Raw genomic sequence first — 54,310 nt, 5'->3', positions numbered from 1 at the left:
GTCGCAGGCGCGATCAAGCGTATCCTCGTCGTCCGGCGCCACGCCCATGACCACCGCCATCATCACGCCAACCGCGCCGGCGACATGCCAGCAATAGCGCATCAGGTCGGCTTCGCTGCGGGGGTGCCAGTCGGCGGCATCGAGCGCGAAGCCGGCGATCACGTCTTCGGCCATGGCTGGCGTTAGGCCGGTCTCGCGCGCGACCACGCCCAGCGCATCGAAGGCTGGATCGCCGGTTGCCTCTCCTGCGAAAGCCCGTGCCGTCAGCGTGCGGATCGTGGCGAAGCGTTCCGCGCCATCGCCCGGCGTACCTTGCGTACCCAATGTGCCGCCATGGTCCTGCGCGTCGGCTATGTCATCGCACCGTCGGCACCAGGCATAGAGCAGCCAGACCCGTTCGCGCGTGGCCGCATCGAACAGGTGGCTGGCGGCGGCGAAGCTTTTCGATCCGTGCAGGATCGATTGCCGGGCGTGGGCGACGAGGGCGTCTCTCACGCCGCGGTCGTGAAAAGTTCCGGCCTCGCGACCTTCCGTCACAAATCGGCGGCTTTCATCGCGAAGATCGGGGTGTGCGGCACGTGCGCCGCCATCCGCGCCAGCAGCAGATCAAGATCGGGCTCCGCGATGATGATGTCGCGATGCGCTTCGCGGATGAAGCCCACCTCGATCATGTGGCGGTTGAAGGCGATCAGGTGGTCGTAGAAGCCGAAGGCGTTGAGCAGTCCCACGGGCTTGGTGTGATAGCCAAGCTGTGCCCAGCTTACCGCTTCCCACAATTCGTCCATCGTGCCGACACCGCCGGGGATGGTCAGGAAGCCGTCCGAAAGGTCGGTGAAGGCCTGCTTGCGCTGGTGCATGTTGGCGACGACGTGCAACTCGGTGCAGTCGGTATTGGAAACCTCGGCGCTGACCAGCGCTTCGGGGATCACGCCGATCACTTCGCCACCGGCTTCCAGCGCGCCGCTTGCCACCGCCCCCATCAGGCCCAGCCTGCCGCCGCCATAGACCAGCCCGATACCGCGCCGGGCCAGCGTGGTGCCGACGTGGCGGGCGAGTTCGACGTAGCGGGAATCGGCGGGCGAGGCGGAGCCGCAATAGACGGCAAGGCGTTTCACTTCATGTCCTCCAGCATCAGGCGTGCGGTGGCCTTCGCGCTGCCGACAACGCCGGGAATGCCGGCGCCCGGATGCGTGCCGGCGCCCACCAGGTAGAAATTGGGAATCGCATCGTCGCGGTTGTGCGCGCGGAACCACGCGCTTTGCGTCAGCAGCGGCTCCAGGCTGAACGCGCTGCCCTGATAGGCGGAAAGGTCGGTGGCGAAGTCGGCCGGGGCGTAGTGGAACTTCGTCCGGATGCGATCGTGGATATCCGGGATCAGGCGCCGGCCCACTTCGTCGAGAATCCGCTTTTCCAGCACCGGGCCGATCTCGTTCCAGTCGACCGGCAACTTGCCCATGTTGGCGACGGGCACCAGCGCATAGAACGTGCTCATGCCTTCGGGGGCCATCGACGGATCGGTCACGGTCGGATGGTGCAGATAGATCGAGAAGTCCTGCGGCAGTACGCCGTGCTGGTAGATGTCGTCGAGCAGCCCTTTGTAGCGCGGACCGAACAGGATCATGTGGTGCGGAATGCCGGGCCAGGTGCCCTCCACGCCGAAATGCACCACGAACAGGCTGGGCGAGAACCGCTTGCGCGCCAGCGACCGGGCCTGCTGCTTTCCGCGCGGATTGTCGGACAGAAGATCGCGGTAGGTGTGCATCAGATCGGCGTTGGAAGCGACCGCGTCGAAGGGGGCGTGCCAGCCGCTGCGGGTCAGGACACCCGTGACTCTGCTGCCCAGCGTTTCGACGCGCGCCACTGGATCGCCCAGTCGCACTTCGCCGCCCAAGCGCTCGAAGTGGCGGACCATGCCGGCGATCAGGCGGTTGGTGCCGCCCCTGGCCCACCACACGCCACCATCCTTCTCCAGCTTGTGGATCAGGGCATAGATCGCGCTGGTGTTCATCGGGTTGCCGCCGACCAGCAGGGTGTGGAAGCTGAAGGCCTCGCGCAGCTTTTCGCTTTCGACGAAGCTCGACACCATCGAATAGACCGAGCGCCATGCCTGATACCGCGCCAGCGCGGGGGCGGCCTTGATCATGCTGGAGAAATCGAGGAACGGCACCGCGCCCAGCTTGACGTAGCCTTCCTCGAAAACGCCGGCCGAATAGCGCAGGAAATCTTCGTACCCCACAACGTCGCCGGGCGAGATGCGGGCGATTTCGGCGCGCAGGTGCGCTTCGTCGTTGGAATAATCGAACACGGTGCCGTCGGGCCAGTTGAGCCGGTAGAACGGCGATACCGGCATCAGGTCCACGTCGTCGGCCAGGCGATGTCCGCTGAGGTTCCACAGCTCCTCAAGGCACGGCGGATCGGTGATGACCGTCGGTCCGGCATCGAACGTGAAGCCATCGCGTTCCCAGTACCAGGCGCGCCCGCCCGGCTTGTCGCGTGCTTCGATGACGGTGGTCTGGATGCCGGCCGACTGGAGGCGGATGGCGAGCGCCAGTCCGCCGAACCCGGCGCCGATCACACAGGCTCGTTTCACTTGCGCACTCCCGATGGCGATTGGCTGGAATGATGCAGCGGCTGGGGCCTGGCGCCCAGTCCGGTCAGCACGCCGATGGCCTTGCCGACCGCGACCGGGGGGCGCCCCGCCAGAATGCGCATCTTGTCGAGCGGGGTCGACCGTCCGGCGTAGAACCGTTCGATCAGGCGCTGGTCCAGACCGTAGAAGCGTTGCAGCACGCGATAGCGGTCCCGTGGCTCCGCAGCGGCGAACAGCATCGCGGAAAGTGCCCGGTCGAACCGCCCACGCTGCCAGTGGCGTCTTGCCCATTCCTCGCTGAACACCGCGAGCGCCTGGCCCGAGAGATCGTCCTGCCGCGCCAGCGCCAGCGCGAAGCGCACCGCATCGGGGACCGAGTAGCTGGTGACCGCGTGGAACAGGCCGGCGCGGCCGCCGGCGCGGGCGATCTGACCGCCGGTTGCGCGCCAGAACCCGTCGAAATCGCCGCCAGCCACAACCGGCAGCACGCCGGCCTCCTCGTCCAGCACCGCTTCAACGCGCCAGCCGCGCGCCAGCGCATAGGCTTCGATCCGGGTATGGATGGCGGACGTGTCCAGGTGAGTGCCGTCGGCGTAGTAGGTGTCCTCGATGAACACCTCGTCGGGCGCGAAGGGCAGGCAATAGAGGAAACGGTAGCCATCGATCTGCTCGACCGTGGCATCCATGATGACGGGCCGCTCCAAGCCGTGCGGGGCTTTCAGTTTGAGCCGCTGGCCCACGAACTTCTGCCAGCCGCCGGTGAGGTGCCCGGCCAGCCGCGCCCCGCGCGCGTCTATCACCGCGCCGGCCTCCAGCCGCGTGCCGTCGGATAGCGTGACCGCCGTTTCGCTACAGGCCAGCGCGCGCCGGTTGCACAGGATCGCCTCCGCCGGCAGTGCGGCGCGCAACGCCGCGTCCAGGCGGGCGGATGTCATCGCGTAATAGCTCGTATCGAGCTGGCGATCGTATTGCGGAAAGCGGACCGTGTATCCCGGCCAGGCCGCCTCGACGAGCGGCGCGAGCAGCTCGCGCCCGGCTTTGCCCACGTCGCTGCCGAAGAACGACCACACGTGGTGGCCGCCCAGCGTTTCGCCCTGTTCGACCAGGCGCAGCGACAGGTCGGGCCGCGCGCGTGCGAAAGCAAGCGCCGCCAGACCGCCCGCAAGGCCGCCGCCAAGAATAACGATGTCGCAGGTTTGCGAACTCATCCCGTCTCACCTAGGCGTTCGACCGGAACGGCGCAACTGCACCATGGGGCCTATCAATGGTTTGGCAACGCCGTAAGGCTAAGGGGAAGCGATGAAGGCCGGCCTTGCATCCCCTCTGCCGTTGACGCCCGACCGGGCAAGAACGGTCGTGGCGCTGCTGATCGCGGCGCTGATCGTCGGCATCCTGCTGGGGGAAGGGCGGCCGCCCATCTGCCCGTGCGGCGTGGTGCGCCTGTGGCAGGGCGTGGTGGAATCGCCTGAAAACAGTCAGCAGGTTTCAGACTGGTACAGCTTCAGCCATCTTATCCACGGGATGCTGTTCTATGGTGCGGCGCGGCTGTTGTGGCGCGTGCCCGCGCTGGCCCGGCGGGTTTCGTCGCGCTGGGCCTTGCCATTCGCCGTGCTGATCGAGGGATCGTGGGAACTGCTCGAAAACTCGCCGATCATCATCGATCGCTACCGGTCGGTCACGGTATCGTGGGGCTATTCCGGCGACAGCGTGCTCAATTCGGCAAGCGACATCGGTTTCATGGCCCTTGGCTTTATTGTCGCCTCGCGCCTGCCGGCATGGGCCACCATCGGGCTGGCGATCGCGTTCGAACTGTTCACGCTGGCAATGATCCGCGACAATCTGACGCTCAACGTCCTCATGCTGGCATGGCCGATCGAGGCGATTCGCCACTGGCAGGCCGCTGCCTGACCGCATTGCGGCTGGTTTCGGAACCTTTCCGGGCGCCTGGAAAGATTTCCGGGGGCGGGATGAAGGGTGGTCTGCCCGCCCCCGGAGCGGGAGCGGGTCCGGGGGGGCCGCTCCCAAGGCTGGAAATTCGAAAGATCAAATTCCGCTACGGCATCGGACCGTCCTTGCGTCGGTTCGGTCTGCCGTTGCGAGCGGTTCTTGCACGGCTGCACATGACGCAGGATGATCCGGCGCATGAACGTTCGTTAATTCTTGGACCGATCGCGCGCCGCGCGTGACGCGATGTTCTTGATCCCAGTCAATGCGCAAGGCACTCTTCTGCCGAAGCAAGGCAGGTGAACCGGCAAAAGCCGGCATCCATAAGCCGGCTCATGGAGAGGTATGATGGCTCAGGAAGCGAAGACGGATCACGTTGACGTGCTGATTGTCGGCGCCGGCATTTCCGGCATCGGATCGGCCTATCACTTGCAGGACCAGTGCCCCGGCAAGAGCTATGTCGTGATCGAGGCGAAGGACACGTTCGGCGGGACGTGGGAAACCCACAAGTACCCCGGCGTCCGTTCGGACTCCGATCTCTACACCTTTGGCTACCGCTTCAAGCCCTGGATCGGCGCGCCGATCGCCAGCGCCGATGAAATCCTCAAGTACATGGGCGAGGTGATCGACGAGAACGGCATCGGCGAACACATCCGCTATGGCCACCGCATCACCGGCTGCCACTGGTCCAGCGCGGACAACCTGTGGACCGTGGAAACAACGCGCAAGGCGGACGGGGCCAAGGTGACCTTTACCGCCAATTTCCTGTGGATGTGCCAGGGCTATTACGATCACGAGAAGCCCTATGTGCCCGACTGGGCTGGCCTCTCGGACTACAAGGGCACGTTCATCCACGCCCAGCTGTGGGACCCGGCGATCGACGTCAAGGGCAAGCGGGTGCTGGTGATCGGATCGGGCGCGACCGCCGCCACGGTCGTTCCCGCGTTCTGCGATGCCGGGGCGCAGGTGACGATGCTCCAGCGTTCGCCGACCTATTTCTTCTGCCATCCCAACCAGAACGAGCTGGCCGACCGTCTGCGCCAGATCGGCATCGACGAACCGACCGTTCACCGCGTCGTGCGTGCCCAGGTCATGCACGATCAGGACGTGCTGACGAAGCGCTGCCAGACCGAACCGGACGTGGTGTTCGAGGAACTGAAGGCGCTGGTGCGTGCCTATGCGGGCGAGGACTTCGCGTTCGAGCCGAACTTTACCCCCAAGTATCGCGTGTGGCAGCAGCGCCTGGCGTTCTGCCCCGATGGCGACCTGTTCCAGCACGCCGCGGCTGGCCATGTGCGGGTGGTGACCGACACGATCGATCGCTTTACCGAAAAGGGCGTGCGGACGGCCTCGGGCGAGGAACTGGAGGCCGATATCGTGGTCGCCTGCACCGGCTTCCGCCTGTCCGTGATGGGCGACATTCCCTTCGCCGTCGATGGCAAGGGGGTCAACTGGCACGATACGGTCAACTATCGCGGCATGATGTTCACCGGTGTTCCCAACCTCGTCTGGGTCATGGGCTATTTCCGGGCGAGCTGGACGCTGCGGGTCGACATGCTGGGCGATTTCGTGTGCAAGCTGCTCAACCACATGGATGCGCGCGGTGCGAAGCGGATCGACGTGGCGCTAAGGCCCGAGGACGAGGGGATGGAGCTTGGGCCGTGGATCGAGCGCGACAACTTCAATCCCGGCTATCTCATGCGCGGACTGGATGATTTGCCGCGCGGGGGCGACAAGCCGGAATGGCGGCACAATCAGGACTATTGGGCCGAACGCGTGGAAATCCCGGCGATCGATCTGGAAGGCACGGAATTCGTCTATGATGGCGTGAAACGGACGGCCTCGGCGAAAGCGGAGGAACCGGTCGCGGCCTGATCGCGCGGCTTCCCGTCGTATTTGACCGTCCGCTTGCCGTTGCGGCGGCGCATCCGGCGTTCATTGGCTGGACGCGCCGCCGCAATGCGCCTAATGCTGGCTCACACCCCGGGGAGCCTGCGTTTCCAAAAGGCTGAGAGGTGGGTTTCGCAGCCCACGACCCGTCGAACCTGAACCCGTTAGCACGGGCGGAGGGAAGGGCGGCCGTCTTGGCGCTCTTCGTCCGTCCCAGGAAGGAAGCGTGCCATGGCCGACATCAACTCTCCCCTGGAAATCGGCGTGACGACCGGCCCCATTCGCGGCAGCCGCAAGATTTACGTCGAATCGCCGAACTTCCCGGGGGTGAAGGTCGCCATGCGCGAAATCGCGCTGGAGCCGTCCTCGGGCGAAGCGCCGCTGCGGGTCTACGATACCTCGGGCGCCTATACTGATCCCGCCGCCACGATCGACATCGCCGCGGGTCTCGCTCCGCTGCGCCGCGACTGGATCGTGGCGCGCGGCGATGTGGAGACTTATTCCGCCCGTGAGGTGAAGCCCGAGGACAATGGCCAGCTCGGCCCAGACCGGTCTGGCGGCGTCCCGCCGTTCCCCAACGTGAACACGGCGCCGCTGCGGGCCAAGGCGGGGCAGAACGTCACGCAGATGCACTATGCCCGCCGGGGTATCATCACGCCCGAGATGGAATATGTCGCCATCCGCGAGAACCTGGGTCGCAAGCAGCTCAAGGAAGCGCTGGCGCGCGACGGGCATGATTGGGGCGCGAGCATTCCGGATTACGTGACGCCCGAATTCGTGCGCGAGGAAGTGGCGCGTGGCCGGGCGATCATTCCCAGCAACATCAACCACCCGGAAAGCGAGCCGATGGCGATCGGCCGCAACTTCCTGGTGAAGATCAACGCCAACATCGGCAATTCGGCGGTGGCGTCGAACGTCGCCAACGAAGTCGACAAGATGGTCTGGTCGATCCGCTGGGGCGCGGACACGGTGATGGACCTTTCCACCGGCCGCAACATCCACGACACGCGCGAATGGATCCTGCGCAACAGCCCGGTGCCGATCGGCACCGTGCCGATCTACCAGGCGCTGGAAAAGGTCGGCGGCATTGCCGAGGACCTCACCTGGGAAGTGTTCCGCGATACGCTGATCGAGCAGGCGGAGCAGGGCGTCGATTACTTCACGATCCACGCCGGCGTGCGCCTGCCCTACATCCCGATGACCGCCAAGCGCGTGACCGGCATCGTCAGTCGGGGCGGCTCGATCATGGCCAAGTGGTGCCTGGCGCACCACCGCGAGAGCTTCCTCTACGAGAAGTTCGACGAAATCACCGAGATCATGAAGGCTTATGACATCGCCTATTCGCTGGGCGATGGCCTGCGCCCCGGTTCCGTGGCCGACGCCAACGACGAGGCGCAGTTCGCCGAGCTCTATACGCTGGGCGAACTGACCAAGCGCGCTTGGGAACAGGACGTGCAGGTGATGATCGAGGGACCGGGCCATGTGCCGATGCACAAGGTCAAGGAGAACATGGACAAGCAGCTTGCCGCCTGCGGTGAAGCGCCGTTCTACACGCTCGGGCCGCTCGTAACCGACATCGCGCCGGGGTACGACCACATCACCAGCGGCATCGGCGCGGCGATGATCGGCTGGTTCGGCACGGCGATGCTCTGCTATGTCACGCCCAAGGAGCACCTTGGCCTGCCCGATCGCGACGATGTAAAGGTAGGTGTGGTGACCTACAAGCTCGCCGCCCATGCCGCCGATCTCGCCAAGGGGCATCCGGCCGCCAAGCTGCGCGACGATGCGCTGAGCCGCGCGCGCTTCGAGTTCCGCTGGCGCGACCAGTTCAACCTCAGCCTCGATCCCGATACGGCCGAGCAGTACCACGACCAGACGCTCCCGGCCGAAGGCGCCAAGACCGCGCACTTCTGCTCGATGTGTGGTCCGAAGTTCTGTTCGATGAAGATCACGCAGGAAGTGCGCGATTTCGCGGCTAAGCAGAACCAGCCCAGCACCGGCTTCATCGCGGCGGACGAGGCGGAAAAGGGCATGGCCGAAATGAGCGAGAAGTACCGCGAGGCGGGCGATCTCTATATCCCGGCGGCGGAGTGAACCAGCCGGGCGCGGCCGAACTCGCCATCCGCCTGCGCCGCGCCGCGTTCAACCGCGCGCTGGCGGAGGGCGATCTCGCTGCGATCGGACCGATCCTGGCGCCTGGCGTGGTGCTGGTCACCGGCTCCGACAGCGCGGTGATCGCCGGGCGCAAGGCGCAGCTGGCCGCATGGAAACGCGAGTTTTCGGCGCGCCCGCGCATGGTGTACGAGCGCGTGCCTGAAAGTGTCGTCGCATCGGCGGTCGAGCCCGTGGCCATGGAGCATGGCACTTGGCGCGGCGTGGTGGCGGGATCGGAGCAGGTCGCCGCTTCCGGCATCTACAGCGCGAAATGGCGCGAGGTGGGCGGCGCGTGGCTGCTGGAAGCCGAACTTTTCGTGACGTTGGCGTGAGGCCCTCAGGCGGCGCGGGTCACCCGGTTGCGCCCATCCGCCTTGGCGCGATAGAGCGCGCTGTCCGCGCGCCTTAGCAGGCTGTCCAGCGCTTCGCCGGGCAGGGGCACGGCCATGCCGAAGCTGGCGGTCATGCGGACGACGCCGCCAGGCACGATGAGGGGAAGGTCGGCCAGGCGCTGTCGCATGACGTCCAGCCGGGCTTCCGGCTCCGTCCCGCATGCGCTGTCCGGCGCCTGGGCGAGAAGCACCGCGAATTCCTCGCCGCCCAGCCGTGCGACGACGGAGCCGGCGGGGGCGCTGTCGCGCAGCACTTCGGCGGCATGGCGCAGCGCAAGGTCGCCCGTGGCATGGCCCATCGAATCGTTGATCCGTTTGAAGTGATCGAGGTCCACCATCGCGAAGACCAGCACGTTATCCTCGGCCCGTCTGAGCCGGCCTTCCATGTCTTCGACGAAGGCGCGCCGGTTGGGCAGGCCGGTGAGGGCGTCGGTGTGCGCCATCACTTCCAGTTCGGCATAAGTGTGATGCAGTCGCCAGGTCAGCCAGGCAATGTAGCCATAGGCGACCGGTGCGATGAGCAGCGGAATCAGAACGGCAAAGAACATCGCATCGCGATAGAATATGGGGTTGGCGCTGCCGTCCATGAAGGAAATGTGCGTGCAAACCACGGACGCGATAACCGAGCCGCCCACGACAAGCAGCCCGGTAAGGACCAGGCGCCGGATCGTCTTGGCTTCGGACAGGCCGTTCATGACCGGACAGCATGGCGGCTTCTGGTTTCCAAATCGCTAAGACCGCCGGATGTGGACGAAGGATTGAAAAGAACATATAGTGAACAAATGCGAGTCTTGGCGTCCATCTCATGAAACCCGCGCGCGTTCAGGATCGCTTCTTCTTCGCGGTGGTGCCACCAGTCGAAACCGCGGAGCGGATCGCCGCGCACGCGCGCGCTATGGGGTTGAAGCGCGCGCGCGTCACGGCGGACCGCTTGCACATGACCTTGGCGATTACAAAGGACTTCGATCAGGGAGAGTGCCCGCCGGCTTATGTCGAGACGCTGTTGCGCGCGGGCCGAAGGATTGCCGCGGCGCCGTTCGAGATGATGCTGGGCAAAATTGTCGTCGGCAAAGAATCGATATTGGCTCAACCGGGGGAAGGCCACGCGGGAGGGAAGGCCGTCTATGATTGCATCGCGCAGGCCATGGCGGGGATGCGGGCGCCGTTGCGCCCCAAGGTGCGCTATAGTCCGCACATGACGCTGTCTTACGATACGGCCCTGACATCGCGAGGACTGCGGAAGCTGGGTTTCGGATGGCAGGTGACGGAGGTGCTGCTCATCCACAGCCTGGTCGGCCTGCATCGCCACGAAGTGCTGGACCGCTGGCCGTTGGTGCCGCCACCGGTACGCCAAGCTAGCTTTGCATTCTGAGCGGCGAAGGTTGCAACGCAAACGGCCCCTTCCGGCCTAGGGGCGGGAAGGGGCCGTTTTCAGCTTGTTTCCAGGCGTCTTGGCGCCCGGAGAACGCTCAGAGGCCGAGCTTCTGCACGTCGCGCAGTTCGAAGTGAACCGGGCGGTTGTTGAACGTGCCGTCGACGCTCTTGTTCTTCACGCGCAGTTCGAACGGAACCTTGCCGGCATAGGCGGTGCCGCGAACGATCTTCGTGTCGCCCTTCACTTCGGTCGTGTAGCTGTAGTCCACGCCCTTGTGGGTGAAGGCTTCAGTGTTGGCGATTTCGTCTGCCTGCGCCACGGCGGGAACGAACGCGAGCGCGGCGGCGAAAGCGAAAGTGGTCTTGATCATGGCAATATCCCCTGTCTCAGGAAGGAAAGATTGCCTTGGGCACCCGTTATCTTGTTGTTAGGCGAGATAATGATTGTGCGTGTGCGAGCAAGTGTATTTGCGGACGGTCCGATTGCAAAAGATGCAATTCGCTCGGGATTTTTAACGAAAACATAAGCGTATTGGCGAAAGGGCGTTGCCAAAACCGCGTCCTGAAAACGGGATGTGGCGGCCGGAGTGCCGTGGGGTACGGGACGTCGCGCCGCCATATGCTGCGGTGCGGTGTCGCGTCAGCGCTTGCGGACGAACTCGGCGCGCAGCACGAGTCCCTTGATGCCGTCGAACTTGCAGTCGATTTCCTGAGGATCGCCGGTCAGCCGGATCGACTTGATCAGCGTCCCGCGCTTGAGCGTCTGCCCCGCGCCCTTGACGTCCAGATCCTTGATCAGCGTTACCTGATCGCCGTCCGCCAGCAGGTTCCCCACCGCATCGCGTACTTCGATGGAGCTTTCCGCCGCGCGCTTCGCCGCAAGATCGGCCGCAGTCATCCATTCGCCGCTGTCTTCATCGTAGACGTATTCGTCGTCGCTCATGTCCGGCATCCTGTAATGAGGGGATCGCCTGTGCCCATGGCAGCCCGTTGACCCTATGGCCAGTGTTTCCGGTCTGCCGCCGACATCATGGCGCATGTATTTCTTTTGTTCCAAGATGTAATCAGGCAAGCAAGGCCGATGACTTCCCCGAACCGCCATACCGTCACCTTCATCGCTATTACCATCTTCATCGACGCGATGGGGTTCGGCCTTGTCATGCCGGTATTGCCGCGCCTGCTGATGGATGTGGGCGGCCTGGATCTGGCGCAGGCCATCGGCGTCGGGACATGGATGGGGCTGGCCATGGCGGTGGCAAGCTTCATTGCGGCCCCGGTGCTGGGCAATCTCAGCGATGCGGTGGGGCGGCGGCCGGTTCTGCTGGCGGCGCTGGGCGGGCTGGCGGTCGACTATGCCCTGCTCGCGCTGGCGCACACGCTGCCGCTGATCTTCCTGGGGCGCGTGCTGTCGGGCCTTTTCGGCGGGAGCTACGCGCCGGCGCAGGCGGCCATTGCCGACGTCACCGCGCCACAGGATCGCGCGCGCAACTTCGCCATGGTCAGCGCCGGCTTCGGCGTGGGCTTCGTGGTCGGACCGGCCCTGGGCGGGCTGCTGACGGGATGGGGCGATCGCGCGCCTTTCGTGGCGGCGGGTGTGCTTGCCGGCCTGAACTTCCTGTACGGGCTGACGGTGTTTCCCGAAACGCTGGCGCATGAAAACCGCCGGCCGTTTACGCTGTCGCGCGCCAATCCGCTCGGGTCCTGGCGGGTGCTGCGCGCGCAGCCGGGGATGCTGAACGTCGCGCTGGTGCTGCTGTTCTGGCAACTGGCTGGCCTTGTCTATCCGCTGACCTGGAGCTTCTATGGCATTGCCCAGTTCGGCTGGTCGGACCGGATGATCGGCCTCAGCCTGGCGGCCGTGGGCGTGACCATCGCCTTCGCTCAGGTGTTCCTGACCGGCCGCGCGGTGCGCCGCCTGGGCGAACGCGATGCGGCGACGGTGGGAATCATCGGCGCGGCGATCGGCTTCGTGACGTATGCCTTCACCACCTCCACGATCGTCGCTTTCGCCATCCTGGCCGCCGTGGCGGTGCAATCGCTGGTGCAGCCGAGCGTGATGGCCATGCTCTCATCCCGCGCCACCCCGGAAACGCAGGGGGAAGTGCAAGGCATCGCCTCCATGACGACGGGGATCGCCGGCGTGATCGCGCCGATGGTGCTGACCTGGCCAATGGCCTGGTTCACCGGCCCCGCCGCGCCGGTCTATTTCCCCGGCGTGCCGTTCCTGATCTCCGCCGGGTTCGCGCTGATCGCGCTCGTGCTGCTGCGTCGCCTGCCCGCCAGCTTGCGTGCCTGAGGTTCAGAACAGGCCCGACCACACGAGCTTCGCGCCCAGGAACACCATCAGCCAGTAAGTGATGTGATAGAACCGGTCTGGCTTGAGCCGGCGCAACAGGCGGATCGACACCAGCGTGCTGGCCGCCGCCAGCGGCAGCAGCATCAGCGCGGCCACCAGCACTTGGTGCGTCATCACGCCCAGCGCGATGTAGCTTGGAAGTTTCAGCCAGTTGATCGCCGCGAACAGGATCGAGTTGGTGCCGACGTACGTCACGTGCGGCAGCTTGCGCGGCGCCACCCATATCTGGAACGGCGGGCCACCAGCGTGCGCGATCTGGCTGGTGAGGCCGGTGGCCGCGCCGAACAGCAGGCCGACCCAGCCCGGTGAGGTCGATGCGGCGACCACGCGATGCCCGCGCTCCAGCCACAGCCGGTAAAGCCCGAAGCCCAGCGTGATGGCGCCCAGCGCAGCCATCAGCACGTTTTCGTTGACCCAGGCGGCGAAGGCCCAGCCGATGCCGATGCCCACCACCGCGCCCGGCAGCATCCATGCGACGATCCAGCGGTCCCAGCTATGCCGGAACGACCAAACGCTGATCACGTCCTGCGCGATCAGGATCGGCAGGATGATCGCGGCGGCTTGGGACGGGGGCAGCGCCAGCGCGACCAGCGGCGTCGCCAGCACGCCAAGCCCGGCGAAACCGCCCTTGGCCATGCCCACGAGAACCACGGCCAGCGCGCAAACGAACAGGGTGAAGGGATCGGCCAGCAGCATCGTGGAATTCAACCCTTGCGCCGCGCGAACGGCCAGTCGATCACGGTGGCGACCCACAGCGCCAGCCAGACCAGCACCGGCTGCGCGAACATGCGGGGAATATGATAGGCAAGGCCGAAACCGTGATCCGCTTTCGCCATGTCCAGCGCGAAATGGTGGATGTTCGCGGGGAACACGCAGACCGCGTAGAGCGCCAGACCGATCCCGGCGGCGCGGCGCAGGGCGCGAGAGACCGGCTGGACCAGGCCGATGGCGCCCAGCAGTTCGGCCCATCCGGTCAGCAGCACGACCAGTTCGGGCGCGGGAACCCACGCCGGCATGATCGAAAGGAACGGCGCTGGACGGACGATATGAAGCACGCCGGCCAGCGCGTAGAACGCCGCCAGCACGAAGCGCCAGCCGATGCGCGCGATGCTGTCCTTCATGCGCCCGGTTCCCAGCCCGGCGCGGCGAGCGTGAAGCCGGAGAACTCAAAGGCCGGGGCGACCACGCAGGACACCAGCGTATAGCCGTGCGGCCCTCCGGCCACGGGCGAGGCCGCCTGCCAGTGCTGTTCGGGCACCACCGCCTGCACGCTATGCCCGGTCGTGACATCGGGGCCGAGCCGGTGTGTTGCCGGAGCGGCGTGGTCGTGCGCGGCGATCCGCAGGTCCAGCGCGTCGCCGCCGTGCCACAGCCAGATTTCGGCGGCGTCCACCCGGTGCCAGTGCGACGCTTGCCCCGCTTCCAGCAGGAACAGGATAGCCGTGGCGGCCGCGCGCGTGCCCGGCTGTGCCGGTGCGCGCCAGGTTTCGCGATACCAGCCGCCTTCGGGGTGTGGGGACAGCCCCAGCGTGGCGATGAGAGAGGGGGCGGCAGCCATGGTGCTGCCTTGCCGGCGCGCCCGCCTGCCGTCAACGCCTACCAGAGCGCGGGGACCAGCCCGAGCGGAAAGGGTTCGACGGGTATCCAGCCGAGCGTGGCGATGGCCCTGTTGCTTTCCCGGGGCGCACGCCCATCGGCAAGCGACCAGGTCACGTGCCAGACCAGCCCGTCCGGCCGCGCGGTCGAACCGTCTATCCGCACGACCAGCGCTTCCACGCCGGCATCGTCGTCGCACCGGCCGATAACCTGCGCTTCGCCCACCGGGGATGGCGGCGCGCGATCATGCAGGCCGAGCGTGACATGGTCGGCGATCACGCGCGGGTATCGCGGCGGGAAGCGGAGAAGCAGTGCCGCACGACAGTGTTCCTCCAGCTTCCAGCCGACGGGCATCAGCGGTGCGAACTCAATCGCGCAGCAGTTCGTTGATCCCGGTCTTGCTGCGCGTCTGCGCGTCCACCGTCTTGACGATCACGGCGCAGTACAGCGAAGGGCCGGGCGTGCCATCGGGCAGGGGCTTGCCGGGCAGCGAGCCGGGCACGACCACCGCATAGGGCGGCACGCGGCCGATGTGGACCTCGCCCGTCGCGCGGTCGACGATCTTGGTCGACGCGCCCAGGAACACGCCCATGGACAGCACCGCGCCCTGGCCCACGATCACGCCTTCGGCCACTTCCGAACGCGCGCCGATGAACGCGCCGTCCTCGATGATGACCGGGCCGGCCTGCAGCGGTTCCAGCACGCCGCCGATGCCCGCGCCGCCCGAAATGTGCACGTTCTTGCCGATCTGCGCGCAGGACCCGACGGTGGCCCAGGTATCGACCATCGTGCCTTCATCGACATAGGCGCCGATGTTGACGAAGCTGGGCATCAGCACCACGCCCTTGGCGATATGCGCGCCCCGGCGGGCGACGGCGCCCGGCACCACGCGGAAGCCGGCGTCGCGGAAGCGGTTCTCGCCCCAGCCTTCGAACTTCGACGGCACCTTGTCGAACGCGGGCGCGCCGGCCGCGCCGCCATCGATCACCGCGTTGTCGTTGAGGCGGAAGGAAAGAAGCACCGCCTTCTTGAGCCACTGGTTGACGCGCCATTCGCCGTCGATCTTTTCCGCCACGCGGGCCTTGCCGGAATCGAGCAGTTCCAGCGCCTGTTCGACTACCGCGCGCACGTCGCTGCTGGCGGGCGTCACGCCGTCACGCGCTTCCCATGCGCTTTCGATGGCAGCTTCGAGCTGGGCGGTCATCTTGGTCTCCCCACTGTTGGATTGCCCGCAAGTGCGGGCGGCGCCTGCGGAACAGGCCTGAAATTCAGGAGCGCCGCCTAGCCCAGCACACCGTCGCGGGCAAGCGCGTCGAGCCATTCGGAAAAGTTATCGATGACCAGGTCGATCGCGGCGGGGTCCATCGCGCGGTCGCCCCATTCGGTCGCGAGATCGAGCCAGATCGTCTGCATCCCCAGCGCCTTGGCTGGGGCGAGGTTGCGGGCCGAATCCTCGACGAAGACCGCGCGCTCGGGAACGATGCCGAACGCCTCGATCACGCCATGGTAGGCCGATGGCTCGGGCTTGGGCCGGTAGTTCATGGCGTGGATGTCCCACATCCCGTCGAAGCAACCCGACAGGTCGAGCGCGGCCAGCACCTTCTCGGCATAGGGCGCATCACCGTTGGTGAACACGATCTTGCGGCCGGGCAGGCGCGTGATCCGGTCCGCCAGCCGGGGCGCGGTGGCCAGAGGAGTCATGTCGATGTCGTGGACGAACTCGAGGAATTCGTAAGGCGAAACCTCGTGATAGTGCATCAGGCCCGAAAGCGTGGTGCCGTGATCGTGGAAGTAGAGCTTCTGCACGCGCCGCGCCTCGTCGTCGTCGCAGCCCAGCAGGTTGGCGATGTACGCGCCCATGCGATGATCGATCTGGTCGAACATGCGAGTGGTGGCAGGGTAGAGCGTGTTGTCGAGATCGAACAACCAGCAATCGACGATGGAAGGATCGAAAACCATGGCGTCGCTCTAACAGCGAAGCAGGGCCGGCCCTAGGGTTTTGGTGAGAGCTTGCGCAGTTTGGCGTCCTTGCCGTCTTCCAGCAGCCAGATCGTGCCGTCCGGAGCTTCCTTGATCTCGCGCAGACGGTTGCCAAGGGGGTAGCGTTCCACTTCGCGCGCGCTTTCGCCGTCGATGGCGACGCGGACCAGCGCTTCCGATCCCAGCCCCGCGATCAGCGCCTGATCCTTCCACGCAGGGAAAGCCTTGCCCGAATAGAAGAGGAAATCGCCCGGCGCGATCACCGGGTTCCAGCTGACCGCCGGGGCGGCGAATTCGGGGCGCGTGGCATGGCGCGGGATCGGGCGACCGTCATAGTGATCGCCGTTGGACACGATCGGCCAGCCGTAGTTCTGCCCAGGCTTGACGATGTTCAATTCGTCGCCACCCGCCGGTCCGTGTTCGAGATCCCACAACCGGCCCTGCGCATCGAACTTCAGGCCCAGCACGTTGCGGTGGCCATAGGACCAGATCTGCGCGGAAACGCCGCCGCGATCGGCGAACGGATTGCCCGGAGCGGGCGTGCCATCGGGCAGCAGGCGGATGATCTTGCCGAGATTGACGCCCAGGTCCTGCGCCGGATCGAACTTCTGCCGTTCGCCCGAGGAGAGGAACAGGTACTGGCCATCGGGCGAAAAGGCGATGCGGTGCGAATAGTGCCCGCGGCCGGTCACCTTGGGCACCTGCCGCCAGATCACCTGCAGTCCTTCCAGCCGGGGCTTGCCGCCATCGGTGACGAGCTTCGCCCGCGCCACGGCCGCGCCGCGCGTGTCGTTGGTGCCGGCTTCCGCCCAGCTCAGGTAGATCGTGCCGGTGGTGGCGAAATCGGGCGCCAGAGCCACGTCGCCGAGCCCGCCTTGTCCGCCGTAATCGACCGGGGGAACGCCGGCGACGTCCAGCACCGGCCCGCTGGCCTGCCACAGCTTCAGCTTGCCCGCACGCTCGGTAACGAGCGCCGAGGCCGCGCCGGGCAGGAAGGCCATGGCCCAGGGTTCGTCGAACGTGGCAACGTCTGTCACCGTGAACGGCTCCGACCCGGCGGGAACCTCGTGCGACGCGGAATCGTGCGTCGCATCTTTCTGGGCCGAAATCGGCGAACCGCAGCTTGCGAGGACGAGGGCGAGGGGCGATAGGGCGGAGAGGAACGTTCTGCTCATGCCGCCATCAATGCACATCTCTTCCGTCAGTGCCACATCCTTGCACGGTTTTGTCATCGGCGTGGACGAAGCCGGGCGCGGACCGCTGGCGGGGCCGGTGGTGGCCGCCGCGGTCGTGCTCGGCGACGCGCCGCCGCAAGGGCTTGCCGATTCCAAGAAGCTCAGCGCCGCCCGGCGCGGGGTGCTGGAGGAACAGATCAAGCTCCATTGCCGCTGGGCGGTGGGCGTGGTCGAGGTCGAGGACATCGACCGCCTCAATATCTTCGGCGCCACCATGCTGGCGATGACGCTGGCGGTCGGTACGCTGCACGCGCAGCTGGAAGGTCCGGTCGGCGAGGTGAGAGTCGATGGCAACCTGACGCCGCACGGGCGTCGGCCGGAATGGTGCTGGCCGGCGCGCGCGATCGTGGGTGGGGATGCGATCGAGCCGTGCATCTCGGCCGCTTCGATCATCGCCAAGGAACATCGCGACCGGATCATGCGCGAAGCGGCGGGCGTTCATCCGGAGTATGGCTGGGAGCGCAATGCCGGATACGGCACGCCCGAACATCTCGCCGCGTTGCGCCGCCATGGGCCTACGCCGCTGCATCGCCGCAGCTTCGCGCCCGTGGCGCAGCTTTGCCTGCTATAGCATCGGGCCTGCTGTAGCATCGGCAAATTTTTTCGGCCGTCTTTCCCCCACAAGATGTTGAGTCGTTCCTTGTGGCGCGGACTCAACATATCGATCCGGACTCGTTCCGTTCTCCTTCTGGATCGCCTGCGACTCGCCTGATTCCGGCGAGTCGTGGCTTGACGCGGGAGTCCCGATGCAACACCCTATAGGCTGTCAGCAGGGGGATTTTCGATCGTGACGACGGCAACATTGGCGAAAGAGCGGGCGCGGGCTTTGCGCGCGGCTCCGGCGCAGGCGCTTCGGAGCGAAGCGCTACCCGTCAACCGCATCCTGCGCGGCGATTGCATCGCGGAAATGCGCAAGCTGCCCGATGCCTGCATCGACATGATCTTTGCCGATCCCCCCTACAACCTGCAACTCGGTGGCGATCTCGCGCGGCCCGATGGCAGCCACGTCGATGCCGTGACCGACGATTGGGACAAGTTCGACAGCTTCGCCGCCTATGACAGCTTCACGCGCGACTGGCTGGCGGAAGCGCGCCGCATCCTCAAGCCCGATGGCTCGCTGTGGGTGATCGGCAGCTACCACAACATCTTCCGCGTCGGCGCGATCCTGCAGGACCTGGGCTTCTGGATCCTCAACGACATCATCTGGCGCAAGGCAAACCCGATGCCCAATTTCAAGGGCACGCGCTTCACCAACGCGCACGAAACGCTGATTTGGGCGGCCAAGAGCGAGAAGGCGAAGTACACCTTCAACTATCGCGCGATGAAGACGCTCAACGACGAATTGCAGATGCGCTCGGACTGGGTTCTCCCGATATGCAGCGGGCAGGAGCGACTGCGGCGCAACGGCGCCAAGGCACATCCCACCCAGAAGCCCGAAGCGCTGCTCTATCGCGTGATGCTGGCCACGACGAACAAGGGCGATCTCGTGCTCGATCCCTTCTTCGGCACCGGCACCACCGGCGCGGTGGCCAAGCGCCTGGGTCGCGACTGGCTGGGCTGCGAGCGCGAGCCGAGCTATATCGAAGTGGCCGAGGAGCGGATCGAGATGGCGCTGCCACTCGACGAATCCGCGCTGACCACGATGCAGAGCAAGCGGTCCGCGCCCAAGGTGGCGTTCGGGCAGCTCGTGGAAAGCGGCTGGATTGCGCCGGGCGCACAGCTTTTCGACAAGAAGCGCCGCTTCGTGGCCAGCGTGCGCGCCGACGGGTCGCTCGCGCTGGGCACTGATACGGGGTCGATCCACGGCGTTGGCGCCAAGGCGCAAGGCGCGCCTTCGTGCAACGGCTGGACCTTCTGGCACATCGAGCATGAGGGCGAGATCAAGCCGATCGACGCGCTGCGCCAGCTCTATCTGCTGGCCGTCGAGGATTGAGGCGCTGACCAGGCTGTCCTAGGGCGTAAGCCATGGTCCAGAAGCTCTATATCCGTCCGATCGCTTTCGCCGAAAGCCCGCAGAGCGAGGAGGGCGAGGCCGTCCGTCTCGCCGGCGGGCTGGTCTATGCCAGCCGTTTCGCGCTGCTGGTGCGCGAGGGAGCGCGGCTGGTATCGCGGCGGCCGCTGTCCGTGCCGGAAATGGCGGACGCGCTGACGGCGCTGCCCGATGCACTGGCGCGCGAAGGCGAAGCGCAATGGGCGGCCTTGCGGCAGGTCCATGCGCCGCTCCAGTGCGGTCCGCGCACGATCCGGCTCGATCAGCCGCAGGTCATGGGCATTCTCAACGTCACGCCTGACAGCTTTTCGGACGGCGGCAAGTTCCTCGACAAGCCCGATGCGGCGATCGAACACGCATCGGCCATGCTCGAAGCGGGCGCGGCGATCATCGACGTCGGCGGGGAATCGACCCGCCCCGGCGCGGCGGCGGTGTGGGAAGGGGACGAGGCCAAGCGCGTGGTCCCGGTGATCGAGCGGCTAGCCGCATCGGGCGCGGCGGTCTCCATCGACAGCCGCCGTTCCACCGTGATCGAGGCGGCACTGGCCGCCGGCGCGCATATCGTCAACGACGTATCGGCGCTGCGCCATGATCCGCGCTCGATCGAGATCGTCGCGCGCAGCGGCGTGCCCGTGGTGCTGATGCACGCGCCGGGCGGGGCCGACGATCTTCACGCCGATGGCGCTTATGCGGATGTCGTGCTCGACGTGTTCGACGATCTGCGCGAACGGCGCGATGCGGCGCTGGCGGCGGGCATCGCGCGCGAGAAGATCCTGCTCGATCCGGGCATCGGCTTTGGCAAGACGCTGGCCGAAAACCTTGCGCTGATCAACGCGCTGCCGCTGTTTCATGCGCTGGGCCAGCCGATCCTGTTCGGCGCCAGCCGCAAGCGCATGATCGGTGCGTTGTCGAACGAGGCACCGGCGCACCAGCGCATGGGCGGTTCGCTGGCGGTGGCGCTAAAAGCGATCGATGCCGGGGCGCAGATCGTGCGGGTGCATGACGTGGCGGAAACGGCGCAGGCCTTTCGCATCTGGCGCGGGTTGCGCGACGCCGCGCTGACCGATTTTTCGCAGATGATCTGAACCGGCGGGCAGGGCCGGACAACCGCGCTGGCGACGCGCTCTTGCGCTTGCCACACGCGGCGGTCCAAGGGAGGACGATGGCCCTGATCCTCTTCAACAAGCCCTATGGCGTCCTGTGCCAGTTCACCGACGAAAGCACCGGTCCAGAACGGCCGACGCTGGCCAGCTATATCGACCGGCCGGGCTTCTATCCGGCGGGGCGGCTCGACCGCGATAGCGAGGGGCTGCTGCTGCTCACCGACGATGGGCGCCTGCAGGCGCGGATCGCCGATCCGCGTTTCAAGATGCCCAAGACCTATCTCGTCCAAGTGGAAGGCGACCCCGACGCGGCGGCGCTGCAGGCCTTGCGCCGTGGCGTGCGGCTGAAGGACGGGCCGACGTTGCCCGCCGAGGTCGAACGCATCGATGATCCCGCCCTGTGGCCGCGCGATCCGCCGGTCCGTTTCCGCAAGAGCGTGCCGGACTGCTGGCTGCGCCTGACGATCCGCGAAGGGCGCAACCGCCAGGTGCGCCGCATGACGGCCGCGGTAGGCCATCCGACGCTCCGTCTGGTGCGCTGGCGGATCGGCGATTGGACGCTCGACGGTCTGGCGCCGGGGCACTGGTGCGATGCCGCCATGCTCGAAAAGGGAAGGTGACCTTCGCGATCCGGAACGCACCTGAACGGGACGGCAGGCACGAATTTGAACGTCAGGCTGCTCTTGCCAGCCTGCGCAGGGTCTGTGGCGGTTGGCCATATTGGCGCATGAAGGCTTCGCGCATGCGGCGAATGTCGACAAAGCCAGCCTCTCGCGCGATCTGGTCCATGGGGTGCCGTGTCTCCTCGATCATCAGCCGCGCCGACTCCAGACGCATCTGTTCGACCGCCTTGGCCGGGGTGTGGCCGGTTTCGGCACGGAAGGCGCGCGCGAACTGGCGGGGCGAGAGGGCCGCGACTTCAGCCAGTTCCTCGACGGTCAGCGGATTGGCGAGGTGGGACTTGGCGAAGATCACCGCCTTCTGGATGCGGTCGCTGCTGGGGGCAAGTTCGAGCAGTTCGGAGTGCTGCGACTGCCCCCCGGCGCGACGGTGGTGCATGACAAGCCGGCGGGCGATGGCGCCCGCCACGTCACGCCCGAGATCCTTCTCGATCAGCGCCACCGCAAGATCGAGCCCGGCGGTGAGGCCGGCTGATGTCCAGACTGCACCCTCATTGATGAAGATGCGATCGTCCTCGACGCGGACGTTCGGGAAATCCTCGCGCATCTGGCGGGCATAGGACCAGTGCGTGGTGGCGCGATGGCCATCGAGCAGGCCCATCTGCGCGAGAAGGAACGCGCCGGTGCAGAGCCCGGCCACCCGGCGTGATTCGCGGGCTATCGTGCGCAGCGTTTCTAGCGTCGGTTCGTCCTGCCGTGGCGGAGGCGCAAGGCCGGCGAGCAGCAACAGGGTGTCGACCTGGCCGACTTCGGCGATCGGGACGGTAGGGACGGCAAAGCCGCTGGACGACATGACGAGGCCGCCATTCACCGATGCTATCGAGAGCGTGTAGTAATCCTCTCCCTTCACGGCGTTGGCGAGTTCGAAGGCCGCCTGCACGCCCAGCGCAAGGAACTGGAAGCCGGGGGTGAGCACCATGGAAACGTGTGGCATGCGCAGCTCCGAAGGTGATGTCCTAAAAACGTAGTTTATACGTCATATCAGACATGTGTCGATGCGTCCATAAGGTCCGTGTCGAGAGCGATGGCGCTCTCCCCACAACAAAAGGACCAGGACCATGAGCACCACGAACAAAGGAACCGCTCTCATCACCGGCGCATCGACCGGCATCGGCGCCATCTACGCCGACCGCCTTGCGGCACGCGGTTACGACCTCATTCTCGTTGCCCGCAACAGGGACAAGCTGCAGGCACTTGCCGCACAGATCTCGGACAAGACCGGCCGTTCGGTAGAAGTGCTGGCCGCCGACCTCGGCGATGCTGCGGACCTGGCCCGGGTCGAAAGGGTGCTGCGCGAGGATGCCAGCGTGACGGCGCTGGTCAACAACGCCGGGATCGGCACCCACACCACGCTGCTGGAAAGCGATGTCGAGAAGATGGCAGCGATGATCCAGCTGAATGTCACGGCCTTGATGCGCCTGACCTACGCCGCGGTGCCGGGCTTCGTTGCCCGTGGGGGCGGCACGGTGATCAACATCGCCTCGATCGTCGCGGTTGCGCCCGAACTGCTCAACGGCGTCTATGGCGGCACCAAGGCCTTCGTGCAGGCCTTCACCACTTCGCTCAATCACGAACTGGCCGACAAGGGCATCCGTGCCCAGGCCGTCCTGCCCGGCGCCACCCGCACCGACTTCTGGGCCCTGGGCGGGCTGCCGGTCGAGCACCTGCCGACCGAGATCGTGATGGATGCCGAGGATATGGTCGATGCCGCGCTGGCCGGCCTTGACCAGGGCGAGACCGCCACGATCCCGGCGCTGCGCGACATCGCACTGTGGAACGCCTTCGAGGCCGCCCGCGCCGCGCTCGGTCCCCAGCTTTCCGCCACTCGCTCCGCCCCGCGCTTCCACGTCGCGGCCTGACCCTCCGGCCTCACACCCTCTCCAGATCAAAGGCCCATTCCCATGAAACTCAACGGCAACACCATCTTCATCACCGGCGGCACCAGCGGTATCGGCCGTGGCCTAGCCGAGGCGCTTCACAAGCTCGGCAATCAGGTGATCATCTCGGGCCGCCGCACCGCGCTGCTCGACGAGGTTACGGCCGCCAACCCCGGCATGGCGTCGATCCAGCTCGACGTGACCAGCCTCGAAAGCATCCAGGGCGCCGCGCGTGAACTGATCGAGCGTTTCCCGGACCTCAACGTCGTCTTCAACAACGCCGGCTTCATGCCCTTCGACGACGTTGCCGGCCCCGTGGACGACGACCTGGCGCAGGAGCTGATCACCACCAACCTGCTCGGGCCGATCCGGGTGACATCCGCTCTGATCGAGCATCTCAAGACCAAGGCGGAGGCGACCGTGCTCTACACCAGCAGCGTGCTCGCCTATGTGCCGATCGCCAGCAATGCGATCTATTCGGCGACCAAGGCCGCGCTCCATTCCTATGCGCTGTCGCAGCGGTTCCAGCTGCGTGGCACCGGTGTACGGGTGCAGGAAATCGCGCCGCCGTGGGTCGATACCGACCTGATCTACAAGAGCGGCGATCCCCGCGCGATGCCGCTGCCCGACTTCATCGAGCAGACGCTGGTGGCGCTGGCGACCGACGCGCCCGAGGTGATCGTCGAGGGGATCAAGGCCATGCGCGACAACCCCGGCGCCAACGAACACGCCCTGTTCGAAGCCTTCAACGAGAGCCTTGTCGAAAACCCCATCCCGACCGGCGCCTGAGCCGCGGTCGACAGTCAGAAAGACGAAAGGAACGTATCATGTCCCGCATCAGCATTCCCGAAACCGCAGCGGCCCCCGAAGGATCGCAAGCCACGCTGGGCGCGATCAACGGCAAGCTGGGCCGCGTGCCCAACTTCTTCCGCGTGCTCTCCAACAGCCCGGCGGTGATCAATGCCCACGCCGCGCTCAACCAGGGGCTGGGCAAGGCGCTTGACCTCAAGACCCGCGAGCGGATCGCCCTTGCCGTGGCGGCGGTGAACGGTTGCGAATATTGCGACGCCGCTCACACCTTCACCGGCTACACTTTCGCCAAGCTCAGCAAGGAGGAAGTGGACCTTGCGCGGCAGGGCACTTCCGCTGATCCTCATGCTGCTGCGGCCACGGGCTTTGCTCGCAAGGTGGCCGAGGCTCGGGGCAAGGTTTCGGCAGAAGACATCGCGGCGATCCGCCAGGCCGGTTTCAGCGACAGCCAGATCGTGGAAATCGTGGCGGTGGTCGCGGAGAATTTCTTCACCAACCTGATCAACAACGTGGCTGGCACGGACGTGGATTTCCCCTCGATCTAGGGCCACGATCCCAGGTTGTCGCAACCAAAGCCGGCAATTTTCGCAGCACCATGCGTTTTGAAAACCGCATGGTGCTGCGACCTTATCGAGTGACCGCTAACGTCCGGACAGGTGCTGCGGCGCGGGAGATGGCGATGGGGATCAGGCCTGTGCCTTCACCGGCAACCGAAAGGGCGCCCCGAGCCGATTGAAAGCGTTCATGGCTGCGATCGTGATCGTGAGATCGACCAGGTCCTTCGGCGCGAACGCCGCCGCCGCCGCCGCGTACGCTTCATCCGATGCATGAGTCTCGCTGACCAGCGTCACCTCTTCGGCCCAGGCAAGGGCCGCGCGATACTGGTCGGAAAACAGGTGAGGCACTTCAGCCCAGACCGGCAGCAGGACGACCTTGTCGACCGCCATGGTCTTCAGCAGATCGCGCGTGTGCAGGTCGATGCAATGGGCGCAGCCATTGATCTGCGACACGCGCAGGGAGATCAGATGGATCAGCTCTTCCGGCAGATTGGTGCCCGTGGTCACATAGTGGTGGACGCCGTATAGCGCCTTGGCGCCCTGCGGGGCGATCTCATGCCAGGTCAGCCTGGTGGTTTCGTTCATGATAGCTTCCTTCGTCTTCGGTGCCGCCCAGAGGGGATCATCGACTTGACGACGCAGGAGGGCGCAATGTGACACGCCCGTCGATTTTTTGCCGGGGTGGGGGCGGGATCATGTCACAGCCGGATAGGCCGTGGTTGGAAAGGTGCCAGCAACCCGGAGGGCAGCCGATGTATCGCATCATCCTGGAATGCTACGGTGTTCGCCCAGCAGAGCGTGAGGAACCGGCGCGCGACATCACCGAAGCGTTTCGGCTTCATTCTCCGCACGAACCGATGTCCGTTGCCCTTTTGTGGGTATGGGGCGCCGAGAATGACTGGCGACCTCAAGCTGGTGAGCGTCGAACGCTTTCCTGAAGTTGCCTGCATCGGGTGGGGGCAGGACCCACTACGTCGACGATCGCCCATTGATTTTTTGGTGACCCCTACGGGAATCGAACCCGTGTTTCAGCCGTGAGAGGGCCGCGTCCTGACCGCTAGACGAAGGGGCCGATGTAGGTCGGGCGGGCGATGAAAAAGCACCATGCCGCGCCTGATCGGGCGGAAGCTAGTGGTGACCCCTACGGGAATCGAACCCGTGTTTCAGCCGTGAAAGGGCCGCGTCCTGACCGCTAGACGAAGGGGCCACTGGGCTAGCGCCGCTGGGCAGGACCGCGCCTCTACGGGGGTGAGGGCGGTCCGTCAAGCGCCGATTTCATCATTTTCCTCAGTCGGCGAATGCCGCGTCCTCGACGTGCAATTCGGCGGCGGGGCGGCTGCCCCAGTCATCGATCCGGGCGCGTCCGGCGAGCCAGAGTTGACGGCCCCTGGTGCCGTGAAGCAGCGTCTGTCCCAGCTCGCTGGCGGCGGCGCGAAAAGCGATGGCCTTGAACGACCGGCCATCGGCCCCGCTTGCCACCATGCGGACGTGATCGGTGCCAACCAGGTCGCACTTGACCAGCCGCACCGGCCCCACGGCGATGCGCGGCCCCGGCCATCCCACGCCATACGGCCCGCCGGCTTCGAGCGTGGTGACGAGATCGGGGGTCAGTCCGCCGGGGTTGAGCGACAGGTCCAGCAGCAGCGATTGCGTGGCGCGCGCCGAGGCGACATCGCGCGCCAGCCGTTCGTCCAGCCAGTCGGCCAGCCGGGGGAGGGTGGCGGGATCGATGGTGAGGCCGCAGGCCATGGCGTGCCCGCCGCCCGCGACCAGCAGCCCGTTCTCGCGCGCGGCGATGATCGCCGCGCCTAGGTCCACCCCCGCGATCGAACGGCCCGATCCCTTGCCGTTGCCGGCGTCGTCGGCGTCGAGCGCGATGACCAGCGTGGGCTTGCCGGTCTTTTCCTTGATACGTCCGGCGACGATGCCGATCACGCCGGGGTGCCAGCCTTCGCCGGCGAGGACGTTGACCGCGCGGTTGTGCTGGCCATCGACCTGCATTTCGGCCGCTTCCTGCACTGCCCGTTCGATCGCGCGGCGTTCGTCGTTGAGCATGGAAAGGCGCGTCGCGATGTCACGCGCTTCTTCCGCATCGCTGGTGGTGAGCAGGCGCACGCCGAGCGAGGAATCGCCGATACGCCCCGCCGCGTTGATGCGCGGGCCGAGCGCGAAGCCGAGATCGCTGCAGGTGGGCGCGCGGTTGAGCCGGCTGGCGTCGATCAGCGCGGCAAGGCCGGTGTTCTCGCGCTTGGCCATGACCTTGAGGCCCTGCGCCACCAGCGCGCGGTTGAGCCCCTTCAACTGCGCCACATCGGCCACGGTGCCCAGGGCGACGAGATCGAGCAGGCCCATCAGGTCCGGCGCGGGGCGGCCATCGAAATAGCCGCGCGCGCGCAGCGTGCGGACCGTGGCGACGGCCAGCAGGAACGCGACGCCGACAGCGGCAAGGTGTCCGTGAAGGGCCGCCTCGTCGCTTTCGTCCAGCCGGTTGGGATTGACCAGTGCGGCGGTGATGGGAAGCTCTGGCGGGCACTTGTGGTGATCGACGACGATCACGTCCACGCCTTCGGCATGGGCGGCGGCCAGCGCTTCGTGCGCCATCGCCCCGCAATCGACCGTCACGATCAGCGAGGAGCCTTCGCGCGCGAGCCGGACCAGCGCCTCGCCCGAGGGGCCATAGCCTTCGAGCAGGCGGTCGGGGATATAGGCGCGCGCTTCCACGCCAAGGTCGCGCAGCAGGCGGATCAGCAGCGCGGCGCTGGTGGCGCCATCGACGTCGTAATCGCCATAGACGGTGATCGCCTCGCGCGCGGCCACGGCGGAGGCCAGCCGTTCCGCCGCCACGTCCATGTCGCGGAACAGCGAGGGGTCGGGCATGAAATCGCGCAGCGTGGGGCGGCGGTGGCGCTCCAGATCTTCGCGCGCGACGCCGCGCGACAGGAGAAGCTGGTTGACGAGATCGTCGGCCAGGCTGCCGTGCCAGCCGCCAAGGTCCATGTTGCCGCCGCGCCAGCGCCAGGCGAGGCCGGAGAAGGAATGGGTGACAGCGGAAATCGGGATCATGATCCGGATGCGCTAGCCTATTGCCAAAGGGCCGCAAAGCGGTTGACTGTAATCAATGGCGGACAATGCCTTGAGTCACATAATTCGGCGCAAAAGAACGCCATGATGGTCGCACAGGATCACACGCGGACTTCCGGAGCGTGCTTCCGGTTCCCGCGCTGCCACGAGGGATGACCACGGGGGATGACATGGGCAACCTGATGACGACGAAGCGGATGCTGGCCTGCGGCGGCCTGTTGCTGATCGCCGGTGGCAGCGTGCTGACCGCGCAGAACGCGGCCGCGCCGGTCGCGCGCTACGAGATGCGCGCCGGCACCATATCCGGCATGGCTGGGATGCGCGGCGGCGGCATGGGTGCTGCGCTGGGCATGGCCTTTGGCGGCGGCGGTGGCGCGCAGCACGAACTGTGGCTGGAACTCGGCTCCAGCCGCACCGCGGCCGATGGCAAGCCCAAGGCAGACCATTTCATGCCGGCCGGCGCGCGGCTGGGCAAATCGGTGGCGCTGAAGACGCCGGAGCGCACGCCAACCGCGCCGGGCGAGACGCATTTCGAGCGGCCCACCGGACGGATGCTGATCTTCTGGGGCTGCGGGGAACACGCGCCCAAGGGGCAGCCGGTCATTATCGATTTCGCCAAGATCGCGGCGGGGCAGATGCCGCCGGGCCTGTGGTCCAGTGCGGTGCCGCTCGATCGCTATGTCACGCCGGCCAACAGCCGGACCTATGGCCTGTGGCCGTCGGATGATGGCAAGTCGGCCCGGCCCGACAGCTCGCTGATCGGCGCGCATCGTATTGCCGGCAATTACGCGCCCGACATCAACTTCACGCTGACCAAGGACTTCATGGGCGCCTTGCAGGGATCGTCTGCCGCGCAGCCGGGCGGGGCCACGCTGCTGCGCTGGAACGCCTTGCCCGGCGCGACCGGCTATCATGCCTCGATCATCGGCGGGAAGCAGGGCGCGCGGGGTGGGAACCAGCCGGTGGATATCGTGTGGTGGTCGTCCAGCGCGACGCGCGAGTTCGGCGGCGGCCTGGCGGACTGGCTGGCGCCCTCCACCGTCGCGCGGCTGGTTGCCAACCGCACCGTGCTGTCTCCACAGACGACGACCTGCACCGTGCCGGCAGAGGTCAAGCAGGCCGCGCCCGACTATATGTTCGGTTCGATCTACGCTTATGGCCCGGAGGAGGACTTCGCCTATCCGCCGCGTCCCGCCGATCCCAAAATCGCGTGGAAGCCGGAATGGACCGCGCGTATTCGCCACCGTTCGATGACCGGCTTCCTCGTCGGCATGGAAGGCCTTGGCGCGGCGAACGGGGCGCAGCCGCAGCGCGAATGCCCAACCAAGCCGAAGAAGCGTGGCCTCGGCGGGCTGGGTGGGCTGATCGGCGGCGCGCTGGGCGCACCCACGGGCGGTCAGGACGGCTGCTGACAGCGGATGCTGGCGATCATCTGGCATAGCAGGACCGGCGCGGCGCGGGCGCTGGCGCACGCCGCGTATGGCGGCGCGTCGCGCGGCGGGCCGGTTCGTCTGATCGCCGCAGCCGACGCCGTGCCCGACATGCTGCTGGATGCCGGCGGCTATCTGTTCTGTTGCCCGGAAAATCTGGGGGCGATGACCGGCGCGATGAAGGAGTTTTTCGATTGCGCCTATTACCCGTTGCTGGGCCGGATCGAGGGGCGGCCCTATGCCACGATCATCGCCGCCGGATCGGACGGGGAAGGCGCGCGGCGGCAGATCGACCGGATCGCCACCGGCTGGCGGCTGCGCCGCGTGGCCGATCCTATCACTGTCCTGCTCGATGCGCAGACGCCGGAACGCATCCAGGCGTTGAAGACCGTGCCGCCCGAACACCTCGAAGCGGCCGGGGCGCTGGGAGAAGCGCTGTCACGGGGGCTGGAGATGGGGATATTCTGAAGGTCGCCTGCCTGCTGCGATGCTGTCCAAGTCGGTCCTAAGTCGGGATGGACCCGCCGTGGTGCGGTGATACCATCGCTTTGGTGCAGGGTGTGCGGGAGAGCAGGCATTGACGGGTGAGCGAACGAAGGGCCAAAGCCGGCTTGCCGCGCTGCTGTTCGACCCGGAAGCACGGCCCGACGCGGGGCAGATCGCGGATATCTCGGCACTACACGGGCGTTTTTCCGTTTCCAACTGGTCCGATGAGCATGCCGGCATCGTGGAACTGCTGCACGAGGGGCTGACCTTCGACATGGGGCATTTATCCCCAGCCCAGGCGCTCCACATTGACGGGTTGGTGCATCGGGTGGAACTGCCTCAAGACCTGGACGTGGATGCACTGTACGCCGTCGATCTCCTTCCGTCGCCGCACCTGGCGGGTGCCGGAAGGTTGTTGCCTGTGCTTCGGGTAATGGCGGACCTGCTTATCGATTTGACCACCCTGCCGGGATTGCGGGCGGTGGCGTGGTGTCCCGCTCGCACGGTCATGTCGCCGGCGTGGTTCACCGAGGCTTGCGGCGCGTGGCTTGCGGGGGGGCCGTTCCCCGCTCTGGCATTGACGGCGCTGCACCGGGGGCGGGATGGCGGCATTGCCAGCGAAGGGTTGGCGTTCCTGACAGGGCAGGAGTTCGCGTTGCGTCCGCGGCCTGGCGTTTCGGCCGATCAGGATGCACGCGTGGCAGTGCGGCTCACGGACTGGCTGGTCGCGCATGGGCGCGTGGACGGGCCTTGCGATGCCTTGCTGCCAGGCGGCGGCGCGGTGCGCATCGAGCCTGATGGCAGCGACAAGCTCCTGGTGCGGTGCCGCTGACGCGTCCGGCATTGCCGTTCCGGCTGGTCAATTCACCGGGCCTTCCCGGCTATGCGCCCGGCCTTCAGCGGCACCATCTTCTGCCCCGCCAGTTGCTGGGGCAGCGCTCGCTGGAGGGTATGATCCGGTATCTGGGATCGGACCGGCTCGGCTTCGAGGATTTCCGCCGCAACGGCTTGCTATTGCCTGCGACCGAACGTGCCGCGCAAAGGATCGGCCTTCCGCTGCATCGCGGGCCGCACCGGCGCTACAACGAGGTGGTGGTCGACCGGGCCGGCCAGATCGAGTTCCATTGGCGCAAGGTGCGTGCCCGGCACGGCGACCGGGCGGATATCGAGGCGCTTATGCGTTTCGACCTGCTGCAGCGCGCGTTGCGTCGCCGTCTGCTGGATCCCGCGCGATGGCGCGGGGCGCCACTCAACCGCCGCGATCCCGCTCTGGATTTCAGCCACCTCGACAGGATGGCCGATTTCCTGTGGAGCGGGACCGCCGCGTGAAAGTCAGGACAGGAATGGTGCGGTGTTCGCGGCCAAGGCGCTGGCCGCCGCCTTGTATTGCTGTTCCAGCCTGGCGACGCGCTCTGCCACGGATTCGACGGCCTTGACCGCGCCGATGCCCTGGCCCGAACCCCAGATATCCTTCCATGCCTTGGCGTCGGTGTTCCCGCCCGAACCGAAGTTCATCTTCGATGGATCGCTGACAGGCAGGTTGTCGGGATCGAGGCCAGCGTTCTGGATCGAGCTGCGCAGATAGTTGCCGTGAACGCCGGTGAAGAGGTTGGAATAGACGATGTCGCTGGCCGAACTGTCGACGATGGCCTGCTTGTAGGCATCGATCGCGCGTGCTTCGTGCGTGGCGATCCAAGCGGAGCCGATATAGGCGAAGTCCGCGCCTAGCGCCTGCGCGGCCAGCACCGAATTGCCGTGGGCGATGGCGCCCGACAGCGCGATCAGGCCATCGAACCAGCTGCGGATTTCGCGCACCAGCGCAAAGGGGGACTGCGCGCCGGCGTGGCCGCCCGCGCCGGCCGCCACCGGGATCAGCCCGTCCGCGCCTTTTTCGATCGCCTTGCGTGCGAACATGTCGTTGATGACGTCATGCAGCACGATGCCGCCCCAGCGGTGCGCCGCCTGATAGACGTCCTCGCGCGCGCCGAGCGAGGTGATGAGCATCGGCACCTGCCACTTCTCACACAACGCCATGTCTTCATCGAGGCGGTTGTTGGTGCGGTGGACGATCTGATTCACCGCGAACGGAGCGGCCGGCCGATCCGGATGCGCGCGGTTGTGCGCGGCCAGTTCCTCGGTGATCTGGTGCAGCCATTCGTCAAGCTGGCTGATCGGCCGGGCGTTGAGCGAGGGGAAGCTGCCGACGACGCCCGCCTTGCACTGGGCGATCACCAGCTCTGGCCCGGAAATGATGAACAGCGGCGAAGCGATGACGGGGAGGCGCAGGTTCTGGAACAGGGCGGGCAACGGCATGGATCAGCTCTCTCGCAATTCGTTTAATCGATCGATTAACGGCTGCATATGCAGTCGCGCGCGTCAAGTCAAAGGTTCGCGCGGGCGTGGCGTTCAGCCGGCCGGCAGGACGTCTTCGATCCCGTAAACCCGCGCGGCGGTTCCGGCAAAGAGCGCGCGCTTTTCCGCCGCCGAAGCGCCGGCGGACAGGCGCTTGAACGCGTTCCAGAGGGTCACGTAGTCAGCGCCCCATTTGTCGACCGGGAAGTTGCTTTCGAACATGGCGCGGTGCGGCCCGAACGCATCGATGCAGGTTTCGATATAGGGCCGCCACATCGCGGCGAGCGCGATCGAAGAGAAGCCCTCGGCCGGCCCTTCCTCGGGCATCCCGCAGAAGGCCATGGCAAGGCCGCCGAGCTTGATCGACACGTTCGGGCATTCGGCCAGCGTGCGGATGGCCGACCGCCAGGTATCGAACCGGTCCGGCAGCTTGCCGCGATAGCTGGCGATGTTGAGCGGCGTGCCGCAGTGATCGAGCACGATGGTGGTATCGGGAAAGGCGCGCGCCAGATCGATCACGTCCTGCAATTGCGGTTCCAGCACCCAGGCATCGAACGTCAGCCCCATCGGGGCGAGGTGGCGGAAACCGGCGCGGAAGGCATCGCTGGCGAGCAGGCCGGGCGGGGCGTGGAACGGCGGCCCGAGCACTTCGGGGTCGGCATCCCACGCCCCCTGGTGGCGGATGCCGCGAAAGCGGCCGTTGCCGGCTGCCGCAAGCGCTTCGAGCACGGGTTGCGCCGCATCGCCCAGCGTCAGGTCGGCGTGGCCGATGATCGCGGCGCAGGCGCGCAGATCGCCATAAATGCCACTGGCACTTTGCGCCGCGACGCCGTTGACGAATTCCACTTCGCCCACGGGGCGCAAGTCTGCGCGGGCGTCGGCGCGATAGAACGCGCCGCATTCCATATAGACGGTGCCTACCACGCGATGCCCGCTCTGCGCATCGGCGCGCAGATGATCGAACACGTAGAGCGGGGAAAGCGCCGCCGCCTGGATGAACGGGTGATGCGGTTCCGGAAAGGCGGCCAGAAGCGGCGACAGATCCCACAGGTGATGGTGCGGGTCGATGATCGGAAGATCAGGTTCCAGAATCGCTTCAGGCATGTCGGCTCCCAAATGCACGGCCTCTTGCGGGCCTGCACCGAACTATGGAGCAGGCCACACAAGAAGCAAGAGCGGCAAGGGGGATGCCCTCGGAATTTTAACCGATCGGTGAAACGCTATCAGCGCGCGGTGTTGGCCGCGCTGAGAATGGCGCGGACGCTGGCCGTGGCCACGTCCTCGTCGATGCCCACACCCCAGATCACGCGCCCGTCGGGCAGCGCGCATTCGACATAGGCCGCTGCGCGCGCATTGGTGCCGCTGCCCATGGCGTGTTCGGAATAGTCGCGAATCTCGATGTCCACGCCGAACCCCTCGCGCAGCGTAGCCACCACCGAGGAAATGAGGCCGTTGCCACGCCCGCTGACGGTCTGGATCTGGCCGTCGATCTCGATCTTGCCGGCGAACACGCGGGTGCCATCGGGCGCGCGCGATTCCTCATAGTCGACAAGCTGGAAGTGCTGCGGGGATTCAAGGCGATAGACCTTGCGGAACACGTCCCAGATGTCGCCCGCCTGCAGTTCACGGCCAACCTCGTCCGCCAGTTCCTGCACGTGCCGGCTGAAGTGCGCCTGCATCTTCTTTGGCAGCTTGAGGCCCTGGTCCTGTTCCAGCACCCAGGCGAAGCCGCCCTTGCCGGATTGCGAGTTGACGCGGATCACCGCTTCGTAGCTGCGGCCGAGATCGGCGGGGTCGATCGGCAGGTAAGGCACGGCCCAGAGTTGGTCGTTGCGCGCTTCCTGCGCGGCAAAGCCCTTCTTGATCGCATCCTGGTGCGATCCGGAAAAGGCCGTGAACACCAGTTCGCCGCCATAGGGATGGCGGGCCGGCACGGGCAGTTGATTGCAATATTCGACCGTCTGGATCACCTGGTCGATGTCCGAGAAATCCAGTTCCGGATCAACGCCCTGTGTGTACAAGTTGAGTGCGACGGTGACGAGGCAGCAGTTGCCGGTGCGCTCGCCATTGCCGAACAGGCAACCTTCCACGCGATCGGCGCCGGCCATCAGGCCCAGTTCGGCGGCCGCGACACCGGTGCCGCGATCGTTGTGGGTGTGCAGCGAGATCACCGCACTCTCGCGGTTCGGCAGATTGCGGCAGAAATATTCGATCTGATCGGCGTAGATGTTCGGCGTTGCCGCTTCCACCGTGGCCGGCAGGTTGAGGATGATCGGTTTTTCGGGCGTGGGCCGCAGCACGTCCATCACCGCCTCGCAGCAGGCGATGCTGAAATCGAGTTCGGCGGTGGAGAAGGTTTCCGGGCTGTATTCGAAATGCCAGTCGGTCTGCGGGAAGCGCGCGGCCTGATCGCGCAGGTTCTTGGCCCCGGCGATGGCAATGTCCTTGATCTGCGCCGGTTCCATGCCGAACACCACCGTGCGCCACAGCGGCGATACCGCGTTATAGACATGGACGATCGCCTGCTTGGCCCCGGCCAGGCTTTCGAACGACGTCTTGATCAGGTCGTCGCGCGATTGGGTCAGTACCTGGACGAACACGTCATCGGGAATGTGGCCGCCGTCGACCAGACCGCGGATGAAATCGTACTCGGTCGCGCCGGCGCTGGGGAAGCCGACTTCGATTTCCTTGAGGCCCACCTTCACCAGCAGATCGAAGAAGCGCTGCTTCTTGTCGGCATCCATCGGATCGATCAGCGACTGGTTGCCATCGCGCATGTCGGTGGAAAGCCAGCGCGGCGCCTTGGTGATAGTGCGGCTGGGCCACTGGCGGTTGGGCAGGTCGATCTGCGGAAACGGGCGGTACTTGACCGAAGGGTCTTTCAACATGGTCATCTCGGGAAAACTCGGAGCTTGCAGGCCGCTGTGGCCCTGTAATGTGACGTGCGATTTGTGTCCCCTGGGCGCCGCGCACGCCGTGGGACCGACGCGTCAGCTCACGCCCAAGGGCGAATAAGTCGAAGGGTAAGGTCCAGCCGAGCGATCATGGCACAAGCCTATGGTCAATTCGCGAGCGCTTGTCCAGAATGAATGCCGCACGAAAGACGGGTGCGGGCTGCACCTGCGATAAGGAGAGGATACCCGCGCACATGCAGATCGAACCGTTCACGCTCCACGTTCCGCAGACGCAGATCGACGACCTTCACCGGCGGATCGACATGACGCGCTGGGCGGAACAGGAAACGGTGGACGACTGGTCGCAGGGCACGCCGCTGGCGGCGTTGCGCGAACTGGTCCGCTACTGGCGCGAAGAGTACGACTGGCGCCGGTGCGAGGCGTGGCTGAACGCGACCGGCCAGTTCACCGCCCGGATCGACGGACTGTCGATCCACTTCCTGCACGTCCGTTCGCGTCACGAAAACGCCACGCCGCTGGTGCTGACGCACGGCTGGCCGGGCTCGATCCTGGAGTTCCGCAACTGCATTGCGGCGCTGACCGATCCTGAAACGCACGGCGGCACGGCGGAGGATGCGTTCCATGTCGTCATTCCCGCGCTGCCGGGCTTCGGTTTTTCGGGCAAGCCGAGGCAGGCTGGCTGGGGCGTCGAAAAGATCGGGCGGGCCTGGGGTGAACTGATGCGCGGGCTGGGTTATGCGCGCTGGTTCGCGCAAGGGGGAGACTGGGGATCGGCGGTGACGACCGCGATCGCGCTGCAGAAGGTCGAGGGATGCGCCGGTATCCACCTCAACATGCCCATCGCCCGGCCGCAACCCGAGGACCTGGCAGCGCCTTCGCCCGCCGAAGTCCGCGCGCTGACCGCGCTCCAGCACTATCAGGACTGGGATTCGGGCTATTCGAAGCAGCAGCAGACCCGCCCGCAGACGGTGGGATACGGACTGGTGGATTCGCCCGTGGGGCTGGCTGGCTGGATCTACGAGAAGATGTGGGCGTGGACGGACAATGCCGGACGGGCCGAAGACGCGCTCGATCGCGACGCCATTCTGGACAATATCATGCTGTACTGGCTGCCGGCGGCCGGTGCTTCCTCCGCCCGTCTGTACTGGGAAAGTTTTGGCAGTTTCGCGGCAAAGGATATCGATCTGCCCGTAGCGGTCAGCGCGTTTCCCAAGGAGATTTTGCCCACGCCGCGCAAGTGGGCGGAACGGCATTATCGCAAACTCGTCCACTGGGGAGACATGGAGAAGGGCGGGCACTTCGCGGCATGGGAGCAGCCCGAAGCGTTCGTACGCGAACTGCGGATCGCATTCGGCAAGATGCGCTGAACGGACAGACCGCGCGGTTCAGCCGCAGCGCGCGGAGACCACCAAGCCGTTCTCGTTGACCATCACGTTCAGGCGCTCGGGCGCGAAATCCTCGGTCACGACGTTACCCGGGTGAACCCAACGGATCACTTCGTGGTTGACCGCCTTGCGCACCGCCAGGTGGAGATCGAGCGTTTCGCGCTTGCCGAGAACACCCTGCACCTTTTCCGCGCCACAGCTGGCCGCGGGCAGGGGGTCGGCAAGTTCCGCCGTTTCGCTGCCCGCGCTTGAGGGAGCGTCGTCGAAAGCGCCGACGGCTTCATAAGCCTTCGCACCCGATTCCTCGGCTTGTTGCGACGGCTTGGAATCGCACCCGCCAAGAGCGCTGCACAGGACCAGCCCGCCCGAAACGGCCAGTGCGCGAACCATGGATAGTTATCCTTCGTGATGTCTCCAGAATGGAGATAATCAGACAGAAGTTACTGGTCCATTGCCATTCGTCGAATGGAGGAGATGTTTGTGGAATAAAAACGGTGCGGACCGTGCCCGCACCCTTGGGATACGTGCATTGGCAGCACGCCGAAGCCCGGAAGGGCCGGGGCGCGCCAGCGGCGGCGCCCCGGTGCCTCGCCATCAGTTCTTGGTCTGATCGACCAGCTTGTTGGCGCCGATCCAGGGCATCATCGCGCGCAGCTTGGCGCCGGTTTCCTCGATCGGGTGACGCTTGGCGGCGATGCGCGAAGCCTTCAGTTCGGGCTGCCCGGCGCGGTTGTCGAGCACGAAGTCCTTGACGAAGCGGCCCGACTGGATGTCGGCCAGAACGCGCTTCATTTCCTTCTTGGTTTCATCGGTGATGATGCGCGGGCCGGTCTTGATATCGCCGTATTCGGCGGTGTTCGAGATCGAGTAGCGCATGTTGGCGATGCCGCCTTCGTACATCAGATCGACGATCAGCTTCAGTTCGTGCAGGCATTCGAAGTACGCCATTTCCGGCGCGTAGCCGGCTTCCACCAGCGTTTCGAACCCGGCCTGGACCAGCGCGGTGGCGCCGCCGCAGAGCACGGCCTGCTCACCGAACAGGTCGGTTTCGCATTCCTCGCGGAAGTTGGTTTCGATGATGCCCGAACGGCCGCCGCCAACGCCCGAGGCATAGGCGAGGGCGATGTCGTGCGCGTTGCCGGTGGTGTCCTGATGCACGGCGACAAGGCACGGTACGCCGCCACCCTTCACGTATTCGCCGCGCACGGTGTGGCCCGGGCCCTTGGGCGCGATCATGATCACGTCGATGTCGGCGCGCGGTTCGATCAGGCCGAAGTGGATGTTGAGGCCGTGCGCGAAGGCGAGCGCCGCGCCGGGCTTCAGGTTGGCGTGCAGGTCGGCGGCGTAGATCGCGGCCTGGTGTTCGTCCGGTGCCAGGATCATGAGCACGTCGGCCCAGGCGGCGGCATCGGCGTTCGCCAGAACCTTGAAGCCAGCGGCTTCGGCCTTCTTGGCGCTGGCCGATCCGGGGCGCAGCGCGATGGCCACTTCCTTCACGCCCGAATCGCGCAGGTTCTGCGCGTGGGCGTGGCCCTGGCTGCCATAGCCCAGGATGGCGATCTTCTTGCCCGTGATCAGGTTCAGGTCGGTATCGGCGTCGTAATAAACCTTCATTGTGCTTTCCCTCGTCCAGTTCGCCATGCTGAAGCGGGTTCAGCATCCATCGGGGCCGTTCAGCGCCGCCCTATCGGGAAAAATGGACCCCGAAACAAGCCGGGGTGACGTAGTTCTTCAGAATGTCCGTTGCAGGATCGGTTTGACGTTCAGGCGGCGTTCGCGCCCCGGATCATGCCGACGATCCCGGTGCGGCCGACCTCGACCAGCCCCAGTTCGCGCATCAGGCCCACGAACGTGTTGATCTTGTCCGGCGTACCGGTCAGTTCGAACACGAAGCTGTGGGTGGTGGTGTCCACCACCTTGGCGCGGAACACGTCGGCCAGCCGCAGCGCTTCCACGCGCGCGTCGCCGGTGCCGGCCACCTTGATCAGCGCCAGTTCGCGTTCGACGTAAGGCCCCACCTCGGTCAGGTCGGTCACCTTGTGAACCGGCACCAGCCGTTCCAGCTGGGCGTGGATCTGGTCGATGATTTCCGGCGGGCCGTGCGTCACGATGGTGATGCGGCTCACGTCGTGCTCGTCGGTGATGTCCGCCACCGTCAGGCTGTCGATGTTATAGCCGCGCGCGGTGAACAGGCCGGCAATCTTGGCAAGAATGCCGGCTTCGTTGTCGACCATGACGGTCAGGACGTGGCGTTCGGACGCCTGTTCCTTGATCTTCATCACTGTAAGGTTTTCCTCTGGGCGCAATCGTCGGTCCGCGCCGTCAGACCAGCGCCTTGGCTTCATCGTCCATCGTGCCGCTCACCGCATCGCCGTAAAGCAGCATCTCGGTATGCGCGGCGCCGCTCGGGATCATCGGGAAGCAGTTCGCCTCCTTGGCGACGAGGCAATCGACGATGACCGGGCCGGGATGGTCGATCATCGCCTGGATGCCGGCGTCGAGCTGGCTTTCGTCCTCGATGCGGATGCCCTTCCAGCCATAGGCTTCGGCCAGCTTCACGAAATCGGGAAGGCTGTCGGAGTACGAGTTGGAATAGCGGCTTTCATAGGTCAGTTCCTGCCACTGGCGGACCATGCCCATCCATTCGTTGTTGAGCACGAAGACCTTGACCGGCAGACGGTATTGCGTGGCGGTGCCCAGTTCCTGGATGTTCATCTGGATCGAAGCATCGCCCGCCACGTCGATCACCAGCGCATCGGGGAAGCCCACTTGCGCGCCGATCGCGGCCGGCAGGCCATAGCCCATCGTGCCGAGCCCGCCCGAGGTCAGCCACTTGTTCGGCTTCATGAAGTGGAAGTACTGCGCCGCCCACATCTGGTGCTGGCCGACTTCGGTGGCGATGATCGGATCGCGATCCCGCGTCAGCGCATAGAGGCGCTCGATCGCGAACTGCGGCATGATATCCTTGCTGCGCTTCGGATAGGACAGGCTCTTGCGCGCGCGCCAGCCGTCGATGCGGGCGTACCATTCCTGAAGGTCTGCCTTCTGGTGGCCGCCAGCCTTCCAGGCCTCGATCAGCTGTGCCAGCACCTTGCCGCAATCGCCGATGACCGGCAGGTCCACGCGCACCGTCTTGTTGATGGAGGCGCGGTCGATATCGATGTGGATCTTCTTGCTGTTGGGCGCGAAGGCATCGAGGCGCCCGGTGACGCGATCATCGAAGCGCGCGCCGACCGCGACGATCAGGTCGGCCCGGTTCATCGCCAGATTGGCCTCGTACGTGCCGTGCATGCCCAGCATGCCAAGCCACGCCGGATGATCGGCCGGAAACGCGCCCAGGCCCATCAGCGTGGAGGTGACGGGCGCGCCGGTCAGCGCCTGAAGCTCGCGCAGCAGGCGCGTGGCTTCGGGGCCGGAATTGATCACGCCGCCGCCGGTGTAGAAGATCGGCGCTTCCGCGGCCGCGATCATCTCGATGGCCTCGGCGATGTCCTGCCGGTTGCCTTCGGTTTGCGGGGCATAGCGGTTGCGCTGCTGCGGCGCGACCTCGGTCCACGTGGCCGAGGCGACCTGCACGTCCTTGGGAATGTCGATCACGACCGGGCCGGGGCGGCCTTCGGTGGCGATGCGGAACGCTTCGTCGATCGTCGCGGCGAGCTGCGAAGGGTCCTTCACCAGATAGTTGTGCTTGGTGCAGTGCCGGGTGATGCCGATGGTGTCGGCTTCCTGGAAGGCATCCGAGCCGATCAGCGCGGTGGCGACCTGGCCGGTGATGACGACCAGCGGAATCGAATCCATGAACGCGTCGGCGATGCCGGTGACCGCGTTGGTCGCACCGGGGCCGGACGTCACCAGCACCACGCCGGGCTTGCCGGTGGCGCGGGCATAGCCTTCGGCCGCATGGGCGGCGCCGGCTTCGTGCCGGACGAGGATGTGGCGGATGCGTTCATCGCCGAACAGCGCGTCATAGATCGGGAGCACCGCACCGCCGGGATAGCCGAACACGAATTCGACGCCCTTGGCGACCAGGCTTTCGACCAGGATTTCCGCGCCGCTGCGCTCGGTTTTCACGGTACTTCGTCCCTTGTTGGGCGATCTGGGTTCCAGCTTCGCCTGTCTTGCAACTCTGCGAACAATCCAACGTATCGTTTTTCCATCCCCGGAAGAGGACGGCACTTGCTCCGACCGGGGCCGGAAATACACTGTCGGCCGAAAAATTATGGCCCGGCGCAGAGCTGGCTGCGCCGGGCCGTCTCTCCCTTCCGGGCACCCGACGCAAGTCGGGCAGTTGACGGCCTGCTACTTGATATAAAATGCCATGTCAAGCAGCTATGTTTGAAATAATCCTGCTATATCGTCTCTGTCAAGGTAATTTTCGTTCGCAAGGCGCGGCCATTCCGCCGGATTCTGGTGTTTCAGCCAGGTGAACTGCCGTTTGACGTAGTTTCGCGTGGCTTGTTGTCCGGCGACGATGGCCGACTCGGCATCGCTTTCACCGCGCAGAAATGCCGCGATCTCCGGCACGCCGATGGCGCGCATCACGGGCAGGGCCGGGTCCAGCCCGCGCGCGAGCAGGGTCTGCACTTCCTCGATCGCGCCGCTTTGCCACATCCGGCGGAAGCGCAGGTCACACCGGTGATAGAGCCACTGCCGATCTGGCAGCAGGATCACCGGGGCCAAGGTGACCGTGCCGCCGATCCCGCCGCTGCGTTCGGCCTGCCATGCCGCCAGCGGGCGGCCGGTCGAGCGCACGACTTCCAGCGCGCGGGCGACCCGCGTGGTATCGGCCGGGGCCAGCCGCGCCGCGCGTTCGGGGTCTTCGGCGCGCAGGGCTGCCCACGCCTGCACGACCGGCATCGCGCGCACCGCCGCGCGGATGGCGGGATCGATCGGTGGCACGGGCGCGATGCCGTCGAGCAGGGTGCGGATGTACAGGCCGGTTCCGCCGACCAGGATCGGCAGGGCGTCCTCGGCATGGGCCTGCGCGATTTCCGCGCGTGCCGCGTCGGCCCAGTCAGCGGCGGAGCAGGCCACCGCGCCGTCCCACGCGCCGAACAGGCGGTGGGGTATGCCCTGCATCTCCTGCTCGGTCGGCCGCGCGCTCAGCACGGCGAGATCGCGATAGACCTGCGCGCTATCGGCATTGATGACCACGGCCTTGCGCCCCTGTGCGCGTTCGTGCAGCGCCAGCTTTATCGCCAGATCGCTCTTGCCGCTGGCCGTCGGCCCTGCAATGAGCGCCAGCCGTGGTTTGACCGGCGAGCCTGTGCCGCCGTCCATGCCGGTATCGTGGAATGAAAGGGAATTATCGGTGCTCATCGCCCGCCTGATAGCAGAGCCTGAGACGCTTGGTGACAATCTTGCGCGCGCGATGGAAGCGATCGAGGAACGCGGCTGGGAAGTGGCCGGCGCGGGAATGCTTGACGGGTGCGAGGAGGTGCTCGAACTCGAAGTGCTGGAAGGCGATGCGGCCGAGGTCCGCCGCATTCTCGACGCGCACTTTCCGGACAGCGACCTGCTGCTGTCGCTCCACCCGATCGCGGCGCCACGCCTGTTCGTTTCGGATATGGATTCGACGATGATCCAGGCCGAATGCATCGACGAACTGGCCGATTTCGCGGGGATCAAGGAGCAGATCGCCGCGATCACCGAGCGCGCGATGCAGGGCGAACTGGATTTCGAGGCCGCCTTGCGTGAGCGGGTGGGCCTGCTGCGTGACCTGCCCGAAGCCGCGATCCACCAGTGCCTTGCCGAACGGATCGCGCCGATGCCGGGCGCGCGGACGCTGGTATCCACGCTCAAGGCGCGGGGATGCCACACCGTGCTGGTGACGGGCGGCTTTCACAGCTTCGCCGATCCCGTGGCCGAACAACTTGGGTTCGAGCGCGTCGTGGCGAACAGGCTGGAAATCCGCGATGGCGCGCTGACCGGCGGGCTTGTCGGCGGAATTACCGACAGCGGCGTGAAGAAAGCCGTGCTGCTGGAGGAAACCGCGCGGCTGGGCGAGGGGGCTACCAGCCTCGCGACCGGGGACGGTGCCAACGACATCCCGATGATCGAGGCGGCGCATTGGGGCCTTGCCTATCGCGCCAAGCCCAAGGCGCGCGCGGCGGCCGATGGCTGGATTGATCGCGGCGATCTCACCGCGATCCTGCTGCTGTTCGGCATCCCGCGCGAGGAATGGGTCAACGACTGAGGGCAGCGGGGCGGCGGGTCTTGACCCGCGCCGCGATCCGCAGGCCCAGCGCGGCGATAGCGATGCCGCCGCCGATCAGCCCGATCATCCGCGTTTCCGGCCGGGCGATGCGCCCCACGTAGGAAAAGGCGAAGATGAACCACAACCAGTGGATGCCGAACGTGTGCAGCCGCTTCCACCACCTGCCCAGCCGGCGCATCGCGGCGTCGGTGGAGGTCAGCGCCATGGCGATGAGGAGCACGTAGGCCAGACCTCCGCCCAGCAGGGTCGGCAAGGGCCGTTGCGTGCCCGACAGGCGCAGGAACGTGATCAGCGCCGCCAGGTGGATCAAGTGGCAGGCGGCGAAGCCAAGGCCCCAGTAACGCCGTTCGCGCAGCAGCGCCCGCGTTTGCGGGCCGGGCCACAGCCGTGCCAGCGAGGATGCGCTGTAGGTCAGGATCAGCAGCGGAAAGCCGGCGCGTGCGGTCCAGCGCGCGGCAAGCTGCCAGCCTTCCGTGGTGGAGCGCCCGGCCAGCAGGCCTGCCGCGAGCGCCACGAGCCCCAGCGATATGCCAAGCAGCACCTGCCAGCGTTGCTTCATCGATCCCTCCCGGTATTTTGTCGGAATTTAGGTAGTCGATTTGAAACCTATTTGCCATAGCGAGGCAAGATTGCTAAATGACAGTGGTGTAAGTAACTCGCAGGTGCATGAATGGCTACGCTCGCTACCGCCTCGATGACCGATACCGCGACGCGCGGGACCAACGATCTTCCGTTCATGCTGCCCGGCCGCCCGAAAATGCGATACGATTTCGCGAAGGCGTGGCGTCATTTCCGGGAACTGGTGAAGGACAAGGAGAACACCGCCGAAGTGTTCCCCATCTTCGAGGCGCTGCCCTGGCGCGGGGTCTACGATGCCGCGCGCGCGTTCCTGTCGACGGAGCGCGGTCAGCGTATCCGGGCGAGCGAGCCGTCGCTGGTCACGATTCTCGACGATCATGAAGCGCTGCGCAGGCTGCCGGCGGGGTCTGTCGGGCAGGTCTATTGCGACTTCATGGAGCGCGAGGGGCTGTCGGCGCAGGGGCTGGTCGACGAACTGGAAAAGTACCGCCCGGCCAATTCGCGGTTCGACGATCAGGTCGATTGGTACATGCGCCGCCTGCGCGATACGCACGATCTGATGCACGTGCTGTCCGGCTATGGGCGCGATGCGCTGGGCGAACAGTGCGTGCTGGCGTTCACCTACGGTCAGCAGCCGGCGCTGGCGCACCTGTTCCTCGGCTATGCCGGAGCCATGGAGATTTCGCGGCGCGGCCGGGTCAAGGTGCCTATCTTCCGCGCGGTGCGCGAAGGGCACAAGATGGGCAAGGCGTGTTCACGGCTGGCCGAAATGCCGATCCGCGATGTCCTGGCGATGCCGCTGGACGAAGCCCGCCGGATGCTCGGCATTCGCGCGGCGCGCTACTATCCCGAAGTGCATGCCAAGTGGCGTGCGGCCGGAATCGACCCCTACGATCTGCTGGCGGCTGCCCAGCAGGCGGCCTGATCGCGGTCCAGCCCCAGACCATGTTCCACGAAGCGGGTCTTGGGGAACGCGATCCCATCGCCGCGATGCTGGCCCGCGCCTTCGCGGTTGATCCGGCGATGTCGTTCATCTTTCCCGACGCCGCCGTGCGCGCGCGCCGGATGCCGCGCCTGTTCCGGCTGCTCTATGCCAGCGACGCGCGGGCGGGGGCGGTCTTCGCGTACGAGGGCTGCCGCGCGGCGACGCTGTGGCGCGCGCCCGGCCGAACGAAAGTGCCACTGATGGAAACGGTCGCGGGCGCGCCCGCCTTCCTGGCCGCGCTCGGCCCGGCGGTGGCGCGCGCGATCCGGGTGTCGCACGCGATCGAAAGCCACATGCCACGCGGGCGATTCTGGTATCTGCACATCGCCGGATGCGATCCGGCGGCGCAGGGCAAGGGGCTGGGCGGCGGCGCGATCCGCGTGGGTCTCGATCGCTTTGGACGGACGGAGGATTGCTATCTCGAAACAGCGACCGAAGGAAACATCGGCATCTACAACAGGCTTGGTTTCGAGGTCATCGACACGTGGACGGTGTCGGGCGGAGGGCCGCGATTCTGGTCGATGCTGCGGCCGGCGGGTTGATCGCCCCAAACCGGGCGCGCACGCAATCCGTCAGGGTCAGGCTTCCATCCAGTCGTGGAAAAACGCCTCGTTGGCGGCTTTCAGCGCTTTCACTTCCACGCCCGCGACCGTGCTGCCGTCGACCGTGCCGATGCGAACTGCCCCTTCCAGCATGACGCCGGGCCGCGCCGTCACGATGTAGCGCCCCTGGTCCTCGCCGAACGCCGATGCGGCGGTAAGCTGGATGTCGAGCGTGCAGCCAAGGCCGCTGCCCATGGCCATTTCCGCCAGAGCGATAAGCAGGCCGCCATCGCTCACGTCGTGCACCGCCGTCACGCGCCCGTCGCTGATCCATTCGCGCACGAGTTCGCCATGGGCGCGCTCGTCGGCCAGATCGACCGGCGGCGGCGCGCCTTCCTCGCGCCCGTGGATCTCGCGCAGCCACAGCGACTGGCCCAGGTGCGTGCCTTCGCCGCCGACCAGCCAGATGCCGTCGCCGTGTGCCTTGAAGCGGACGGTGACCATCTTTTCATGGTCCAGCATCAGGCCGACGCCGCCGATCGCCGGGGTGGGCAGAATGGCCGAACCGCCGCCCGTGGCCTTGGACTCGTTGTAGAGCGAGACATTGCCGCTCACGATCGGATAATCGAGCGCGCGGCAGGCATCGCCCATGCCTTCGAGGCAGCCGACGATCTGGCCCATGATTTCCGGACGCTGCGGGTTGGCGAAGTTGAGGCAGTTGGTGATGGCGAGCGGCGTGGCGCCCACCGCGCAGATGTTGCGGAAGGTCTCCGCCACCGCCTGCTTGCCGCCTTCGTAAGGGTCGGCGAAGCAATAGCGCGGGGTGCAGTCGGTGCTGATCGCCAGCGCCTTTTCGGTGCCGTGGACCCGCACCACGGCCGCGTCGCCGCCCGACTTCTGCAGCGTGTCCGCGCCGACCTGGCTGTCGTATTGTTCCCAGATCCACTTGCGCGAGGCAAGGTCGGCGCAGCCGATCAGCTTGAGCAGATCGGCGCCGATGTCCGCGCTTTCGGGCACGTTCGCCAATGGCGCCGGCTTGGGCGTGGGCACGTGCGGGCGGTCATAGAGCGGGGCTTCGTCGGCCAGCGGGGCCAGCGGAATGTCGCAAACCACTTCGCCATCGAATTCCAGCACCATGTGCCCGGTATCGGTCACTTCGCCGATCACCGCGAAATCGAGTTCCCACTTGCGGAAGATCGCTTCGGCCATCGGCTCCTTGCCGGGCTGCAGCACCATGAGCATGCGCTCCTGGCTTTCCGAAAGCATCATCTCGTAGGGCGTCATCGCCTCTTCGCGGCAGGGCACCTTGTTCATGTCGAGCCGGATGCCAGCGCCACCCTTGGAGGCCATTTCGACCGACGAGGACGTCAGCCCCGCCGCGCCCATGTCCTGGATCGCCACGATCGCGTCCGTCGCCATCAGTTCGAGGCAGGCCTCGATCAGCAGCTTTTCGGTGAACGGATCGCCCACTTGCACGGTCGGGCGCTTTTCTTCCGACTTTTCGTCGAAATCGGCAGAGGCCATGGTTGCGCCGTGGATGCCGTCACGGCCGGTTTTGGAACCGACATAGACGATCGGGTTGCCAATGCCGGTGGCGGCCGAATAGAAAATCCGGTCGGTATCGGCGACGCCCACGGTCATCGCGTTGACCAGGATGTTGCCGTCATAGGCCTTGTGGAAATTGGTCTCGCCGCCCACCGTCGGCACGCCCACGCAATTGCCATAGCCGCCGATGCCGGCGACTACGCCCTGCACAAGATGCTTCATCTTCGGGTGATCGGGGCGGCCGAAGCGCAGCGCGTTCATGTTGGCGATGGGCCGCGCGCCCATCGTGAAAACATCGCGCAGGATGCCACCGACGCCGGTTGCCGCGCCCTGGTAGGGTTCGATGTAGCTCGGGTGGTTGTGGCTCTCCATCTTGAAGATGGCGGCCTGCCCGTCGCCGATGTCGATCACGCCGGCGTTCTCGCCGGGGCCGCAGATCACCCATGGCGCTTCTGTGGGCAGCTTCTTCAGGTGGAGGCGGCTCGACTTGTAGGAGCAGTGCTCGGACCACATCACCGAGAAGATGCCCAGTTCCACGAGGTTGGGCTCGCGCCCCAGCGCTTTCAGGACGCGCTGGTATTCATCCTCGGACAACCCGTGCGCGGCGACGACATCGGGCGTGATCTGCGGTGCGGTGCTTTCGGCCATGCGCGGCCCTTAGCGGCGCGCGGCGAGTCTCGCTAGCCCCGCCGTGGCGGTTGCCGTGCGGCGGAAACATTTGCCTCGACGGGCAAGTCCCGTTCCGAGCTTGACCGGTGCCGTTCCCGCCGCCAAAGCTGGGTGCGATGGCTACTAATCCCGATATCACGTCGCTCAGTTTCGAGGAGGCGCTGAAGGCGCTGGAAGACGTTGTGCGCCGGCTCGAAAGCGGTGAGGCACCGCTCGACGAATCGATGGACCTTTACGAGCGCGGCGAAAAGCTGCGCGCGCATTGCCAGGCCCGGCTCGATGCGGCGCAGGCACGGATCGAGGCGATCGTCACCGATCGCGACGGCCGCCCCACCGGCACCCGCCCCTTTGACGAGGCGGCCTCCGCATGACGACCACTTCCGACCAGGATGCCGGCGAACAGGACGCCGGCCAGGCGAACGCGACAATGGCGGTGCTCAAGCCCGCGCTGGTCCAGATCGCCGAGGATATCGATGCGAGCTTCGATGCGCTGCTGGCCGTGGCCGGCGACCCGCGCGATCGCTTGATCGAGGCCATGCGCTATGCCGCGATTGGCGGTGGCAAGCGGCTGCGGCCACTGCTGCTGACCGCCACCGCGAGCATGTTCGGCGTCGATCGCGCCAGCGCGGTGCGTGCCGGGACGGCGCTGGAAGCGGTCCACGTCTATTCCCTGATCCACGACGATCTGCCGTGCATGGATAACGACGCGACCCGCCACGGCAAGCCCACGGTGCATATCGCCTACGACGAGGCTACCGCCGTGCTTGCTGGCGATGGATTGCATGTCTTTGCGTTCGAAGTGCTGTCCGATCCCGCGATGAGCGGCGATCCGTTCGTGCGCATCGAACTGGTGCGCACGCTGGCCATGGCGAGCGGCGCGAACGGCATGGCCGGTGGCCAGATGATGGACATCGCCGCCGAAACCGCCAGCTTCGACCTGCCGACGGTTACCCGTCTCCAGCAGTTGAAGACCGGCGCTTTGCTGGCAGCCGGTGTCGAGATGGGGGCCATTCTCGGGCGCGTTCCGCCGGAAGGGCGCACGCATCTGCGCGGCTATGCCCGCGATATCGGCCTGGCCTTCCAGATCGCGGACGATCTGCTCGATACCGAAGGCGATGAAGCGGTGGCCGGCAAGGCGCTGCGCAAGGATGCGGAACGCGGCAAGGAAACCTTCGTCTCGCTGCTGGGCGTGGAGCGCGCGCGCGAACAGGCCAGAATGCTAGTCGAACAAGCCGTGCAGCACCTTGCGTCTTACGGGTCGGAGGCGGACGTGCTTCGTGCCGTGGCGCGCTTCATCGTCGAAAGGGATCATTAAATGGGGGAGAGGATCGGGGTATACCCCGGCACGTTCGATCCGATCACGCTGGGGCATCTCGACATCATCCGTCGCGGTGCGAAGCTGGTCGATCGGCTGATTATCGGGGTGACCACCAATCCGTCGAAGAACCCCATGTTCACGCCGGACGAACGCATCGCCATGGTCGAGCGCGAAATGGCGACACAGGGGATCGAGAACGTCTCCGTGGTGGGTTTCAACGCGCTGCTGATGAAGTTCGCCGAACGGCAGGGCGCCACCGTGATCGTGCGCGGCCTGCGCGCCGTGGCGGATTTCGAATACGAATACCAGATGGCCGGCATGAACCAGCAGCTCAACGACCAGATCGAGACGATCTTCCTGATGGCGGACGTGAGCCTCCAGCCGATCGCGTCGAAGCTGGTCAAGGAAATCGCCATGTTTGGCGGCGACATTTCCGACTTCGTGACGCCCGATGTCCGGGACGATGTGATCGCCCGCATCGAAACGACGGGCCGGCTGGGCGACTACTGATCGCCCCGTTCCGATGGGCTGGTCCTGTGCGGAACTGCAATTCGTTCATTGCAGTGACAGCGCGCCCGGCCTATCGGCCACGGATGCGGTTTCCGGCCCGCATTCTATTCTGCCCGGATGAACGCTGAAGGTGGTCTTGCAGATGGTTTCGCGCTTCCTTGCCTCGATCGCGCTTGGCGCCGTGGTTCTCGCCACCCCCGCCATGGCCAAGAAGAAGCAACTGTCGGTGAAGCCGGACACGCCGCCCATGCAGTACGCGGTCGATACCTCGCTGAACGACGATCCCGATAATATCCTCCTGCTGGATTTGTCGAACGGTGGCCGCGTGGCGATCCGGCTGATGCCGCAGTGGGCGCCGCACCATGTCGAGCGGGTCAAGGAACTGGCTCGGCAGGGCTTCTACAACGGGGTCATCTTCCACCGCGTGATCGATGGCTTCATGGCGCAGACCGGTGACCCGACGGGCACAGGGCAGGGCGGTTCCAAGTTGCCGGACCTCAAGGCGGAGTTCAACGATGCGCCGCATCTGCGCGGCACCGTATCGATGGCCCGCACCAACGAGCCGAACTCGGCCAACAGCCAGTTCTTCATCGTGTTCTATCCGCGTTTCGCCCTCGATCACAAATACACCAACTTCGGTCGGGTGATCTCCGGCATGGAATACGTCGACACGATCCAGCGCGGCGAACCGCCGTCGAATCCGACCAAGGTAGTCCAGGCCTCGATCGCGTCCGACAACAAGGCGCGGCCGGCCGTTGCCGCGCCCGTTGCCGCGCCGGCGATCACGGCCGACATGCTGAGCCACTCGCAGTCCAACTGATCCGCTGCCTCGGGCGATGCGCGTCGATCTCTTCGATTTCGAGCTGCCGCCCGAACGGATAGCGCTGCGTCCCGCGCGGCCGCGCGATGCGGCGCGGATGCTGCTGGCCAAGGGTGACGGCACGCTGGCCGACCATGTCGTGCGCGATCTGCCGGCCTTGCTGCGGGCGGGCGACGTGCTGGTGTTCAACGATACGCGCGTGATCCCCGCCCAACTCGAAGGACGGCGCGGCGAAGCGAAGATCGGGGCGACGCTGCACAAGCGGATCGACCTGCGCCGCTGGCAGGCCTTCGTCCGCAATGCCAAGCGTCTGCGCGAAGGGGATGTCATCGATTTTGGCGCCGATGTGTCCGGCACGGCCGAACAGCGCCATGATGACGGCAGCTGGACCCTGTTCTTCCCCGGAGACGAGCCGGTGGAGGTGCTGCTGGAGCGTGCTGGCCGAATGCCGCTGCCGCCCTATATCGCGGGCAAGCGGCCCACCGACGAGGAGGACCGGCGCGATTACCAGACGATGTTCGCCGCGCGCGATGGCGCGGTCGCCGCGCCCACGGCGGCGCTGCATTTCACCGACGGGCTGATGGCCGCGCTGGCGCAGGCGGGCATCGCGCACGAGACGCTGACGCTCCATGTCGGCGCGGGAACCTTCCTGCCCGTGAAGGCGGAAGACACGGCCGATCACCGGATGCACGCCGAATGGGGGCGGATCGAGGCGGACACCGCCGATCGCCTGAACCGCGCGCGCGCCGCCGGCGGCCGGGTGATCGCGGTGGGCACGACCAGCCTGCGCCTGCTGGAAAGCGCTGCGGGCGAAGACAACGTGATCCGCCCGTTCGCAGGCGATACCTCGATCTTCATCACCCCCGGTTACCGCTTCCGCGCGATCGACGGCCTGATGACCAACTTTCACCTGCCGCGCTCTACGCTGTTCATGCTGGTTAGTGCGCTGATGGGGCTGGAGACCATGCAAGCGGCCTATGCCCATGCCATCGCTAACGCATACCGGTTCTACAGCTACGGCGATTCCAGTCTGCTGCTGCCGGAGGGGTGAGGGGGCCGCGCATCGTCGTGGGCCGTTTTCGTCATCCTTGCCGCAAAAGTGCCGAATGCTTCCGTGACGGCATCGGGGTTATCGATCCACGGGAAATGCCCTGCTGACCGGATTGAAGCATGGCTGACGTTGGCGCCGCGATAACGCGGGGAATCCCAGCCACCTTGCCAGACGATCCGGTCTTCCGCACCCGCGAGTACCAGCACCGGCAGCGTCCGGGGCCACCATGCCGCGCTATACGTATGATCGAAGTGAGCGTCGGACCACTCAACCGCGGCGCTGTTGTATGGCATGCGGGAAAGCAATTCTTGTCCGGCGGGAATGGCAGACGGGGTGAAATTCCATGGAGCGGATGCGACCGCGATGGCGGCGATGTTCTCGTCGCAGCGATCAGCCTCGTAAACGGCTGTTGCTGCCTCCACCGCGGGCAGGGGGTTCCGCTGCGTCATCCCCACGAACCTTGCGTGCCATGCCGCGTCCGCTGCGCTGTCGAGCAGCACCAGACCGCATATGTGCTGTTCAAGCTCCGGCGTGGCGAGGAGATACATGCCGCCGGTGGAATGCCCCGCGAAGACAACGTTCGGCAATGCCATCGCCGGGCAGGTCCACCAGCCATACGGCACCCGGCAGGTCGAGCGCCGACGCCAGTTCCTCGAGACTTTCCGAACCTATTCCCGGGCCACCGGGGAGAAACAGCCAGTTGAGGAGGCCCGCCTGCCTGCCTCGGCAGCGTAGCCTTACGCCGGACGCGGTAAACAGCGTTGTGGTCATATCAGCTCCTGCCAACCCCGCCCGGGCGGGCTGAAGCGGCCGTAGCAACTCTTCTCGCCGATGGAAGGGCGGCCTCGGCCGCGATCATCGCCTTACGCGCGTTTTCTGCAACTGAACGACTCCACATTGCATCTCGTCAGCCGGCCCGACTCGTTGTAATTCGTTTACAAACGAACTAATTGCCGAGAGCGAGATTTCCCATGAACCAGCGACGCATCCTGACCGGCTCCCTGCTGCCTTTTGCCCGCAATTGGCGGAGAGCGGTGGACTATGCGTTGCGCCCGTTCGGCCTGTCCGAATCCCTGGGGGCGCCGCTGATCTACCTGGGGCGCTCCGGCGGCGGGCTGAGTCAGAACGAGCTGGCCGAGCGCAGCGGGATCGGCGGGCCGGCGCTCGTGCGCGTGGTCGACCGGCTGGTGGCGATGAACCTGATGACGCGCCACATCGACGAAGAGGACAAGCGCCTGCGCCGGCTGCATCTCACGGCCAAGGGCGAGGCGCTGGTGTTCCAGCTTGAGGAAGCGCTTGACCGGCTGCGCGACGTGATCATGGCCGAAGTGACGGATGAGGACGTGACGGTGTTCCTGTCGGTGGTCGACAAGGTTGGTGCCGCGCTCGACCGGCTCGATCTGGCCAGCGCCTTCCTGTCAAACGATGAGGGAGCTGGCGCTTGAACGCGCATGCTTCCCGCATGGTCTTTTCGCTCAACAGCTTCGCGGCGGCGGTGCTGGCGTTGTTCATCGCGCTGGGGCTGGGGCTGGTGAACCCCTACTGGGCGGCGATGACGGTCTATATCGTCAGCCAGCCTCAGGCCGGGTCGGTCCGTTCCAAGGCGCTTTATCGCGTGATCGGGACGGTGGTTGGCGCGGCCGTTGCGGTCGGCGCGGTGCCGTTGCTGGTGGACGCGCCGGAACTGCTCAGCCTGACGCTGGCGGTATGGGTCGGCCTGTGCCTCGCCATCTCGCTGCTCGACCGCACGCCCCGCGCCTATGTGTTCATGCTGAGCGGCTATACCGCCGCGCTGATCGGTTTCCCTTCGGTCAGCGCGCCAGGCACGGTGTTCACCACCGCCGTGGCCCGCGTCGAGGAAATCTGCCTTGGCATCACCTGTGCCACGCTGATCCACAGCGTGGTGTTGCCGCGCGGCATTGCCGGCACGCTTGAAGCACGGATCGACGGGTTCCTGCACGATGCGCAGGCCTGGGTGCTGGATGCGCTGGCCGGCGTTCACGATCCACACAACCGCGATGTCCACAAGCTGGCCGGCGACATCACCGAATTGCACATCCTGGCCACGCATCTGCCGTTCGACACGTCGCATTACCACGATCGCAGCCTTGAGGTGGGTAAGCTGGCGGAGCGCATGGCGATGCTGCTGCCACTGGCGCAATCGGTGGGGGACCGGCTCGATGCGTTGCGGCAGGGAGGGGGCGTGCTCTCGCCCGCCAGCGACCGGCTGATCGCCGATGTCCGGGCATGGGTGGTTGCGGCGGACACGGCTTCGCTCGATCTCGCCGCGGCGTTATCCCGGCGCGCGCGCGGGCTGGAGCCGGTGCTGGGCGAAATGCCTTCCGACGATGAATTGCTGCGCGCCAGTTTTCACGCGCGGCTCGCGGAAATGATCGAGGCCTGGCGCGATTGCGCGGTGCTGGCGCGGCATTTGCGCGATGGCGGAACCGCACCGGCGCCCTTGCGCGCGGTGCTCGCCGACGAGCGCGCGCGCCGGCTGCACCGCGATTACGGCATGGCGGTGTGGTCGGGTCTCACCGCGAGTTTGGCGATCCTGCTGCTCTGCGGGTTCTGGATCGCTACGAGCTGGCCCGATGGCGGTACGGCGGTGATGATGGCGTCGATCTTCGCCAGCTTCTTTGCCGGGATGGATGATCCCTCGCGCGAGATCAACAAGGTGGCGATCTGGTGGAGCTATGCCACTGTCGTCACCGGCATCTACCTGTTCGGCATCGTGCCGCAGGTTCACGATTTCTCCACGCTGATGCTCGTGCTGGCGCCCACGTTCCTAGTCATCGGCTATTTTATGGCCATTCCCCGATGGACCATGCGGATGGTGCCCCTGGCGATGGGGATCAACGGCACGCTGGGCATTCAGGAGGGCTTCTCCCCCAGCTTTGCCGGTTTCGTGAACAGTTCGCTGGCCTCGGTCGTGGGCGTGCTGACAGCCTCGCTGGTGACTCGGCTGGTGCGATCGGTGGGGGCCGATTTCTCGGCGCGGCGGATCGTCCGCCTCGCCGAACGGGATCTTGCCAGTCAGACGCGGACCGAACCGCCGCTCGCGGTGCCGGCCTGGACCGGGTTGATGGTGGACCGCGTGGGCCTGCTGGGCGCGCGCGTGGCGGTGCGGGGCGATCCGGACGATCTGGTGGCGCAGACGCTGCGGACGATGCGTGTCGGTCTCAACCTGTTGACGCTGCGCCGCGTGGGGCCGCCGCGCGCCGATGCGCCGGCCGTGGGGCGCCTGCTCGATGCGCTCCGCCGCTACTGGCGCGGCCGCGGCGAGGGCGATCTGCACGCCCGGATTGCCGAGGCTATCCGCGAAGTGGCCGCCACGCCACCCACGCCTGCCCGGCGCGAGGCGCTGCTGGCGCTGACCGGGCTGGACCGCACGCTTGTTCCCGCAGACGTCAGGACCGAAGCCGCATGACGCCCGAACTGCATCTTTACGGCGTGTTCTTCCCGCACCTGTTCGCGACCGCGGCGGTGGCGCTGGTCCCGTTCCTGTTCATCCAGATCGCGATGCGGCGGTGGCGGCTCTACCGCTTCGTCTGGCACCGCTCGCTGTTCGAGATCGCGCTGTTCGTGGCGCTGACCGGCGCCGTCTCCGGCCTTCCGCTAACCTTCATTCACTGAAACTCCTTTCCCATCAGGCGAACCCGAAATGTCTCCCCGATCCCTTGCTCCTGCCTCGTTCCGGCCGATCCTGATCGGCATCCTGCGCGTTGCCATCACGCTGGCGGTGGTCGTCCTGGCGTTCGTGGCCGGGCGCGCGATGTGGCAGCGCTACGAGGTCGATCCGTGGACGCGCGATGGCCGCGTGCGCGCCGATGTCGTCAAGGTCTCGTCCGACGTGCCGGGGCTGGTCACACGCGTGCTCGTCCGGGAGAACGACCG

Annotated in this window: 58 protein-coding genes, 2 tRNA genes and 1 riboswitch (2 of these 61 running past the window's edge); of the genes, 30 read left to right on the top strand and 30 right to left on the bottom strand. The window is 66.1% G+C overall.

The window, feature by feature from the left end:
- The 4 genes in view from NMD1_RS18500 to crtY are tightly spaced (at most 38 nt apart) and all read right to left on the bottom strand, a layout consistent with a single transcriptional unit that may run on beyond the window.
- Window positions 1-495, bottom strand: the 5' portion of a protein-coding gene (locus NMD1_RS18500; protein WP_125956325.1) for a phytoene/squalene synthase family protein. The gene continues 468 nt to the left of window position 1, outside the view; only the first 495 of its 963 coding nucleotides appear in the window; it begins with the start codon at window positions 493-495; the stop codon falls past the left edge of the window.
- A gap of 38 nt (window positions 496-533) precedes the next feature.
- Window positions 534-1,115, bottom strand: a complete 582-nt coding sequence (locus NMD1_RS18495; RefSeq protein ID WP_125956323.1) for a TIGR00730 family Rossman fold protein — start codon at window positions 1,113-1,115, stop codon at window positions 534-536.
- A complete protein-coding gene (locus NMD1_RS18490) occupies window positions 1,112-2,590 on the bottom strand; it encodes a phytoene desaturase (RefSeq protein WP_125956321.1) in 1,479 nt (492 codons plus the stop codon). The genes NMD1_RS18495 and NMD1_RS18490 overlap by 4 nt, the downstream gene beginning before the upstream one ends.
- Window positions 2,587-3,798, bottom strand: coding sequence for a lycopene beta-cyclase CrtY (gene crtY, locus NMD1_RS18485; RefSeq protein ID WP_125956319.1), 1,212 nt, complete (start codon window positions 3,796-3,798; stop codon window positions 2,587-2,589). The genes NMD1_RS18490 and crtY overlap by 4 nt, the downstream gene beginning before the upstream one ends.
- A 91-nt stretch (window positions 3,799-3,889) precedes the next feature.
- On the opposite strand from crtY, the gene NMD1_RS18480 reads away from it, so the two are divergent.
- From NMD1_RS18480 to NMD1_RS18465, 4 genes are all read left to right on the top strand, one after another.
- Window positions 3,890-4,498 (top strand): DUF2585 domain-containing protein, encoded by a 609-nt coding sequence (locus NMD1_RS18480; RefSeq protein ID WP_124809146.1) that lies wholly within the window; start codon window positions 3,890-3,892, stop codon window positions 4,496-4,498.
- A gap of 384 nt (window positions 4,499-4,882) precedes the next feature.
- Complete coding sequence (locus NMD1_RS18475; protein WP_125956316.1) at window positions 4,883-6,409, top strand: NAD(P)/FAD-dependent oxidoreductase; 1,527 nt, start codon at window positions 4,883-4,885, stop codon at window positions 6,407-6,409.
- Window positions 6,410-6,508: 99 nt separating this feature from the next.
- A riboswitch (TPP riboswitch) is annotated at window positions 6,509-6,624 on the top strand.
- A 31-nt stretch (window positions 6,625-6,655) separates the two neighbouring features.
- Window positions 6,656-8,518, top strand: a complete 1,863-nt coding sequence (gene thiC / locus NMD1_RS18470) for a phosphomethylpyrimidine synthase ThiC (protein WP_125956313.1) — start codon at window positions 6,656-6,658, stop codon at window positions 8,516-8,518.
- Window positions 8,515-8,910, top strand: coding sequence for a DUF4440 domain-containing protein (locus NMD1_RS18465; RefSeq protein WP_125956311.1), 396 nt, complete (start codon window positions 8,515-8,517; stop codon window positions 8,908-8,910). Before thiC ends, NMD1_RS18465 begins: the two co-directional genes overlap by 4 nt.
- Before the next feature lie 5 nt (window positions 8,911-8,915).
- Here NMD1_RS18465 and NMD1_RS18460 read toward each other — a convergent pair whose 3' ends face one another.
- Window positions 8,916-9,665, bottom strand: a complete 750-nt coding sequence (locus tag NMD1_RS18460) for a GGDEF domain-containing protein (RefSeq protein WP_125956309.1) — start codon at window positions 9,663-9,665, stop codon at window positions 8,916-8,918.
- Between the two features lie 110 nt (window positions 9,666-9,775).
- On the opposite strand from NMD1_RS18460, the gene NMD1_RS18455 reads away from it, so the two are divergent.
- Window positions 9,776-10,342 carry a 2'-5' RNA ligase family protein gene (locus tag NMD1_RS18455; protein WP_125956307.1) on the top strand — a complete coding sequence of 189 codons (567 nt, stop codon included), beginning with the start codon at window positions 9,776-9,778 and terminating at the stop codon, window positions 10,340-10,342.
- A gap of 97 nt (window positions 10,343-10,439) precedes the next feature.
- Here NMD1_RS18455 and NMD1_RS18450 read toward each other — a convergent pair whose 3' ends face one another.
- On the bottom strand, window positions 10,440-10,715 hold the full coding sequence (locus NMD1_RS18450) for a hypothetical protein (protein ID WP_124809140.1): 276 nt from the start codon (window positions 10,713-10,715) through the stop codon (window positions 10,440-10,442).
- 269 nt (window positions 10,716-10,984) lie between these two features.
- Complete coding sequence (locus NMD1_RS18445; RefSeq protein ID WP_124809139.1) at window positions 10,985-11,287, bottom strand: alkylphosphonate utilization protein; 303 nt, start codon at window positions 11,285-11,287, stop codon at window positions 10,985-10,987.
- A 138-nt stretch (window positions 11,288-11,425) separates the two neighbouring features.
- On the opposite strand from NMD1_RS18445, the gene NMD1_RS18440 reads away from it, so the two are divergent.
- Window positions 11,426-12,640, top strand: a complete 1,215-nt coding sequence (locus NMD1_RS18440; RefSeq protein WP_125956305.1) for a TCR/Tet family MFS transporter — start codon at window positions 11,426-11,428, stop codon at window positions 12,638-12,640.
- Window positions 12,641-12,643: 3 nt separating this feature from the next.
- Here NMD1_RS18440 and NMD1_RS18435 read toward each other — a convergent pair whose 3' ends face one another.
- From NMD1_RS18435 to NMD1_RS18405, 7 genes are all read right to left on the bottom strand, one after another.
- On the bottom strand, window positions 12,644-13,396 hold the full coding sequence (locus tag NMD1_RS18435) for a sulfite exporter TauE/SafE family protein (RefSeq protein WP_125956858.1): 753 nt from the start codon (window positions 13,394-13,396) through the stop codon (window positions 12,644-12,646).
- An 8-nt stretch (window positions 13,397-13,404) separates the two neighbouring features.
- Entirely contained in the window at window positions 13,405-13,821 is a 417-nt protein-coding gene (locus tag NMD1_RS18430; RefSeq protein WP_125956303.1) for a DoxX family protein, read from the bottom strand.
- Entirely contained in the window at window positions 13,818-14,258 is a 441-nt protein-coding gene (locus NMD1_RS18425) for a cupin domain-containing protein (protein WP_125956300.1), read from the bottom strand. Before NMD1_RS18425 ends, NMD1_RS18430 begins: the two co-directional genes overlap by 4 nt.
- Window positions 14,259-14,296: 38 nt before the next feature.
- On the bottom strand, window positions 14,297-14,575 hold the full coding sequence (locus NMD1_RS18420; RefSeq protein ID WP_233497807.1) for a hypothetical protein: 279 nt from the start codon (window positions 14,573-14,575) through the stop codon (window positions 14,297-14,299).
- A gap of 88 nt (window positions 14,576-14,663) precedes the next feature.
- Window positions 14,664-15,500, bottom strand: coding sequence for a 2,3,4,5-tetrahydropyridine-2,6-dicarboxylate N-succinyltransferase (gene dapD / locus NMD1_RS18415; protein WP_124809134.1), 837 nt, complete (start codon window positions 15,498-15,500; stop codon window positions 14,664-14,666).
- A gap of 77 nt (window positions 15,501-15,577) precedes the next feature.
- Complete coding sequence (locus NMD1_RS18410) at window positions 15,578-16,255, bottom strand: pyrimidine 5'-nucleotidase (RefSeq protein ID WP_125956295.1); 678 nt, start codon at window positions 16,253-16,255, stop codon at window positions 15,578-15,580.
- A 32-nt stretch (window positions 16,256-16,287) separates the two neighbouring features.
- Window positions 16,288-17,451: a PQQ-dependent sugar dehydrogenase gene (locus NMD1_RS18405; protein WP_125956292.1), complete on the bottom strand. Its 1,164-nt coding sequence runs from the start codon at window positions 17,449-17,451 to the stop codon at window positions 16,288-16,290.
- A 10-nt stretch (window positions 17,452-17,461) separates the two neighbouring features.
- Here NMD1_RS18405 and NMD1_RS18400 point away from each other — a divergent pair, with 10 nt between their 5' ends.
- From NMD1_RS18400 to NMD1_RS18385, 4 genes are all read left to right on the top strand, one after another.
- Window positions 17,462-18,082 (top strand): ribonuclease HII, encoded by a 621-nt coding sequence (locus NMD1_RS18400; protein WP_125956856.1) that lies wholly within the window; start codon window positions 17,462-17,464, stop codon window positions 18,080-18,082.
- A gap of 216 nt (window positions 18,083-18,298) precedes the next feature.
- On the top strand, window positions 18,299-19,444 hold the full coding sequence (locus tag NMD1_RS18395; RefSeq protein ID WP_370449681.1) for a site-specific DNA-methyltransferase: 1,146 nt from the start codon (window positions 18,299-18,301) through the stop codon (window positions 19,442-19,444).
- Between the two features lie 32 nt (window positions 19,445-19,476).
- Window positions 19,477-20,586, top strand: a complete 1,110-nt coding sequence (folP, locus tag NMD1_RS18390; RefSeq protein ID WP_125956290.1) for a dihydropteroate synthase — start codon at window positions 19,477-19,479, stop codon at window positions 20,584-20,586.
- 77 nt (window positions 20,587-20,663) lie between these two features.
- Window positions 20,664-21,224, top strand: coding sequence for an rRNA large subunit pseudouridine synthase E (locus NMD1_RS18385; protein ID WP_125956288.1), 561 nt, complete (start codon window positions 20,664-20,666; stop codon window positions 21,222-21,224).
- 52 nt (window positions 21,225-21,276) lie between these two features.
- On the opposite strand, the gene NMD1_RS18380 is transcribed toward NMD1_RS18385, so the two are convergent.
- The gene (locus NMD1_RS18380; protein WP_233497805.1) at window positions 21,277-22,218 is read right to left on the bottom strand and encodes a GlxA family transcriptional regulator; all 942 of its coding nucleotides are present in this window, start codon (window positions 22,216-22,218) and stop codon (window positions 21,277-21,279) included.
- Window positions 22,219-22,342: 124 nt separating this feature from the next.
- On the opposite strand from NMD1_RS18380, the gene NMD1_RS18375 reads away from it, so the two are divergent.
- The 3 genes from NMD1_RS18375 to NMD1_RS18365 are packed head-to-tail and all read left to right on the top strand — an operon-like array spanning window position 22,343 to window position 24,516.
- Complete coding sequence (locus NMD1_RS18375; protein ID WP_125956285.1) at window positions 22,343-23,143, top strand: SDR family oxidoreductase; 801 nt, start codon at window positions 22,343-22,345, stop codon at window positions 23,141-23,143.
- 42 nt (window positions 23,144-23,185) lie between these two features.
- Window positions 23,186-23,950, top strand: coding sequence for an SDR family oxidoreductase (locus tag NMD1_RS18370; protein ID WP_124809127.1), 765 nt, complete (start codon window positions 23,186-23,188; stop codon window positions 23,948-23,950).
- A gap of 38 nt (window positions 23,951-23,988) precedes the next feature.
- Complete coding sequence (locus NMD1_RS18365; protein ID WP_125956283.1) at window positions 23,989-24,516, top strand: carboxymuconolactone decarboxylase family protein; 528 nt, start codon at window positions 23,989-23,991, stop codon at window positions 24,514-24,516.
- Between the two features lie 141 nt (window positions 24,517-24,657).
- On the opposite strand, the gene NMD1_RS18360 is transcribed toward NMD1_RS18365, so the two are convergent.
- The 4 genes from NMD1_RS18360 to recJ all read right to left on the bottom strand — a co-directional run bounded on the left by NMD1_RS18360 (window position 24,658) and on the right by recJ (window position 27,591).
- Window positions 24,658-25,113, bottom strand: a complete 456-nt coding sequence (locus tag NMD1_RS18360; RefSeq protein WP_125956281.1) for a carboxymuconolactone decarboxylase family protein — start codon at window positions 25,111-25,113, stop codon at window positions 24,658-24,660.
- Window positions 25,114-25,525: 412 nt separating this feature from the next.
- Window positions 25,526-25,600 (bottom strand) — tRNA-Glu (locus NMD1_RS18355).
- Between the two features lie 60 nt (window positions 25,601-25,660).
- Window positions 25,661-25,735: transfer RNA gene (locus tag NMD1_RS18350), tRNA-Glu, on the bottom strand.
- 80 nt (window positions 25,736-25,815) lie between these two features.
- The gene (gene recJ / locus NMD1_RS18345; RefSeq protein ID WP_125956279.1) at window positions 25,816-27,591 is read right to left on the bottom strand and encodes a single-stranded-DNA-specific exonuclease RecJ; all 1,776 of its coding nucleotides are present in this window, start codon (window positions 27,589-27,591) and stop codon (window positions 25,816-25,818) included.
- 140 nt (window positions 27,592-27,731) lie between these two features.
- On the opposite strand from recJ, the gene NMD1_RS18340 reads away from it, so the two are divergent.
- From NMD1_RS18340 to NMD1_RS18325, 4 genes are all read left to right on the top strand, one after another.
- Window positions 27,732-29,021, top strand: coding sequence for a hypothetical protein (locus tag NMD1_RS18340; RefSeq protein WP_233497803.1), 1,290 nt, complete (start codon window positions 27,732-27,734; stop codon window positions 29,019-29,021).
- A gap of 6 nt (window positions 29,022-29,027) precedes the next feature.
- Complete coding sequence (locus NMD1_RS18335; RefSeq protein WP_125956277.1) at window positions 29,028-29,507, top strand: NAD(P)H-dependent oxidoreductase; 480 nt, start codon at window positions 29,028-29,030, stop codon at window positions 29,505-29,507.
- A gap of 109 nt (window positions 29,508-29,616) precedes the next feature.
- Window positions 29,617-30,357 (top strand): hypothetical protein, encoded by a 741-nt coding sequence (locus tag NMD1_RS18330; RefSeq protein WP_125956275.1) that lies wholly within the window; start codon window positions 29,617-29,619, stop codon window positions 30,355-30,357.
- Entirely contained in the window at window positions 30,348-30,854 is a 507-nt protein-coding gene (locus NMD1_RS18325) for an AHH domain-containing protein (RefSeq protein WP_233497801.1), read from the top strand. The genes NMD1_RS18330 and NMD1_RS18325 overlap by 10 nt, the downstream gene beginning before the upstream one ends.
- Window positions 30,855-30,857: 3 nt before the next feature.
- Here the strand turns inward: NMD1_RS18325 and NMD1_RS18320 are convergent, their stop codons facing one another.
- The 3 genes from NMD1_RS18320 to leuA form a co-directional block, all read right to left on the bottom strand.
- A complete protein-coding gene (locus NMD1_RS18320) occupies window positions 30,858-31,838 on the bottom strand; it encodes a nitronate monooxygenase family protein (RefSeq protein WP_124809121.1) in 981 nt (326 codons plus the stop codon).
- 93 nt (window positions 31,839-31,931) lie between these two features.
- Complete coding sequence (locus tag NMD1_RS18315) at window positions 31,932-32,981, bottom strand: amidohydrolase (RefSeq protein ID WP_124809120.1); 1,050 nt, start codon at window positions 32,979-32,981, stop codon at window positions 31,932-31,934.
- Between the two features lie 119 nt (window positions 32,982-33,100).
- Window positions 33,101-34,771: a 2-isopropylmalate synthase gene (gene leuA, locus NMD1_RS18310; protein ID WP_124809119.1), complete on the bottom strand. Its 1,671-nt coding sequence runs from the start codon at window positions 34,769-34,771 to the stop codon at window positions 33,101-33,103.
- 254 nt (window positions 34,772-35,025) lie between these two features.
- Between leuA and NMD1_RS18305 the strand changes: the two genes are divergently transcribed.
- On the top strand, window positions 35,026-36,159 hold the full coding sequence (locus NMD1_RS18305; protein WP_125956272.1) for an epoxide hydrolase family protein: 1,134 nt from the start codon (window positions 35,026-35,028) through the stop codon (window positions 36,157-36,159).
- A gap of 18 nt (window positions 36,160-36,177) precedes the next feature.
- Here NMD1_RS18305 and NMD1_RS18300 read toward each other — a convergent pair whose 3' ends face one another.
- The 5 genes from NMD1_RS18300 to miaA form a co-directional block, all read right to left on the bottom strand.
- The gene (locus tag NMD1_RS18300; protein WP_125956270.1) at window positions 36,178-36,567 is read right to left on the bottom strand and encodes an I78 family peptidase inhibitor; all 390 of its coding nucleotides are present in this window, start codon (window positions 36,565-36,567) and stop codon (window positions 36,178-36,180) included.
- 204 nt (window positions 36,568-36,771) lie between these two features.
- The gene (ilvC, locus tag NMD1_RS18295; RefSeq protein ID WP_124809116.1) at window positions 36,772-37,791 is read right to left on the bottom strand and encodes a ketol-acid reductoisomerase; all 1,020 of its coding nucleotides are present in this window, start codon (window positions 37,789-37,791) and stop codon (window positions 36,772-36,774) included.
- A gap of 149 nt (window positions 37,792-37,940) precedes the next feature.
- Window positions 37,941-38,456 carry an acetolactate synthase small subunit gene (gene ilvN / locus NMD1_RS18290; protein ID WP_124809189.1) on the bottom strand — a complete coding sequence of 172 codons (516 nt, stop codon included), beginning with the start codon at window positions 38,454-38,456 and terminating at the stop codon, window positions 37,941-37,943.
- Between the two features lie 43 nt (window positions 38,457-38,499).
- Complete coding sequence (locus NMD1_RS18285) at window positions 38,500-40,248, bottom strand: acetolactate synthase 3 large subunit (RefSeq protein ID WP_125956268.1); 1,749 nt, start codon at window positions 40,246-40,248, stop codon at window positions 38,500-38,502.
- A 258-nt stretch (window positions 40,249-40,506) separates the two neighbouring features.
- Window positions 40,507-41,457: a tRNA (adenosine(37)-N6)-dimethylallyltransferase MiaA gene (gene miaA / locus NMD1_RS18280; RefSeq protein ID WP_233497799.1), complete on the bottom strand. Its 951-nt coding sequence runs from the start codon at window positions 41,455-41,457 to the stop codon at window positions 40,507-40,509.
- Window positions 41,458-41,488: 31 nt separating this feature from the next.
- On the opposite strand from miaA, the gene serB reads away from it, so the two are divergent.
- Entirely contained in the window at window positions 41,489-42,373 is an 885-nt protein-coding gene (serB, locus tag NMD1_RS18275; RefSeq protein WP_125956263.1) for a phosphoserine phosphatase SerB, read from the top strand.
- On the opposite strand, the gene NMD1_RS18270 is transcribed toward serB, so the two are convergent.
- Window positions 42,363-42,953, bottom strand: coding sequence for a hypothetical protein (locus NMD1_RS18270; protein WP_125956261.1), 591 nt, complete (start codon window positions 42,951-42,953; stop codon window positions 42,363-42,365). The two genes, serB and NMD1_RS18270, sit on opposite strands and share 11 nt — an antisense overlap.
- A 111-nt stretch (window positions 42,954-43,064) precedes the next feature.
- Here NMD1_RS18270 and NMD1_RS18265 point away from each other — a divergent pair, with 111 nt between their 5' ends.
- Window positions 43,065-43,898, top strand: a complete 834-nt coding sequence (locus tag NMD1_RS18265) for a ubiquinone biosynthesis protein COQ4 (RefSeq protein ID WP_233497798.1) — start codon at window positions 43,065-43,067, stop codon at window positions 43,896-43,898.
- A 20-nt stretch (window positions 43,899-43,918) separates the two neighbouring features.
- Window positions 43,919-44,500, top strand: coding sequence for a GNAT family N-acetyltransferase (locus NMD1_RS18260; RefSeq protein WP_199558162.1), 582 nt, complete (start codon window positions 43,919-43,921; stop codon window positions 44,498-44,500).
- A gap of 36 nt (window positions 44,501-44,536) precedes the next feature.
- On the opposite strand, the gene purL is transcribed toward NMD1_RS18260, so the two are convergent.
- Entirely contained in the window at window positions 44,537-46,693 is a 2,157-nt protein-coding gene (purL, locus tag NMD1_RS18255; protein WP_125956259.1) for a phosphoribosylformylglycinamidine synthase subunit PurL, read from the bottom strand.
- Window positions 46,694-46,830: 137 nt separating this feature from the next.
- On the opposite strand from purL, the gene NMD1_RS18250 reads away from it, so the two are divergent.
- The 5 genes from NMD1_RS18250 (at window position 46,831) to queA (ending at window position 50,413) form a co-directional block, all read left to right on the top strand.
- Complete coding sequence (locus NMD1_RS18250) at window positions 46,831-47,085, top strand: exodeoxyribonuclease VII small subunit (RefSeq protein WP_125956256.1); 255 nt, start codon at window positions 46,831-46,833, stop codon at window positions 47,083-47,085.
- Window positions 47,086-47,141: 56 nt separating this feature from the next.
- Window positions 47,142-48,029, top strand: a complete 888-nt coding sequence (locus tag NMD1_RS18245; RefSeq protein ID WP_125956840.1) for a polyprenyl synthetase family protein — start codon at window positions 47,142-47,144, stop codon at window positions 48,027-48,029.
- Window positions 48,030-48,542: a pantetheine-phosphate adenylyltransferase gene (gene coaD / locus NMD1_RS18240; RefSeq protein WP_124809108.1), complete on the top strand. Its 513-nt coding sequence runs from the start codon at window positions 48,030-48,032 to the stop codon at window positions 48,540-48,542.
- Between the two features lie 142 nt (window positions 48,543-48,684).
- A complete protein-coding gene (locus NMD1_RS18235) occupies window positions 48,685-49,362 on the top strand; it encodes a peptidylprolyl isomerase (protein WP_125956254.1) in 678 nt (225 codons plus the stop codon).
- Between the two features lie 16 nt (window positions 49,363-49,378).
- A complete protein-coding gene (gene queA / locus NMD1_RS18230) occupies window positions 49,379-50,413 on the top strand; it encodes a tRNA preQ1(34) S-adenosylmethionine ribosyltransferase-isomerase QueA (protein WP_124809106.1) in 1,035 nt (344 codons plus the stop codon).
- Here queA and NMD1_RS18225 read toward each other — a convergent pair.
- The gene (locus tag NMD1_RS18225) at window positions 50,377-51,006 is read right to left on the bottom strand and encodes an alpha/beta fold hydrolase (protein ID WP_199558161.1); all 630 of its coding nucleotides are present in this window, start codon (window positions 51,004-51,006) and stop codon (window positions 50,377-50,379) included. The genes queA and NMD1_RS18225 overlap by 37 nt on opposite strands.
- A 378-nt stretch (window positions 51,007-51,384) precedes the next feature.
- Here NMD1_RS18225 and NMD1_RS18220 point away from each other — a divergent pair, with 378 nt between their 5' ends.
- The 4 genes in view from NMD1_RS18220 to NMD1_RS18205 are tightly spaced (at most 28 nt apart) and all read left to right on the top strand, a layout consistent with a single transcriptional unit that may run on beyond the window.
- Window positions 51,385-51,858 carry a MarR family winged helix-turn-helix transcriptional regulator gene (locus tag NMD1_RS18220; protein ID WP_125956251.1) on the top strand — a complete coding sequence of 158 codons (474 nt, stop codon included), beginning with the start codon at window positions 51,385-51,387 and terminating at the stop codon, window positions 51,856-51,858.
- On the top strand, window positions 51,855-53,843 hold the full coding sequence (locus NMD1_RS18215; RefSeq protein ID WP_125956249.1) for an FUSC family protein: 1,989 nt from the start codon (window positions 51,855-51,857) through the stop codon (window positions 53,841-53,843). The genes NMD1_RS18220 and NMD1_RS18215 overlap by 4 nt, the downstream gene beginning before the upstream one ends.
- Window positions 53,840-54,049 (top strand): DUF1656 domain-containing protein, encoded by a 210-nt coding sequence (locus NMD1_RS18210; RefSeq protein WP_124809102.1) that lies wholly within the window; start codon window positions 53,840-53,842, stop codon window positions 54,047-54,049. The genes NMD1_RS18215 and NMD1_RS18210 overlap by 4 nt, the downstream gene beginning before the upstream one ends.
- A 28-nt stretch (window positions 54,050-54,077) precedes the next feature.
- On the top strand, window positions 54,078-54,310 hold the 5' portion of the coding sequence (locus NMD1_RS18205) for an HlyD family secretion protein (protein WP_124809101.1). It continues 697 nt past the right edge of the window; only the first 233 of its 930 coding nucleotides appear in the window; its start codon is at window positions 54,078-54,080; the stop codon falls past the right edge of the window.

It is taken from the genome of Novosphingobium sp. MD-1 (genome assembly GCF_001014975.1).
Classification (GTDB): Bacteria; Pseudomonadota; Alphaproteobacteria; order Sphingomonadales; family Sphingomonadaceae; genus Novosphingobium.
Note: the sequence above shows the minus strand (reverse complement) of the source record. Positions and strands in the feature narration are given on the sequence as shown.

What these genes read in the sequence shown, in the direction of transcription:
- crtY (WP_125956319.1), bottom strand. Translation starts at nt 3,798, where the DNA reads ATGAGTTCGCAAACCTGCGACATCGTTATTCTTGGCGGCGGCCTTGCG.
- NMD1_RS18480 (WP_124809146.1), top strand. Translation starts at nt 3,890, where the DNA reads ATGAAGGCCGGCCTTGCATCCCCTCTGCCGTTGACGCCCGACCGGGCA.
- NMD1_RS18475 (WP_125956316.1), top strand. Translation starts at nt 4,883, where the DNA reads ATGGCTCAGGAAGCGAAGACGGATCACGTTGACGTGCTGATTGTCGGC.
- thiC (WP_125956313.1), top strand. Translation starts at nt 6,656, where the DNA reads ATGGCCGACATCAACTCTCCCCTGGAAATCGGCGTGACGACCGGCCCC.
- NMD1_RS18460 (WP_125956309.1), bottom strand. Translation starts at nt 9,665, where the DNA reads ATGAACGGCCTGTCCGAAGCCAAGACGATCCGGCGCCTGGTCCTTACC.
- NMD1_RS18455 (WP_125956307.1), top strand. Translation starts at nt 9,776, where the DNA reads ATGAAACCCGCGCGCGTTCAGGATCGCTTCTTCTTCGCGGTGGTGCCA.
- NMD1_RS18450 (WP_124809140.1), bottom strand. Translation starts at nt 10,715, where the DNA reads ATGATCAAGACCACTTTCGCTTTCGCCGCCGCGCTCGCGTTCGTTCCC.
- NMD1_RS18445 (WP_124809139.1), bottom strand. Translation starts at nt 11,287, where the DNA reads ATGAGCGACGACGAATACGTCTACGATGAAGACAGCGGCGAATGGATG.
- NMD1_RS18440 (WP_125956305.1), top strand. Translation starts at nt 11,426, where the DNA reads ATGACTTCCCCGAACCGCCATACCGTCACCTTCATCGCTATTACCATC.
- NMD1_RS18435 (WP_125956858.1), bottom strand. Translation starts at nt 13,396, where the DNA reads ATGCTGCTGGCCGATCCCTTCACCCTGTTCGTTTGCGCGCTGGCCGTG.
- NMD1_RS18430 (WP_125956303.1), bottom strand. Translation starts at nt 13,821, where the DNA reads ATGAAGGACAGCATCGCGCGCATCGGCTGGCGCTTCGTGCTGGCGGCG.
- NMD1_RS18425 (WP_125956300.1), bottom strand. Translation starts at nt 14,258, where the DNA reads ATGGCTGCCGCCCCCTCTCTCATCGCCACGCTGGGGCTGTCCCCACAC.
- dapD (WP_124809134.1), bottom strand. Translation starts at nt 15,500, where the DNA reads ATGACCGCCCAGCTCGAAGCTGCCATCGAAAGCGCATGGGAAGCGCGT.
- NMD1_RS18410 (WP_125956295.1), bottom strand. Translation starts at nt 16,255, where the DNA reads ATGGTTTTCGATCCTTCCATCGTCGATTGCTGGTTGTTCGATCTCGAC.
- NMD1_RS18405 (WP_125956292.1), bottom strand. Translation starts at nt 17,451, where the DNA reads ATGAGCAGAACGTTCCTCTCCGCCCTATCGCCCCTCGCCCTCGTCCTC.
- NMD1_RS18400 (WP_125956856.1), top strand. Translation starts at nt 17,462, where the DNA reads ATGCACATCTCTTCCGTCAGTGCCACATCCTTGCACGGTTTTGTCATC.
- folP (WP_125956290.1), top strand. Translation starts at nt 19,477, where the DNA reads ATGGTCCAGAAGCTCTATATCCGTCCGATCGCTTTCGCCGAAAGCCCG.
- NMD1_RS18385 (WP_125956288.1), top strand. Translation starts at nt 20,664, where the DNA reads ATGGCCCTGATCCTCTTCAACAAGCCCTATGGCGTCCTGTGCCAGTTC.
- NMD1_RS18380 (WP_233497805.1), bottom strand. Translation starts at nt 22,218, where the DNA reads ATGCCACACGTTTCCATGGTGCTCACCCCCGGCTTCCAGTTCCTTGCG.
- NMD1_RS18375 (WP_125956285.1), top strand. Translation starts at nt 22,343, where the DNA reads ATGAGCACCACGAACAAAGGAACCGCTCTCATCACCGGCGCATCGACC.
- NMD1_RS18370 (WP_124809127.1), top strand. Translation starts at nt 23,186, where the DNA reads ATGAAACTCAACGGCAACACCATCTTCATCACCGGCGGCACCAGCGGT.
- NMD1_RS18365 (WP_125956283.1), top strand. Translation starts at nt 23,989, where the DNA reads ATGTCCCGCATCAGCATTCCCGAAACCGCAGCGGCCCCCGAAGGATCG.
- NMD1_RS18360 (WP_125956281.1), bottom strand. Translation starts at nt 25,113, where the DNA reads ATGAACGAAACCACCAGGCTGACCTGGCATGAGATCGCCCCGCAGGGC.
- recJ (WP_125956279.1), bottom strand. Translation starts at nt 27,591, where the DNA reads ATGATCCCGATTTCCGCTGTCACCCATTCCTTCTCCGGCCTCGCCTGG.
- NMD1_RS18335 (WP_125956277.1), top strand. Translation starts at nt 29,028, where the DNA reads ATGCTGGCGATCATCTGGCATAGCAGGACCGGCGCGGCGCGGGCGCTG.
- NMD1_RS18320 (WP_124809121.1), bottom strand. Translation starts at nt 31,838, where the DNA reads ATGCCGTTGCCCGCCCTGTTCCAGAACCTGCGCCTCCCCGTCATCGCT.
- NMD1_RS18315 (WP_124809120.1), bottom strand. Translation starts at nt 32,981, where the DNA reads ATGCCTGAAGCGATTCTGGAACCTGATCTTCCGATCATCGACCCGCAC.
- leuA (WP_124809119.1), bottom strand. Translation starts at nt 34,771, where the DNA reads ATGACCATGTTGAAAGACCCTTCGGTCAAGTACCGCCCGTTTCCGCAG.
- NMD1_RS18305 (WP_125956272.1), top strand. Translation starts at nt 35,026, where the DNA reads ATGCAGATCGAACCGTTCACGCTCCACGTTCCGCAGACGCAGATCGAC.
- NMD1_RS18300 (WP_125956270.1), bottom strand. Translation starts at nt 36,567, where the DNA reads ATGGTTCGCGCACTGGCCGTTTCGGGCGGGCTGGTCCTGTGCAGCGCT.
- ilvC (WP_124809116.1), bottom strand. Translation starts at nt 37,791, where the DNA reads ATGAAGGTTTATTACGACGCCGATACCGACCTGAACCTGATCACGGGC.
- ilvN (WP_124809189.1), bottom strand. Translation starts at nt 38,456, where the DNA reads ATGAAGATCAAGGAACAGGCGTCCGAACGCCACGTCCTGACCGTCATG.
- miaA (WP_233497799.1), bottom strand. Translation starts at nt 41,457, where the DNA reads ATGGACGGCGGCACAGGCTCGCCGGTCAAACCACGGCTGGCGCTCATT.
- NMD1_RS18270 (WP_125956261.1), bottom strand. Translation starts at nt 42,953, where the DNA reads ATGAAGCAACGCTGGCAGGTGCTGCTTGGCATATCGCTGGGGCTCGTG.
- NMD1_RS18265 (WP_233497798.1), top strand. Translation starts at nt 43,065, where the DNA reads ATGGCTACGCTCGCTACCGCCTCGATGACCGATACCGCGACGCGCGGG.
- NMD1_RS18260 (WP_199558162.1), top strand. Translation starts at nt 43,919, where the DNA reads ATGTTCCACGAAGCGGGTCTTGGGGAACGCGATCCCATCGCCGCGATG.
- purL (WP_125956259.1), bottom strand. Translation starts at nt 46,693, where the DNA reads ATGGCCGAAAGCACCGCACCGCAGATCACGCCCGATGTCGTCGCCGCG.
- NMD1_RS18250 (WP_125956256.1), top strand. Translation starts at nt 46,831, where the DNA reads ATGGCTACTAATCCCGATATCACGTCGCTCAGTTTCGAGGAGGCGCTG.
- NMD1_RS18245 (WP_125956840.1), top strand. Translation starts at nt 47,142, where the DNA reads ATGGCGGTGCTCAAGCCCGCGCTGGTCCAGATCGCCGAGGATATCGAT.
- coaD (WP_124809108.1), top strand. Translation starts at nt 48,030, where the DNA reads ATGGGGGAGAGGATCGGGGTATACCCCGGCACGTTCGATCCGATCACG.
- NMD1_RS18235 (WP_125956254.1), top strand. Translation starts at nt 48,685, where the DNA reads ATGGTTTCGCGCTTCCTTGCCTCGATCGCGCTTGGCGCCGTGGTTCTC.
- queA (WP_124809106.1), top strand. Translation starts at nt 49,379, where the DNA reads ATGCGCGTCGATCTCTTCGATTTCGAGCTGCCGCCCGAACGGATAGCG.
- NMD1_RS18225 (WP_199558161.1), bottom strand. Translation starts at nt 51,006, where the DNA reads ATGGCATTGCCGAACGTTGTCTTCGCGGGGCATTCCACCGGCGGCATG.
- NMD1_RS18220 (WP_125956251.1), top strand. Translation starts at nt 51,385, where the DNA reads ATGAACCAGCGACGCATCCTGACCGGCTCCCTGCTGCCTTTTGCCCGC.
- NMD1_RS18210 (WP_124809102.1), top strand. Translation starts at nt 53,840, where the DNA reads ATGACGCCCGAACTGCATCTTTACGGCGTGTTCTTCCCGCACCTGTTC.